This window comes from Humibacillus xanthopallidus (genome assembly GCF_006716675.1).
Taxonomy (GTDB): domain Bacteria; phylum Actinomycetota; class Actinomycetes; order Actinomycetales; family Dermatophilaceae; genus Humibacillus; species Humibacillus xanthopallidus_B.
On the sequence record NZ_VFPM01000001.1, the window covers coordinates 749,559 to 807,229 of the forward strand.

49 protein-coding genes and 1 riboswitch (2 of these 50 cut by a window edge) are annotated in these 57,671 nt (G+C 72.4%); of the genes, 23 read left to right on the forward strand and 26 right to left on the reverse strand.

Going from position 1 to position 57,671, the window contains the following annotated elements:
• Positions 1–2,007: the start of an AAA family ATPase gene (locus FBY41_RS03130; RefSeq protein ID WP_141841943.1), read on the reverse strand. 3,483 nt of this gene lie to the left of the window's left edge; the window shows 2,007 of its 5,490 coding nt (coding positions 1–2,007); the start codon lies at positions 2,005–2,007; its stop codon lies beyond the left edge, outside the window.
• Positions 2,008–2,226: 219 nt separating this feature from the next.
• On the opposite strand from FBY41_RS03130, the gene FBY41_RS03135 reads away from it, so the two are divergent.
• The 4 genes from FBY41_RS03135 (at position 2,227) to FBY41_RS23270 (ending at position 10,150) form a co-directional block, all read left to right on the forward strand.
• Entirely contained in the window at positions 2,227–5,457 is a 3,231-nt protein-coding gene (locus tag FBY41_RS03135) for a hypothetical protein (protein ID WP_221629197.1), read from the forward strand.
• On the forward strand, positions 5,454–7,466 hold the full coding sequence (locus FBY41_RS03140; RefSeq protein WP_141841944.1) for a pentapeptide repeat-containing protein: 2,013 nt from the start codon (positions 5,454–5,456) through the stop codon (positions 7,464–7,466). Before FBY41_RS03135 ends, FBY41_RS03140 begins: the two co-directional genes overlap by 4 nt.
• Positions 7,467–7,625: 159 nt before the next feature.
• Complete coding sequence (locus FBY41_RS03145; protein ID WP_185748865.1) at positions 7,626–9,806, forward strand: SpoIIE family protein phosphatase; 2,181 nt, start codon at positions 7,626–7,628, stop codon at positions 9,804–9,806.
• The gene (locus tag FBY41_RS23270) at positions 9,803–10,150 is read left to right on the forward strand and encodes an STAS domain-containing protein (RefSeq protein WP_185748866.1); all 348 of its coding nucleotides are present in this window, start codon (positions 9,803–9,805) and stop codon (positions 10,148–10,150) included. Before FBY41_RS03145 ends, FBY41_RS23270 begins: the two co-directional genes overlap by 4 nt.
• Before the next feature lie 28 nt (positions 10,151–10,178).
• On the opposite strand, the gene FBY41_RS03155 is transcribed toward FBY41_RS23270, so the two are convergent.
• Together FBY41_RS03155 and FBY41_RS23760 are read right to left on the reverse strand one after the other, a co-directional pair.
• On the reverse strand, positions 10,179–12,956 hold the full coding sequence (locus tag FBY41_RS03155; protein ID WP_141841947.1) for an alkaline phosphatase family protein: 2,778 nt from the start codon (positions 12,954–12,956) through the stop codon (positions 10,179–10,181).
• On the reverse strand, positions 12,953–13,084 hold the full coding sequence (locus FBY41_RS23760; RefSeq protein WP_260439527.1) for a hypothetical protein: 132 nt from the start codon (positions 13,082–13,084) through the stop codon (positions 12,953–12,955). The genes FBY41_RS03155 and FBY41_RS23760 overlap by 4 nt, the downstream gene beginning before the upstream one ends.
• A 229-nt stretch (positions 13,085–13,313) precedes the next feature.
• Between FBY41_RS23760 and FBY41_RS03160 the strand changes: the two genes are divergently transcribed.
• Complete coding sequence (locus FBY41_RS03160; protein WP_260439528.1) at positions 13,314–13,997, forward strand: carboxymuconolactone decarboxylase family protein; 684 nt, start codon at positions 13,314–13,316, stop codon at positions 13,995–13,997.
• Positions 13,998–14,074: 77 nt separating this feature from the next.
• Here FBY41_RS03160 and FBY41_RS03165 read toward each other — a convergent pair whose 3' ends face one another.
• The 4 genes from FBY41_RS03165 to FBY41_RS03180 all read right to left on the reverse strand — a co-directional run bounded on the left by FBY41_RS03165 (position 14,075) and on the right by FBY41_RS03180 (position 18,059).
• On the reverse strand, positions 14,075–14,755 hold the full coding sequence (locus FBY41_RS03165) for a DsbA family oxidoreductase (protein WP_141841948.1): 681 nt from the start codon (positions 14,753–14,755) through the stop codon (positions 14,075–14,077).
• 202 nt (positions 14,756–14,957) lie between these two features.
• Positions 14,958–15,767: a C40 family peptidase gene (locus FBY41_RS03170; protein WP_141841949.1), complete on the reverse strand. Its 810-nt coding sequence runs from the start codon at positions 15,765–15,767 to the stop codon at positions 14,958–14,960.
• 2 nt (positions 15,768–15,769) lie between these two features.
• Positions 15,770–15,941: riboswitch (cyclic di-AMP (ydaO/yuaA leader) on the reverse strand.
• A 166-nt stretch (positions 15,942–16,107) separates the two neighbouring features.
• Entirely contained in the window at positions 16,108–16,803 is a 696-nt protein-coding gene (locus FBY41_RS03175) for a metal-dependent transcriptional regulator (protein ID WP_141841950.1), read from the reverse strand.
• A gap of 38 nt (positions 16,804–16,841) precedes the next feature.
• Positions 16,842–18,059, reverse strand: coding sequence for an MFS transporter (locus FBY41_RS03180; protein WP_141841951.1), 1,218 nt, complete (start codon positions 18,057–18,059; stop codon positions 16,842–16,844).
• Between the two features lie 67 nt (positions 18,060–18,126).
• On the opposite strand from FBY41_RS03180, the gene FBY41_RS03185 reads away from it, so the two are divergent.
• On the forward strand, positions 18,127–19,290 hold the full coding sequence (locus FBY41_RS03185; protein ID WP_141841952.1) for a hypothetical protein: 1,164 nt from the start codon (positions 18,127–18,129) through the stop codon (positions 19,288–19,290).
• Between the two features lie 144 nt (positions 19,291–19,434).
• Here the strand turns inward: FBY41_RS03185 and pdxH are convergent, their stop codons facing one another.
• A complete protein-coding gene (gene pdxH / locus FBY41_RS03190; RefSeq protein ID WP_141841953.1) occupies positions 19,435–20,145 on the reverse strand; it encodes a pyridoxamine 5'-phosphate oxidase in 711 nt (236 codons plus the stop codon).
• A 121-nt stretch (positions 20,146–20,266) separates the two neighbouring features.
• Here pdxH and FBY41_RS03195 point away from each other — a divergent pair, with 121 nt between their 5' ends.
• Positions 20,267–20,677, forward strand: coding sequence for a hypothetical protein (locus FBY41_RS03195; RefSeq protein WP_141841954.1), 411 nt, complete (start codon positions 20,267–20,269; stop codon positions 20,675–20,677).
• 19 nt (positions 20,678–20,696) lie between these two features.
• On the opposite strand, the gene FBY41_RS03200 is transcribed toward FBY41_RS03195, so the two are convergent.
• Complete coding sequence (locus FBY41_RS03200; protein WP_260439529.1) at positions 20,697–21,353, reverse strand: pentapeptide repeat-containing protein; 657 nt, start codon at positions 21,351–21,353, stop codon at positions 20,697–20,699.
• Positions 21,354–21,517: 164 nt separating this feature from the next.
• Here FBY41_RS03200 and serC point away from each other — a divergent pair, with 164 nt between their 5' ends.
• The gene (serC, locus tag FBY41_RS03205) at positions 21,518–22,642 is read left to right on the forward strand and encodes a phosphoserine transaminase (protein WP_185748960.1); all 1,125 of its coding nucleotides are present in this window, start codon (positions 21,518–21,520) and stop codon (positions 22,640–22,642) included.
• A 96-nt stretch (positions 22,643–22,738) separates the two neighbouring features.
• Here the strand turns inward: serC and FBY41_RS03210 are convergent, their stop codons facing one another.
• From FBY41_RS03210 to FBY41_RS03225, 4 genes are all read right to left on the reverse strand, one after another.
• Positions 22,739–23,263, reverse strand: a complete 525-nt coding sequence (locus FBY41_RS03210) for a ferritin (RefSeq protein ID WP_141841955.1) — start codon at positions 23,261–23,263, stop codon at positions 22,739–22,741.
• A gap of 220 nt (positions 23,264–23,483) precedes the next feature.
• Complete coding sequence (locus FBY41_RS03215; protein ID WP_141841956.1) at positions 23,484–24,800, reverse strand: MFS transporter; 1,317 nt, start codon at positions 24,798–24,800, stop codon at positions 23,484–23,486.
• Positions 24,797–25,246, reverse strand: a complete 450-nt coding sequence (locus tag FBY41_RS03220) for a MarR family winged helix-turn-helix transcriptional regulator (protein ID WP_141841957.1) — start codon at positions 25,244–25,246, stop codon at positions 24,797–24,799. Before FBY41_RS03220 ends, FBY41_RS03215 begins: the two co-directional genes overlap by 4 nt.
• A 191-nt stretch (positions 25,247–25,437) precedes the next feature.
• Complete coding sequence (locus FBY41_RS03225; protein WP_141841958.1) at positions 25,438–26,952, reverse strand: NCS2 family permease; 1,515 nt, start codon at positions 26,950–26,952, stop codon at positions 25,438–25,440.
• 71 nt (positions 26,953–27,023) lie between these two features.
• On the opposite strand from FBY41_RS03225, the gene FBY41_RS03230 reads away from it, so the two are divergent.
• Positions 27,024–27,287, forward strand: coding sequence for a DUF2530 domain-containing protein (locus FBY41_RS03230; protein WP_260439530.1), 264 nt, complete (start codon positions 27,024–27,026; stop codon positions 27,285–27,287).
• Between the two features lie 82 nt (positions 27,288–27,369).
• On the opposite strand, the gene FBY41_RS03235 is transcribed toward FBY41_RS03230, so the two are convergent.
• Positions 27,370–28,296 carry a DUF3027 domain-containing protein gene (locus tag FBY41_RS03235; RefSeq protein ID WP_375869853.1) on the reverse strand — a complete coding sequence of 309 codons (927 nt, stop codon included), beginning with the start codon at positions 28,294–28,296 and terminating at the stop codon, positions 27,370–27,372.
• Positions 28,293–28,688 carry a cold-shock protein gene (locus FBY41_RS03240; protein ID WP_141841959.1) on the reverse strand — a complete coding sequence of 132 codons (396 nt, stop codon included), beginning with the start codon at positions 28,686–28,688 and terminating at the stop codon, positions 28,293–28,295. The genes FBY41_RS03235 and FBY41_RS03240 overlap by 4 nt, the downstream gene beginning before the upstream one ends.
• Positions 28,689–28,878: 190 nt before the next feature.
• Here FBY41_RS03240 and FBY41_RS03245 point away from each other — a divergent pair, with 190 nt between their 5' ends.
• From FBY41_RS03245 to FBY41_RS03260, 4 genes are all read left to right on the forward strand, one after another.
• Positions 28,879–30,132, forward strand: a complete 1,254-nt coding sequence (locus FBY41_RS03245) for a sensor histidine kinase (RefSeq protein WP_141841960.1) — start codon at positions 28,879–28,881, stop codon at positions 30,130–30,132.
• A complete protein-coding gene (locus FBY41_RS03250) occupies positions 30,129–30,803 on the forward strand; it encodes a response regulator transcription factor (RefSeq protein WP_141841961.1) in 675 nt (224 codons plus the stop codon). The genes FBY41_RS03245 and FBY41_RS03250 overlap by 4 nt, the downstream gene beginning before the upstream one ends.
• Before the next feature lie 174 nt (positions 30,804–30,977).
• Positions 30,978–31,898 (forward strand): ABC transporter ATP-binding protein, encoded by a 921-nt coding sequence (locus tag FBY41_RS03255; RefSeq protein WP_141841962.1) that lies wholly within the window; start codon positions 30,978–30,980, stop codon positions 31,896–31,898.
• Positions 31,895–32,776, forward strand: a complete 882-nt coding sequence (locus FBY41_RS03260; RefSeq protein ID WP_141841963.1) for an ABC transporter permease — start codon at positions 31,895–31,897, stop codon at positions 32,774–32,776. Before FBY41_RS03255 ends, FBY41_RS03260 begins: the two co-directional genes overlap by 4 nt.
• A gap of 129 nt (positions 32,777–32,905) precedes the next feature.
• Here the strand turns inward: FBY41_RS03260 and FBY41_RS03265 are convergent, their stop codons facing one another.
• On the reverse strand, positions 32,906–33,865 hold the full coding sequence (locus FBY41_RS03265) for an aldose 1-epimerase family protein (protein WP_141841964.1): 960 nt from the start codon (positions 33,863–33,865) through the stop codon (positions 32,906–32,908).
• A gap of 90 nt (positions 33,866–33,955) precedes the next feature.
• On the opposite strand from FBY41_RS03265, the gene FBY41_RS03270 reads away from it, so the two are divergent.
• Positions 33,956–36,307: a helicase-associated domain-containing protein gene (locus FBY41_RS03270; protein WP_141841965.1), complete on the forward strand. Its 2,352-nt coding sequence runs from the start codon at positions 33,956–33,958 to the stop codon at positions 36,305–36,307.
• Between the two features lie 6 nt (positions 36,308–36,313).
• Positions 36,314–36,703 carry a DNA polymerase ligase N-terminal domain-containing protein gene (locus FBY41_RS03275; protein ID WP_260439531.1) on the forward strand — a complete coding sequence of 130 codons (390 nt, stop codon included), beginning with the start codon at positions 36,314–36,316 and terminating at the stop codon, positions 36,701–36,703.
• A gap of 17 nt (positions 36,704–36,720) precedes the next feature.
• On the opposite strand, the gene FBY41_RS03280 is transcribed toward FBY41_RS03275, so the two are convergent.
• Positions 36,721–37,653, reverse strand: a complete 933-nt coding sequence (locus FBY41_RS03280; protein ID WP_141841966.1) for a hydroxymethylglutaryl-CoA lyase — start codon at positions 37,651–37,653, stop codon at positions 36,721–36,723.
• A 112-nt stretch (positions 37,654–37,765) separates the two neighbouring features.
• On the opposite strand from FBY41_RS03280, the gene FBY41_RS03285 reads away from it, so the two are divergent.
• The 7 genes from FBY41_RS03285 to FBY41_RS03310 all read left to right on the forward strand — a co-directional run bounded on the left by FBY41_RS03285 (position 37,766) and on the right by FBY41_RS03310 (position 45,590).
• A complete protein-coding gene (locus FBY41_RS03285) occupies positions 37,766–39,418 on the forward strand; it encodes a DNA repair helicase XPB (protein ID WP_141841967.1) in 1,653 nt (550 codons plus the stop codon).
• A 92-nt stretch (positions 39,419–39,510) separates the two neighbouring features.
• A complete protein-coding gene (locus FBY41_RS23275) occupies positions 39,511–39,687 on the forward strand; it encodes a hypothetical protein (protein ID WP_185748867.1) in 177 nt (58 codons plus the stop codon).
• A gap of 59 nt (positions 39,688–39,746) precedes the next feature.
• Positions 39,747–40,466, forward strand: a complete 720-nt coding sequence (locus tag FBY41_RS03290) for a response regulator transcription factor (protein WP_141824700.1) — start codon at positions 39,747–39,749, stop codon at positions 40,464–40,466.
• Between the two features lie 8 nt (positions 40,467–40,474).
• A complete protein-coding gene (locus FBY41_RS03295; protein WP_260439532.1) occupies positions 40,475–42,028 on the forward strand; it encodes a sensor histidine kinase in 1,554 nt (517 codons plus the stop codon).
• Between the two features lie 39 nt (positions 42,029–42,067).
• Positions 42,068–43,342 carry a S1C family serine protease gene (locus tag FBY41_RS03300; RefSeq protein WP_141841968.1) on the forward strand — a complete coding sequence of 425 codons (1,275 nt, stop codon included), beginning with the start codon at positions 42,068–42,070 and terminating at the stop codon, positions 43,340–43,342.
• Positions 43,343–43,595: 253 nt separating this feature from the next.
• Complete coding sequence (locus FBY41_RS03305; protein ID WP_141843070.1) at positions 43,596–45,086, forward strand: SDR family NAD(P)-dependent oxidoreductase; 1,491 nt, start codon at positions 43,596–43,598, stop codon at positions 45,084–45,086.
• A 69-nt stretch (positions 45,087–45,155) separates the two neighbouring features.
• Entirely contained in the window at positions 45,156–45,590 is a 435-nt protein-coding gene (locus FBY41_RS03310; RefSeq protein ID WP_141841969.1) for a VOC family protein, read from the forward strand.
• Positions 45,591–45,743: 153 nt separating this feature from the next.
• On the opposite strand, the gene FBY41_RS03315 is transcribed toward FBY41_RS03310, so the two are convergent.
• The 3 genes from FBY41_RS03315 to htpX form a co-directional block, all read right to left on the reverse strand.
• Positions 45,744–46,574, reverse strand: a complete 831-nt coding sequence (locus FBY41_RS03315; RefSeq protein ID WP_185748868.1) for a hypothetical protein — start codon at positions 46,572–46,574, stop codon at positions 45,744–45,746.
• Complete coding sequence (gene pepN / locus FBY41_RS03320; RefSeq protein WP_141841971.1) at positions 46,574–49,072, reverse strand: aminopeptidase N; 2,499 nt, start codon at positions 49,070–49,072, stop codon at positions 46,574–46,576. Before pepN ends, FBY41_RS03315 begins: the two co-directional genes overlap by 1 nt.
• Positions 49,073–49,135: 63 nt before the next feature.
• Positions 49,136–50,008, reverse strand: coding sequence for a zinc metalloprotease HtpX (gene htpX / locus FBY41_RS03325; RefSeq protein ID WP_141841972.1), 873 nt, complete (start codon positions 50,006–50,008; stop codon positions 49,136–49,138).
• Between the two features lie 256 nt (positions 50,009–50,264).
• Here htpX and FBY41_RS03330 point away from each other — a divergent pair, with 256 nt between their 5' ends.
• Positions 50,265–50,861: a hypothetical protein gene (locus tag FBY41_RS03330; protein ID WP_141841973.1), complete on the forward strand. Its 597-nt coding sequence runs from the start codon at positions 50,265–50,267 to the stop codon at positions 50,859–50,861.
• A 78-nt stretch (positions 50,862–50,939) separates the two neighbouring features.
• Here FBY41_RS03330 and FBY41_RS03335 read toward each other — a convergent pair whose 3' ends face one another.
• The 6 genes in view from FBY41_RS03335 to FBY41_RS03360 are tightly spaced (each overlapping or abutting the next) and all read right to left on the reverse strand, a layout consistent with a single transcriptional unit that may run on beyond the window.
• On the reverse strand, positions 50,940–52,586 hold the full coding sequence (locus FBY41_RS03335) for an NADH-quinone oxidoreductase subunit N (RefSeq protein ID WP_260439533.1): 1,647 nt from the start codon (positions 52,584–52,586) through the stop codon (positions 50,940–50,942).
• Positions 52,586–54,166, reverse strand: a complete 1,581-nt coding sequence (locus FBY41_RS03340; RefSeq protein ID WP_141841974.1) for a complex I subunit 4 family protein — start codon at positions 54,164–54,166, stop codon at positions 52,586–52,588. The genes FBY41_RS03335 and FBY41_RS03340 overlap by 1 nt, the downstream gene beginning before the upstream one ends.
• Positions 54,157–56,118 carry an NADH-quinone oxidoreductase subunit 5 family protein gene (locus tag FBY41_RS03345; RefSeq protein WP_141841975.1) on the reverse strand — a complete coding sequence of 654 codons (1,962 nt, stop codon included), beginning with the start codon at positions 56,116–56,118 and terminating at the stop codon, positions 54,157–54,159. Before FBY41_RS03345 ends, FBY41_RS03340 begins: the two co-directional genes overlap by 10 nt.
• A complete protein-coding gene (nuoK, locus tag FBY41_RS03350) occupies positions 56,115–56,507 on the reverse strand; it encodes an NADH-quinone oxidoreductase subunit NuoK (RefSeq protein WP_185748869.1) in 393 nt (130 codons plus the stop codon). The genes FBY41_RS03345 and nuoK overlap by 4 nt, the downstream gene beginning before the upstream one ends.
• Positions 56,504–57,055 (reverse strand): NADH-quinone oxidoreductase subunit J family protein, encoded by a 552-nt coding sequence (locus FBY41_RS03355; protein WP_141841976.1) that lies wholly within the window; start codon positions 57,053–57,055, stop codon positions 56,504–56,506. The genes nuoK and FBY41_RS03355 overlap by 4 nt, the downstream gene beginning before the upstream one ends.
• Positions 57,052–57,671: the 3' portion of a NuoI/complex I 23 kDa subunit family protein gene (locus tag FBY41_RS03360; protein ID WP_185748870.1), read on the reverse strand. 151 nt of this gene lie beyond the right edge of the window; only the last 620 of its 771 coding nucleotides appear in the window; the start codon falls outside the window, past its right edge; its stop codon occupies positions 57,052–57,054. Before FBY41_RS03360 ends, FBY41_RS03355 begins: the two co-directional genes overlap by 4 nt.

Genomic DNA, 57,671 nt, shown 5'->3' on the forward strand with positions numbered 1-57,671 from the left:
CGCGTGCCGGGCCTGCTCGCGCTCACCGGAGAGGAAGACGCGCTCGGCCGCGTCGGCCAGCTCGCGGTGGAAGAAGCCGATCGTCACCGTGCCGTCCGCGGTGCGTGCCGTGAGGTAGGCCTCGAGGTCGGCGAAGAGCCGCGACCACACGACCACCGGCAGCCGGTCGACGTGCGGGGAGTGCGGCGACCGCCGGGCGAAGTCGGCCATCACTTCGGCGTCACCCGAGAGCAGGTCGAGCAGCTCGTCCTCCGTCAGTCCGTCGCGAGAGGCGGCCAGCAGGCCGAGAGCGCGCTCGACGAGCACTGCGCCATGGTTCTCCTCACGCCCGAGTCGCGCGAACAGCTGCTCGATGAGCCGGGGCACGTCGCCCGCGACCGGCTCGGGAGCGAGCCAGGACGGCCACAGCCGGGCCTCCTGCGTCGCGAGCCGCAGGTGCAGCGGCATACCGCGGGCCTCCTCGAAGGCCGACAGCACTGCGGCCGCCTGCGGCGGCGTCAGGGTGCGGCCCTCGGCGACGAGCCAGTCCTGCAGCAGGGCCGCCCCGTCGTCGGCGGAGAGTCCGGGCACCTCGAGGAGCGCGTCCCCGCCGAGTCGCTGGCGGAGCAGGTCGAGCTCCGGGCCGGGCCGGGTGGACACGGCCACCCAGACGTTGGGCGGCAGGACGGTGGGCAGCCAGGTCAGCCGGCGAGCCGCATCGTGACGGGGCAGCTGGTCGAGACCGTCGACGAGCAGGACGAGCGGCTTCGCCTGGGTGGCCCGGCCGAGCTGGGCGGAGAACCCGCTGAAGAGGTCGTTCTCGTCCCCGGGGGCAGGGGCGTCGACGCCGTACTCCTCCCCGAGCTCCGCCCAGATGTCACGGAGCAGCTCGCCACCGACCGACGACGCCGGCGTCGCGCCGATGAAGCGCGTGACGACGACGGCCTCCGGGCGCTGCGCGACAGACTGTCGGGAGACCTCGGCGAGGACCGCCGACTTGCCGCTTCCCGGTGCGCCCCAGAGGACGAGCGGTCGCCAGGGCTCGTCGGCCCGTCGGGCGGCCACCCGGGCCAGGACGTCGTCGCGTCCCCGCAGGTCAGCGGCGCGGTCCTCTCCGAACCCCGCGTGCGCCGCCCGCTCTGCCACGACCGGGTCGAGGGCCTCGACCCGGTCGAGCTCGGCACCGATCACCGCGGCCAGGGCGGCATACACCTCCTCGTTGAGAGCGGCGAGGTGCTCGCGGGTCGGGGCTCCGTCCACCCAGCGCGCAACGTAGGTGCGCACCCCGTCGCCGAGCTGCTCCGTGAGGCGCCTGCGCAGGTCGGTGAGGTCGGCAGCTGCCTGACTGTCGCGGTGCCCGTCGACGACGTCGACGTAGGGGGCGGCGTCGTCGGACAGACCGTCGATCGTGCGCAGGAACGCGAAGGCGCCCAGGGCCGCATCACCCTGCAGCAGCCCGGCCGAGATCTCCTGCTCCGTGGCGGAGGGCTGTGGGCCGAGCGAGGCGTCGAGCACCGCTCGGAGGCCCGTCTCCTCGCAACCCCAGGCCGCGGGGTCGCGGAACTCGCCCTCGCGCGGCTGGAGCACGGCGACGGGAGGAAGGGCGTTCTCGTCGACCCGGTACCACCTGCGCACGAGGGTCGCGCCCTGCGCGTCCGCCGCGGCCACGCGCTGCACCTGCTGCCACTCGTCCTGTGAGAGCTCGTAGGGCAGCGGACGCCAGCCGTAGCGATCACCAAGCAGCGCAAGGAAACTCGGCCGCGGGCTGAGCCGCCGACAGCGCTCCACCTCGGCCAGGCACAGCGCCATCGTCCGCTGGTCGAGCGCGGCCTCCTCGCTCACGCCCCAGCGCAGGTCGACGGCCTGGAAGCGCGCACCGCGCGACGCGCACAGCCGGCGGAGTCTCGAGAAGGCGCCCTCGACGAGGCCGTCCGGACCCTCCACACCCCGCTGCAGCGCATCGCGCTCCGCCACGAGGTCGTCGAAGGTCGAACTGACGAACACCCTGAAGCTCTGTGCGCCGGGCATACCCCATCGTCTCGCCGCCAGCGGTTCCGGAGCCGGTTCTTGGACCCAGATCACGTTTCCCGGCCCGCTCGCCTCGGCGGGTCTCGCGGAAAGAGCTGCCGGCGCCCGGAAGGTAAAGAAAGGACAAGTCGCCGCGGGGGCTCGAGAGACGGTGAGAGGCTGACGTCGAGGGCCTTGGGGGCCACCGGCACGGCGAGTCGCTTCGGGGAGAGGTCGCTTATGTCCGAGTCAGCTGCGTCGACGGGGACGCGCCGTTCGACCGAGCACCAGGACGTCCATTTCGACCTCAGCTTCCTCGGGGACGAGCACCGCACCGCCGACTACACGCTGCGGTCCGCCGGGCGCTCCTACCCGCTCGCACGGCATACGGCGGAGTCGCTGGCCGACGCCGGGCTCGACGGAGACGTCGGGATCGGGACCACGCCACCGACCCACGTCGCCCGGGCCGTGGAGGCGCCCACCGCCGTCGTCGGCCTGAGCCGGGTGCTCGGACCACCGGACGGGAACGGCTTCCCGACCCTCGCGGCCATGGCCGTCTCCACTCCCGGCGACGGCGGCCGCTACTCCCTCGACGACGTGGCCCGTGCCGTCGTCTTCCTCAACCCGAGCGTCTCGGTGCTCACGCCCGGCACGGCCGGCACGGTGCTCGGCCACATCGGGTCAGCGCACCACCTGCCGGAGCTGCAGCTCGCCATCAAGGCGATGGGCACCCACTGGAACGACCCAGTGCCGATGGTCGACGACACGGGCCACCCGGTGCTCGGCCCCGACGGCAAGCAGTACTTCACCTATGAGCTTGCGCCGATGGTGGCGAACTCCGCCGTGTCCGTGGGCGGCCAGTCCAAGGCCGCGATCTACAGCGACGACGCCCTGCAGGGCGCACGCTGGCACCTCGACCCCGGTGTCAGCCACGTCGACGTCAGCCAGCCCACACGGCAGGGCGAGGACACAGCGACCGGCGAGCAAGGCTCCCCCACAAGGGCGCTCGTGGCTGCCAACGCCTCCGGCTACCACGTGAGCCTCGCCGACGGTGGCCCCAACTACGGCCTTGCCGTCACCGTCAACGGTCTGAGCGACGACTTCGTCCTCGACCTCACGGTGACGAACAGCTACCTGCGCCACACCTCGCTCTTCGTCAGCTTCCTCCACGGCGACGGCAAGACGCCCATCGTCGTCGACGACAACATCTGGACCGAGCTCATCAAGGGAGCGATGAAGCCGGTCGTCGAGGCGTGGCTGCGGCTCGGCATCGACCCGGGCTTCGGCCAGGCGCTGCTCGACCTCATCGAGAGCCGCGACAACACCCTGAAGTTCGCCGGTCTGTTGGGTGCCGAGAGCACCTTCCTCGGCATCCCCGTCTCGCAGGCGGAGAAGAACCTCACCTTCTCGCTCCCCCGTGACGGCGGGCCGGTCGGGCGGATCCGGCTGCTCGTCGGCAGCCTCGGCACGCCGTCGGGCAACGAGTGGGACCCCATGGCCGCCTGGCTCGGCATCGCGATGACGTCCGTCATCGACCTCGCGATCCCGACGTACGCGCTCATCTCGACGGCCGGGGAGGAGAGCGACACCCTCTTCGACTCGATCTTCAAGAACGTCCCCTTCCTCGCCGGCCTGGCCCTCGACGTCTACACCATCGGCAAGGACATCTTCACCGGAGACGCCAACACCGGCGCCGACCTCAAGGACGCGCTCATCTCGCTGTCGAGCTCGCTCGTCACCAAGGTCCTCACCGCCTCCGACGTCGCCGCCCAGCTCGCCCTCTACTTCGGCGCCGAGGAGGCCGAGGAGGCCATCCCCTACGTCGGCTGGGCACTCAAGGCGCTTGCGATGGAGGCCGCCGTCGAGCAGCTCGCCCAGACCATCGGTGAGGTCATCTCCTCCCCGCGGGTCGTCGAGTTCGACCTGACCGTGACGATGAACGCCGTCATCACCCTGACCCCGGCGGACGTCAACGGTCACCCGGGCGAGTTCCCCTCCACCGCAACGACCGTCGCCGTCACGGCCCAGTTCAGCGACAGCACGACCCGAACCTGGACCGGCCCCGTGGACGTCACGAACCGGTCCTCGCTGACGATCCACTGGGACGACGTGCCGGTCGGCGGCACCGTCACCTTCGTCGTCGCGATGTTCTCCGCAGAGGGCTGGGGCGTCGGCAAGGGCCAGTCCGCATCCGTGGCCAACGAGATCAACGACAAGGATGCTGGAGTCCTGTCTGTCAGCATCGCGGTGGCGCAGCAGCTCTATCCGCTGAGTGCCGACACCAGCTACGGCCACCACGCGGTGCTGACACACACCGAGGGCACCGGCTACGCGTGGAAGGAGACCGCTCAGGCACCGACCGAGACGGCCGAGAGCCTCGGCAGCGGGCCGAGCGGGCACGTGCTCGAGGCGTTGGGTGCCATCACCCTGAGCGACGACCTCGGCATCATCGGCTACGGCTGGGAGGCATCAGGCCTCGGCATCCCGCCGGTCGACGCCGATGGCCCCGACACCGAGCTCGACACGATGCAGAACATCGGCTTCCGCCCCGTCGCCGGCGACAGCAGCCCGACGTGGCCGCAGGCGGGTTACATGACGGCACCCGCCGGCTACTCCAAGGCGCCCCTGCTGCTCTACCTCCGGAGCGCAAGCGAGGGTGGCCCGGAGCTCGCCGGGCCCGGCCTGTTCTTCCTCGACCCGTCAGGTGACGCCAAGGGCGGCTTCCACCTGCGGAAGGTCACGGCTGTCACAAGCGCCGACGTGCCGATGGACGACCCCACGCGCCGCTTCGACCTCGCGACGGGCACGAGCTGGGGGCGCTTCGCCAGCCTGCCGACCTCGCTCGCCATCCACACGAACGGCTACGTCGTCGGAGTCAACCCCGCCGCCGACAACATGCAGATCCTGCGCTTGTCATCCGCGGGCGTCCCTGACGCACAAGCACCTTGGGCCTGTATGCCGTTGGGCCCGGGCACCGGCCCAGGGCGCCTGGGTGGCCCCGCCCTCACCTGCATCCGGCCCGACCAGACGATCCTCGTGCTCGAGGCGGGCAACCGGCGCATCCAGGCATTCAGTCGCGGAGGCCACCCGGTCGCGGCCTTCCCGACGACGCCGACGCCCTACTGGATCCCGCTCGTGTCGCACGCGCCGGAGGGGACGGACGTCGTCCACCTCTCGATGAGCTCTGACGTGGCGGGGTACCTCTACGTCCTCAGCCAGAACGGCAACGGCTACGACCCGTCGGACTTCCACCTCGACGTCTACGCGCCGACGGGAGCCCATCTCATGCACCAGGAAGGACTCGTCGCAGGCGGGCTCGCGGTCGACCTCTGGCGCAACGTCTACACCCTGAACTTCCAGCAGATCGCCGGGCCCGGTGGTCGCACCGAGCCCTCGCTCAGCGAGTACCTCCCCCACACCCCCCACACCCCCACCCAAGGACCCGTGCAGGCCGAGGAGACACGCCCATGAACGCGATCACGACCTGGCAGCTCTCCGTCGACGGCGTCGGGTGGGTGCAGCTCGAGTCGTCCGAGTTCCGTTATGCCGGAGGTCTCGTCGTCGCCGTCTTCGACGGGAGCGGCACCGGCTGGACGGTCTTCGACCTCGGCGGCAGCCAGGTGGCCTTCGGCGCCGGCACCCAGGACCAGGACGGCAACAACTACTCGTACTACTGGAACTCCCACTACGCGACCACCGACAGCCAGGGCAACGTCGGGGGCATGATGCTGTGGCTCGGCTACAACCCGGGGTTCTCCTCCGACACCGTCGGCCCCGAGCAGACCTTCCGCATCGCCAACCTCGGCCAGGGTCGGGTCTCGCTGCAGGCGACTGCTGGATCCTTCCCGGGGCAGTACCTCTCGGGGGTCCAAGGCGGTTGGTACCCGGAGCAGTGGGGACTGGGCAACGGCAGCTTCGTCTCGTCGACGAGTCCCACTGCGATCCGCATCAGCGGCGACCTGCTGCCGCTCCTGCAGATCACGAACTCGGCCTACGACACCGATCTGTCCGGACGTGACCTCGGCGCGATCTCCCTCGCCAGCGCCAACCTGCAGCTGAGCAACCTCTCCGGGGCCACCCTGACGGCTGTCACCTCGATCGCCGGCGCCGACTTCACCTCGGCCACGCTGCACGGCGTGCACCTCGGCGCGCACGACCTCGCCACGGCGAAGACCTGGGCGCATGCCGACTTCACAGGCTCCGACCTCACGACGATCGCCGGCGCCGCGTCGGCGCACCTCGAGGGGGCCGTCCTCGACACCACGAACCTCACCGGACGCAACCTGCGCGGCGCCTTCCTCCAGGGCAGCTCGCTCAAGGGCGCGGTCCTCACCGGTGCCGACCTCACCGGGGCTCATCTCGACGGGGCAGACCTCACCGGCGCCCACCTCGGCGGCACGATCCTGCACGGCGCCACTCTCGCGGGCACCCGCTTCGACGGCGTCGACCTCAGCACGGCGCAGTTCGACCCCGCCCCACAGTTCACCCGCGCGGCGACGTCCCGCACGACCTTCGTCGGTGCCACCGTGCCCTTCGCGGTGCTGGGCGCCAACTGGTCGTTCCTCGACCTCACGAGTGCCACCATCACCGGGATCCCCAGTGCCATCAGCACGCTCGTGGCCGACCATGCTCTGCTCCCCACCGGCCTCAGCCTCGAGAAGGTCGACCTCACCGGTGCCTCCTTCGTGGGCACCCGGATGTACGAGATCCAGCTGCAGGGTGCGAACCTCGAGGGTGCCACCCTGACGAACGCGCTGCTCAGGGGAGCCAAGCTGAGCGGCGCCAACCTCACCCTCGCCAACCTCGACAGCGCCTTCCTCATCGCCGAGACGGCCGACGTCGCGAGGGCCCTCGCCGTGCGCACGGGCGCGGGAGGCAGGCTCCCGGTCCGCGCCGAGGCCCGCCGGCCGGGCCCGGTCGAGCAGGACAAGCTCGAGGCTGCCGTCGTGACCGATGCGTTCCTCGTCAACACCATCCTCGACGGTGCCCACTGCGACGGCGTCGACTTCTCCGGGTCGCTCTTCGTCACCTCGGCGGCCGTCAGCGGCAGCCAGTCAGCGAGCGCCGTCGGGGCGTCGATGAACTTCACGAAGTTCGACGGGGCCAGCGTCGTGCTCGCCGTCTTCAACGGCGCCCAGCTGTCTGCGGCGTCGTTCGCCACAGCCGACCTCACCGGGGCACGGTTCCTCGACAACGGGACGACCCCCACCCAGCTCACGCCGTCGAGCGACACGACCCACACCCCCGCGAGCGTCTACGAGGCCCATCTCGAGGGCGCCGACTTCACCGGGGCGAACATGGACGGCCTCGACATGCGCGGTGCGACCGTCGCGACGGCGAACGGAGTGTTCGAGAAGATCTACGACGGGTTCGCCGGTGCCAAGATCCCCGTCGCGTTCGACTACGACCCGACCCGGCTCGGCACGACGACGAGCGGCACCACGTGCCCCAACGGCTCGAACGGACCCTGCACGCTGTAGCGGCCACCCCCTGATGCCCGTCCCCCGGGTCCGGACGTGTGGCGGCGCACCCTGAGGCGCGGCAATCCGCAGATTCGGGGGCGGCCCGCCTCGCGGATGCCTAGGCTTCGCCCATGGCCGAGCACCGGGACGACAGAGGCGACGAGGTCGAAGCGGGACATGACCGCGGAGCGTGACCGCGCCTCCCGGCATACGCCCTCGCTCGTGCCGCGGAGCGCGACGGCCCGCGCCCTGTCCCTCGTGCTCGTCGCGCTGGCGTACTACGCGAGCGCCCGCCTCGGCCTCAGCCTCTCCCTGGTCGACGCCAACGTCACACCGCTCTGGCCACCGACCGGCGTCGCGGTCGCGGCGCTGCTCGTCCTCGGGCGGGGCATGTGGCCCGCGGTTGCCGTCGCCGCCCTCGCCGTCAACGTGCCGATCAGCGAGACGTTCCTCGCCGCGGCAGTGACCGCGGTCGGCAACACCGTCGCACCCTACCTCGCGGTCGTGCTGCTGGACCGGGTCGCCTTCCGCCGCGACCTCGCCCGGCTGCGCGATGCCCTCGCCATCATCTTCCTCGGCGCCCTCACGGCGATGCTCGTGAGCGCGACCGTCGGTGCGGTGACGCTCGTGGCCGCCGGCACCATCCCGCTCGCTGACCTGCCGACGGCGTGGGCCGTGTGGTGGACCGGGGACGCGATGGGGGTGCTCGTCGTCGCCCCCTTCCTGCTCAGCCTCCCCCTCTCGTGGGAGCTCGAGCCGTGGCCCGTCCGGCGGTGGCTCGAGGCGGGCGCGTTCCTCCTCGCGACGACCGCCATCATGGGCTGGGCGGCACAGAGCCAGCTGCCGCTCCTCTTCCTCGTGCTGCCCGTCGTCGGCTGGGCGGCGTGGCGGCTCCAGCTTCGGGGAGCTGCGCCCGCCGCCCTCACCGCATCGCTCGTGGCGACCTGGGCGGCGGTGCGTGACCTCGGTGCCTTCGCTGGCCTCACGGTCGTCGAGCAGATGGCCACGCTCCAGGCGTTCAACGTCTGTGTCGCCCTGGCCTCCTTCGTCTTTGCCGCTCTCGTCAGCGAAAGACAAAGGGAGGCAGCCGAACTCGCGGCCGCTGCGGCGCAGCTGGAGGAGCGCGTGCAGCAGCGCACCCTCCAGCTCTCCACAGCGAACGCCCGGCTCGTGCAGGAGATCCGCGACCGTTCGCAGGCACAGGAACAGCTGACCGCGGAGGAGGCACGCTCGCACCGCGAGCACGAGATCGCCGAGACCCTGCAGCGCAGCCTGCTCCCCGATCGGATCGCCGAGCTGCCGGGCGTCGACATCGCCGCGCGCTACGTGCCCGCGACGTCGGACGTGCAGGTAGGCGGCGACTGGTATGACGTCATCCCGCTGCCCAACGGGCTCGTCGGTCTCGCCATCGGCGACGTCGCCGGCCACGGACTGCACGCCGCCGCGACGATGGTGCAGGTGCGGATGGGCCTGCGCGCCTACGCCCTGCAGGATCCCTCGCCCGCGTCGGTGATGCGTGGGGTGCACCGGCTCGTCTCGCAGCTGCGGGTGCCCGAGATGGTCACGCTGCTCTATCTCGTCCACGACCCGTCGACGGGCAGCCTCCGCTTCAGCAACGCCGGCCACCCACCGGCTCTCGTCGTCCACGGCGGCGAGAGCACCTACCTCACCGGCGGGCTCGCCCCGCCGCTCGGCGTGACGAGCGAGGCGATCTTCACCGAGGCGACCCACGAGCTGGCCCCCGGCGCCACGTTGCTGCTCTACACCGACGGCCTCGTCGAGCGCCGCGCCGTGCCGATCACCGACGGCCTCACGCAGCTCGCCGACGAGGTCGCGAAGTCGGTCGGGAGCGCCCCGACCGAGGACCCCGAGGCGCTCTGCGACCACGTGCTTGCAGCGATGATCGACACGGACCAGGTCGCCGACGACGTGGCGCTCGTCGTCGTGCGACCGACGGTGGCGTCCGACGGCAGCCTCGCGCTGCGTCTGCCCGCCGAGGCGCGGATGCTCGTGCAGCTGCGCGGCGCCGTGCGCCGCTGGTTGCGCGAGAGCGGCATCGCCGACGACGACGCCGCCGAGATCCTCGTCGCCTGTGGGGAGGCCTGCGCCAACGCGGTGCAGCACGCCTACAGCGACGCGGCCGTGCCGGGCCCGCTCGCGGTCGAAGGACGCATCGCCGGCGGCACCCTCGAGCTCGAGGTGCGCGACCAGGGCCGGTGGCGTGCCCCCGTCGACCGCGGCGGCGGCTGGGGGCTTCAGCTCATGCAGGGGCTCATGGACGGCGTCGACGTGGAGCAGAGCGCCGCCGGCACCACCGTGCGCCTGCGCCGCGACGTCGCGATCGACGCCCGGCCGTGAGCGAGCCCGCCCGTCTCGAGACGCGTCGGGTCGGCGAGACCCAGCACGTCGCGATCATCGGCGAGGTCGACCTGTCCAACGCGCGCCCGCTCCTCGACGCCGTCGCCGCGGCCGTGCCCGACGACGCCGCAAGGGTCGTGCTCGACCTCACGGCGACGACCTACCTCGACAGCGCCGGCATCGCCGCCCTCTTCCGGCTCGCCGAGCGGCTGCGCATCCGGCGCCAGGACCTTCGCCTCGTCGTGCCCCCTGCCTCTCCCATCCGCCCCGTGCTGCGCCTGACCCGGCTCGACCACGTCATCCCGGTCGACGACACCCCGCCCGACGCGCCCGGGCCCGCCTGACGGCATACGGCAGCGGGTGCGCGGGCGGTCACCCCTGGGGTATGCCGTCCGGCTCGCTCGTGGGGTCCCCGACCGCCGCGACGGCGGCGAGGTCGGTGCGGTGCCCGAGGCGCTCGAGCCAGCGGACGAGCTGCACGTGCACCTGGTCGGCGCCGCGGATGCGCCCGTCGGGTCCGACGAGGTCGGGGTCGATCGGCCACTCCTTCGGGTGCACGAGCAGCGGCCTCGTCTGCCAGCCGCCGACTCCGCCGTGGCAGCCGACGAGCTCCTCGAAAGCCGCGACCTCGTCGAGGACCGGGTCGTAGAGCGAGTTGACGTAGATGTCGGGCGCGTCGTCGAAGCGCGCGACCCGGTCGAAGTCGCGCCGCGCGTCGGCGTCGAACTGCGCGAGCGGGTCGACGCCGCGCACGAGCCCGGTGCCGAGGTCGGTGCTGCCGTCGGGGCCGATGGCGACCGGCCCCGTCGGGGCCATGACGACGACGAAGGCGATGCCCTCGTGCGAGGCGAGCGCCGTGAGCAGGCCCGGGTGGCGCTCCTCGATGTCCTCGACGAGGAGCCGCTCGGGCTCGCGGGCGAACCAGATGCCGCCGAGGTTGCCGGAGCCGACGACGACGAGGTCAGGTGGCTCGGCGGCCGGCTCGGTGGGCCGCTCGCCGGCCGGCTCGGAGGGCCGCTCGACCTTCGGCTCAGAGGACCGCTCGGCGGCGGGCTCGCTGGCGGCCCGGCTGGGCTTCGTGGACGTCGCGACGCCCGCGCTGGTGCCCGTCGACACCTCGGTGAGGCCGTCGACGGCGCCCGGGCCCTTGGCGGACGGCCCGGTGGCGTTGGCGACGTCGCGGGCACCGAGGGCGCGCCGGGTGAGCCTGCCGGTGACGCTCTCCTGCCCGGCGAGCTGGCCGATGAGCACGTTGACCGGGCCGTAGGCCTCGACCTCCTCGGTGGCGGCCGCGACGGACGCGCCACCGGAGAGGTGCTGGCGCACGAGCTCCTCGAGGGTGAGGCCGTAGCGCTGGCGGAAGGTCGCGCCCTGGCTCTGCCCGTGGTCGGACACGAGGACGAAGTGGTAGGGCCGGGGTGTCACGCCTGCCGCGGCGACGGCGTGCAGGGAGCGCACGACGTCGTCGAGCCCGTAGAGCGAGGCCAGCGACTCGGGCCGCGAGACGCCTGCGTGGTGGGCGATCTCGTCGTAGTCGACGAAGTCGACGTAGATCGCGCGCGACCCCCGCATCATGGCCTCGACGACGAGGGCAACGTTGAGGTCGCGCAGCAGCACGTTGGTCACGGCACGCAGGGCCACGTAGGAGCCGCTGCGGTCGATGCGCGGCTCGACGCCACGTCGCGCCTGCCGCCGACTCTGGAAGACCTCCTTGACCATCTCGCCGCACGTCATCACCAGAGCGCGAGCGAGGCCGGCTGGGTGCGTGAAGAAGGCGGCATACGACGAGGACGGGCCGAGCCCGGTCGAGCGCTGGCGCAGTCCGCTCATCGTCAGCAGCGAGGTCGACGCGTCACCCGAGAAGAGGTTGGAGATGCTGACGCCGTCATCGGCGAGCAGCCCCCTTCCGTCCGAGAGCCGCGCCTCGATGACGGCCGCGTCGGCGGGCCGGTTCGCCACGAGCAGGCGCCCGGCCGCACGGTCCCACCACCGGAAGGCCGGGATGCCGTGGTTGGTGCCGTGCAGCAGACCCGCCTGGCTCACCGGCGTCGTCGAGGGCACGCGGGCGCGCCACTCCGTCCACGTGTGGCTGCCAGAGCGCACCCAGCTGCTGATCGTCGGGAGGTTGCCGGCGCGGATCTCGTTGGCCAGCAAGGGTGCTGGCACCCCGTCGAGCTGGACGAAGACGACACCGGGTATGCCGTCCGCTCCCTCGGGCGCTCCGGCGTCCGCCTCACCCCGGTGGCCGCGTCGACGGCCGCGCCGGCGACCGGCGCTGCTCATGCGCACGGCGTGGACGGTGAGGTAGTCCTGGCTGTTGATCGAGAAGAGCCACGTGAGGACTGCCATCGCGAACCCGTAGATCCACGAGGCGACGAGCACGGACAGGAAGCCGTCGACCTCGATGCCGGGCGTGAGGTAGAAGGCGAGGCCGATGACGGCAGCGTTGGCGAAGAGGGCGAGCAGCACCGCACCCGCCCACCCGAAGAGGCTGGCGATGCGCACGAAGACCGGGCGCAGCAGCCAGCCGGCGACGACGATGGCGACGACGACGAGCACGAGGGAGATCGAGTTCGTCACGGTGACGCCCGGCGTGATGACGATCGTGACGCCGATGACCGTGAGGCGGGCGATGAAGTCGAAGACGAGCGACCCGGCGCTGCGGGTGGTGTCGGTGAAGGGGTTGCCGGCCTCGCGCCCGACCGCGTTCTCGTGGCCGCGCTCGAAGTAGGCACTCGCGGCACGGTTCCACAGGAGGAAGAGGATGAGGGCCGAGAGGGCGAGGCTGATGGCGCCCTGGAGTGCCTGGCCGTCGAACTGCGCGAGGAGCACCCAGCTGTAGGCCTGCCGGGCGGCGATGACGAGCGTGACGACGAGCCGGGCCCCGTTGTGGCCGCGGGCCACGAGGACGGCAAGCACCACCTGGGCGACGGCCATCGCGACGAAGACCCACCCGAGCACGTCGAACGTCGCCTCGGCGTTGGCGTCGGCTGCGAGGGCGGCCGAGTCGACGACCCGGCCGAGACCGACGACGCGGCCCTCGATGAGGCCGTAGGCGACGATGGCGTCGAAGCACGCGGTCAGCACGAGGACGACCGCGACGAGGGTCACGCTGAGGGGCCGCTTGCCCGGGTCCTTGGGTCCGCTCATCGCTGCACCCCGAGGATGGCATCCGGTCTGCGAGGTCGGAGCAGCTCGGTGCCGGTGGACGGGCCGCTCCACCGCGGCAGATCAGCGGGCGACACGGCCGTGAGGCGTGCGCGGGCGACGTCCTCCATGCGATCTCCTCCAGGCAAGCGGGCTCCGGGCGTTGCACGGGCTGCCCGCTGGCACCGATGCTAGCGGCGCCCCGTCGGCCCGGCAGGAGCCTGCGAAAGGTCGTCGCGGAATCACCCGTGTCAGGTGAGAGGGCGTCTTCAGCGCCGAGGCCTACACTCCCAACGAGGTCGCCCGGGGCCTCCAGCCCCGCGGCACTGGCTGATGTGGAGGGCGGCGAACGAGATGGACATGGACAACGACCTCAGCGGTCCGCCCGCCGGCGAGGGCCCGCACGTTCCGGGTGCGGGCAACGCCTCCCCGGGGCCGGTGTCGACCAGCTTCCTCTCCCTGCCGGAGCGCAGCGACGAGGCGGAGCGCCTCTACGCCCACGATCTCGCCGACCACGGCTTCGTCATGAACCTCAGCCGGGTGTGGGCCCACGTGCCCGAGGCGCACGATGCGCTCTTCGGCCTGCTCGCCGAGATGGTCTCGGTGGCGGGCCTCACCTTCCGGCAGCGCGGCGTCCTCGTGACCTCGACCGCTCGCAGCCGAGGCGACTCCTACTGCTCGCTCGCCTGGGGAGCCCGACTCGCGGCCGCGGCGGGCGACGACGTGGCCGAGGCCGTGCTCGCCGCCGAGGACGCCGAGCTCGACGCCACCGACCGGGCCCTCGCGCAGTGGGCACGCGCTGTCGCCACCGACCCCAACGCCATCACCGCCGCCGACGTGGAGCCGCTGCGCCGAGCCGGCTTCGACGACCGGCAGATCTTCGCGATCACGACGTTCGTCGCGCTGCGGCTCGCCTTCTCGACGGTCAACGACGCCCTGGGCGCCCAGCCCGACCGTCAGCTCGTCGACGATGCGCCGGCCGTCGTGCGCGAGGGCATCTCGTGGGGACGTGAGCCGGCCGCGCACCCGTCGGCCACCTCCTGATCCGACCGCACGGAGCGGGGTGACGGCGCGGGTGATGATGCGGGCGACGGCCCAGGCGAGGGCGCCGGTGACGGGACTCAGGCGACCGCGACGCCGCGAAGGAGGGCAAGGTAGTCGGTCGTGGGGCGCACTCCGGTGAGGGCGGCATACCCGTTGGCGAGGATGAACGGGGTCGCCGTCACGCCCATCCCGCGGGCCCGGGCCTCGTCGTCTCGCACGCGGTCGGCGTAGCTGTCGGAGGCGAGCACGGCGGAGACGCGACGCTCGTCCATGCCGCACTCGGCCGAGAGCCTCTGGAGGACCTCGTGGTCATCGAGCGCGAGACCCTCGCGGAAGTGCGCCGACAGGAAGCGCTCAACCGCGGCCGACTGAAGGGCCGGGCCACCCATCTCGTGGGCGAGGGCGCAGAGGCGGTGCGCGTCGAAGGTGTTGGCGCGCACGGCTGCGTCGAGGTCGAAGACGAGGTCGTCGGCCTGAGCCTCCTCGCTCGCCCGCGCCGTCATGAGGCGGCCACCCTCGAGGTCTCCGCCGTACTTCTCACCGAGGTGCTGGGCCACGGGGACCGCTCCGCCGATGGGCACGCCGGGGTCGAGCTGGAAGGCGTGCAGGTGCAGCGTCACGTCGTGCGGACGCTCAAAGGCCGCGATGGCGTGCTCCACCCGGTGCTTGGCGATCCACGACCACGGGCACACGAGGTCGACCCACAGGTCGAGCTCGATGCGGGTCGTGGAGTCGGCGGCCGGCTGGTTCGTCGTCATCTCCTCAGTCAACCACGCTCCCGTGACGCTCCCCCTGCCGTGCTGCGCCCTCGCCCGGGGCAGACGGGTAGAGCCCCCGAGCGGGTGCTCGGGGGCTCTACCTGGTGGCTGTGCTCAGTGGCCGTTCTCAGTGGCCGTGCTCAGTGGCCATGCTGCGGACGAGAGGTCCGTGGGTGCGCCCGGTGGGACGCGAAGGACCGGCTCAGAAGCGGCCGTAGCCCGACGGGGTCGTCCAGATGGAGTGGTAGCCGATCGTCGTGCCGGGGCGCTGCGCGTCGATCATCGTGCCCGGGCTCACGTAGATGCCCACGTGGTAGACGGGGTAGCCGAAGAAGACGAGGTCGCCGGGGCGGGGGCTCGACACCGGGGTGGCGGCCGCCTTCTGGGCGGAGGCCGTGCGCGGGATGCTGATGCCGGCCTGGCGGTAGACGTAGGACGTGAGGCCGGAGCAGTCGAAGCCGCTCGGCGTCGTGCCGCCGTAGACGTAGGGCACACCGAACATCGACTTCGCGATGCCGACGATGCCCGAGGCGCTGGGGGCCGGGTCCGGCAGAGCGGTGCGGGTGGTGCTGCGCGACGCGGTGGCTGTCGTGCGGTTGGCGGCGGCCGCACGGGCTGCGGCGAGATCCTCGGCAGCCTTGGCCTTGGCCTCCTTGCGCTGCGTCTCGACCTGGACGTCCTTGATGACGAGCGGCTTGACCGCGGTCGTCTTGGACGCCGGCTTCGCGACGAAGCCGATCGAGGACAGGGCCGAGGGGGCCTGGACGGAGCCGGCCTGCGGACCGACCACGGCGGGCGCGGTGGTGGTGGCGGCGTCGGCTGCCACGGCCGGGCCGGAGCCCTCGGCCGCGTTGGCGGTGCCGGCGAACGACGCAACGAGGCCGCCAGAGGCAGCGACGATGGCGGCGCCCTTGACGGCCGGCTGAGCGGATTCCTTGGCAATGGTCTTCAGCTCTGACATCGCGCTGAAGCGACCGGGGGCGCGGTGGCGCCCGGGAATGTTCTGAGCCACGTTTGACCTCTCGACGCCTACGAGGTGAGCTGTCGGGTTCGGGCTGGAGGAATCTCGCCCGGCCTTCGCTCGGACCTTGCGGTCCACGGAGGGCTTCACCCCGAGAACGTCTCTCGACGCTCGGAAAGAGTGGTTCCCCCGCTCCTGCCATGCGGGTTCGTGCCGAGCCCAGAATCGGTGGCAGGACTAGGCGGTCCGACCCGGGGCACTCACTCGACGGGGAGAGCGAGTGGGCCAACCGTACCCAACTCGGTGGGGCTTGTCACGTTGGCGTCCACACCATTTTCCGCACTGTTTGCCCGGTTCGGCCCAGGCACGAAAGCGGACCAATCAGGACCGATCAGGCGCTCTGGCAGAAGACGTGCTGGGCGATGTCGGCGGGCAGCGACACCCCCGTCTCACGCTCGCCCCCCTCGCGCACGGCGACGACACGGCCACCTTGGCGCACGACCTCGACACGCGCACCCGGCACGACGCCGGCGCTCGTCAGCAGCGAGAGCGCCTCGGGGTCGACCTGCACGGGCTCTCCGATGCGCCGGATCGTCACGACCCGGGCCACCTCGTCGACCGTCTCGGTGAGGGTGGTGAGGCCGGTGAGGAAGTCGCCGCCGCCGTCGACCCCGAGCTCGTGAAGCCCCGGGATGGGGTTGCCGTAGGGAGACTCGAGGCCGTCGCCGATGAGGCCGAGGATCTTGCGCTCGACCTTCTCGGACATGACGTGCTCCCACCGGCACGCCTCGTCGTGGGCGTACTCCCACTCGAGTCCGATGACGTCGACGAGCAGCCGCTCGGCGAGCCGGTGCTTGCGCATGACACGGGTGGCGAGCAGCCGGCCCTCGCCGGACAGCTCGAGGTGGCGGTCGCCCGAGACGGCGACGAGCCCGTCGCGCTCCATGCGCGCCACGGTCTGCGACACGGTCGGACCGGAGTGGCCGAGACGCTCGGCGATGCGGGCCCGCAGGGGGACGATGCCCTCTTCCTCGAGCTCGTAGATCGTGCGCAGGTACATCTCGGTGGTGTCGATCAGGTCCGTCACGGTCCTACCCTCTCAGAATCCCGGAGCGTCATCCGCCCTCACGTCCGGCGGACGGTGGGGTCGTGGCGTGGCACCCAGACGCGCAGCCAGCCGGCGCCCACGAGGGCACCGGCTCCCAGCACGACGGACGAGGCGCCCAGCGACATGATGGCGGTCAGGGCTGACAACGCCAACGGGCCGGCAGCCCTTCCCACGTCGGCGCAGAGGCGCCAGCCCCCGAGGAACTGGGCCCGGGCGTCGTCGGGTGAGGCGTCGGCCCCGAGCGTCATGATGAGCCCCGCGCCGAGCCCGTTGCCGACGCCGAGGACCGTGGCCGCCGCCGTGACCGCGACGAGCGTCGTCGCGAGGGGCAGCAGCATCATGCCGAGACCGAGGACCACCATGCTCGGCACGGCGGCGGCGACCCGGCCGAAGCGGTCCATGAGCCAGCCCGAGGGGTAGAAGAGCGCCATGTCGAGCGCACCGGCGACGCCGAAGACGAGCGAGGTCTGCGCCGGCGAGAAGCCCACCGACTCGGCCCACAGCGGCACGAGGGCCTCACGGATGGCGCGCGCTCCGGCGACGCTCATCGCCCCGGTGCCGAGGGTCAGCAGCACGTAGCGGTGCCGCATCAGCACCGAGGCGACCGACAGGGGCGCCGCTCCGGTGGCCACGTGGTGTGTCGCCGCGGTGATGTCGGGAGCGAGCAGCACGAGGACGAAGGCACAGACGCTCGCGATGCCGCCGACGAGGTAGGCCGACTCGATCCCCCACCGCGCGACGACGAGCGCGCCGATGAACGGCCCGATGAAGTAGCCGATGCGGTGCACCCCGCCGAGCGTCGAGAGAGCGCGGGCGCGCATCGCCACCGGGACCGCCTCGGTGAGGTAGGCCTGCCGGGCGAGGCCGAAGAGCGAGCCGGCCAGGCCGATGACGAAGACGCCGACGAAGAGCACCGCGAGAGACCCGGCGAGCGCCGCCACGAGCATCCCGACCGCCTCGACGACGGCGGCGACGAGCAGCGCCCGGCGTTCGCCGATGCGCGCCGCGAGGGCTCCGGACGGCAGGTCACCGACGAGCTGGCCCACGCCGACGGCGGCGACGAGCAGCGCCGCGACCCCGACGGAGGCCCCGAGGTCGCGCGCCGAGACCGCGATGATCGGCGAGACGGCGCCCGCGCCGGTCGAGCCGAGCAGCGTCGGTCCATAGGCTGAGACGGCGACCGCGCGCAGCCAGCCGCCCGGCTCCTCCCCGCGCGTCTGGTCCGTCTCGGTCACGCCACGAGACCCTAACGATTGGGCATCTCGGGTGGCCGCTCCGGTCGGCCGGCGAAACGATGATGACGTGGCCGGGATCCCCTGGACGGGCCCCCTGAGGGCGGGTGAGGTGGCGTCGGTCCCGACGTCCGCCGGCCCCGTCGTGCCCGAGATGGGCACCCCCTCGCCGGACGCCCCGTCGGCCCCGCGGCCCCCGACGACGTATGCCGTCTCGCCCGTCAGCGGCAACCGCCCGGGCCTCATGGGCGTGGCCGTCGGGGTGTCCGTCCTCTCGCTCGCCCTGTCGGTCGTCGCGCCGATGGCGACCATCGTGCTCGGCCTCGTCTTCTTCGGGATCCTGTCGGCGACCCTCTCCTTCCGCTACCTCCTGGGGCGCTTCGCCGCCCTGCTCGACCCCGCCTTCGCCCGAGTGCTCGTCGTGCTCATCACGGGAGTGGCCCTGAGCGGCCTCCTCACGCGCCTCGTGGGTCGCCCGGCCGAGCTCCTTGCGATCACGCTCGGCTACGGCGTGCTGGCCGCGGGCGTGTGGCGTTGGCCCGGAAGGACGCGGCGGATCGTGGCCTGGGCCGTGCTCGCGGCCGCGCTCGCGCTGTCACTCGGCTTCCCGGCATACCACCTCGTCGTGCTCGGCCACCTGCTCGCCCTGACCCCGCTCGGCTTCCTCTGGGAGTGGTCGCGGGGCGTGCGGGACGCGAGGGGGCGGCGGCGCTTCCGGGGCGCGCTGCTCCTCGGCTACGTCGGCGTGCCGGTGCTGCTGCTGAGCGGCGCGCTCGACCGGTGGCTGTCGATGAGCCCCGGTCAGGTGCGCAGCGTCGTCGGCGACGGTCGGGCCATCCTGCAGCTCACGACCCTGCCGGGCACCGAGGGCACCCCGCTCGCCGCGCGCCTGCTCGCCGTCTCGGCCTTCCTCGGCACGCTGGGGTATGCCGCGTGGATCGTCTTCTTCCCCCGCGCGGCCCCCGAGGCGACCCAGGCCGTGGAGGAGCGGCTGCCGTGGGCGACGCCGCCTCGGGTGTGGGCGGGCGCGTTCACGGCCGGCGCGGGGCTCGCGGTCGTCTTCACGCTCGACTTCGGCCGGGCCGCCGCGGTGCTCGGAGCCGTCAGCTCCTACCCGGTGCTCCTCGGGGTCGCCCTGCTCGTCGTACTGGCCGGATCCGTCGGGCGGGAAAAGGTCTTGCCCGGGGCTGCGGAGTCGACGTACGGTGCTCGAACCGAACCCGAAGGGAGGTGATCCGAGAAGTGATTTCTTCCGGAACGTGTGAGGTGGCCGCGCGCTAGTCGCGTCCCCACCAGCACCCCAGGATGAAGCAGGGCAGTCCGAACCGGTCGGGCTGCCCTGTTCCTGTGTCCGGGTGGCCGTGGCCGGTGGCTCAGGTCAGGGCTGGCGGCGCGACATCGTCCATGCGGAGGGGTCGGCAAGGTCGCCGGCGCCGGTGCGCGTGAAGACGATGCGGTCGTGCAGGCGGTTGCGCCGGCCGGCCCAGAACTCCACCTCGTCGCACTCGATGCGCCAGCCGCCCCAGAAGTCCGGAACGGGCACCTCCTGCTCGCCGTCCTCGGGGAAGCGAGCGAGCACCTCGGCCCACTTGGCCTCGAGCGCCGCGCGGTCGGGTGCGGGCCGCGACTGGTCCGAGGCCCAGGCGGACAGCCGCGAGCCGTAGGGCCGGGAGTCGAAGTAGGCCTCCACCTCGTCGCGTCCGATGAGCCGCGCCGTGCCGCGGAAGCGGATCGCCCGATAGAGCGAGGGCCACGTGAGGGCAGCAGCGATGCGCGGCTCGGCCGAGATCTCGACCCCCTTGGCCGACTCGAGGTTCGTCACGAAGCCGGGGCCGCGCTCGTCGAAGAAGCGCATGAGGACGGTGCGCACGTTGGGCGCACCGTCGGCGTCGACGGTCGCCACCGACAGGGCCGTCGGCTCCGGCACGTCGGCGCGCTCGTGCGACGCGGCGACGGCGGCATCGACCCAGGCTCGCGCCTGGGCGTAGGGCGAGTCGGACACCTCCGACTCGACGAGGCCGTCGCCGGAGTAGTCGACGCGGCGCACGGCAGCCAGTCCCGTGGTCTCCTCGGAGGGCACGTTGTCCATGGGCTCAGACTAGGGTTGGCCGTGAGCAGGCTCGCGCCGGCGTCAGGCAGTGGCGCGTGGCCGGCGAGCGAGGTGCCGGGCCTTTCGACGAGGCTCCCGGCGCGAGGTGAGGAGTCGGACGATGGCAGGCAAGGGCAAGGTCGCGATCGCGGTCACGGCGGTCAAGCTCGGGGTGAAGTACGGCCCGCAGGTCTGGGTCGCCACCCAAGCGGTGCGCGAGCCGGTCAAGGAGGCCGTCGGCAAGGCGATGTCGTCGGAGAAGGCCCGCCGCAGCGCCCTCGCCCACGCGAAGTCGCTCGCCGAGGGCAGCATCCTCAAGGTCTACAAGGGCGACGCGTCGCACTGGGTCGTCTTCAGCGCCGACGAGCCGGTCACGGTCTACCCGCCCACCGACATGCCGCTCAGCACCCTGCTCGAGCGGGCCGACCTCACCAAGCGGATCCGCGCCGACGAGAAGGTCAAGCCGACCGACCGGGCCAAGGACGCCGCCACCGCGGCCCTGCGCCGCGGCAAGCCCAACCAGGTCAACTGAGCGGCGGCGCCTCTCCGCGTCAGTCAGCAATGACGATGCCGAGCTCGGCGGCGAGCGCATCGGCGAGGTCGATGACCTGAGCCCGGCTCAGCGTCGCCCCGCGCAGCCCGGCCAGGCCACGCGGTGACCGCAGCGTCGCACCCGAGAGGTCGAGGCCGGCATACGTCCCCCGGCCGAAGGTCGGCTCGAGCAGCGTGCACCCCTCGAAGGTGAGCCCGTCGACGCGGGCCTCGGCGAGGTCGAGCTCGGTGACGACGCAGTCGACGAACGCGACGTCCTTGAGTCGGGCGCCCCTGAGGTTGAGCAGGTCGACCTTGCCGCCACGCACGGTGACGTCGCGCCACGTGCTCCCCCAGGCCGAGACGGCCGCCAGCCGGCACCCGTCGAGCACCATGTCGGCGAGGCTCGCCTCGACGAGGGAGACGCCGACACCCTGCACGCGCTCCCAGGCGCCCTCCGACCAGCGCGAGCCCTCGAGGTGCACGTCGTCGAGGCAGGCGCCGCGCAGCGTGCACTCGAGGAAGGTGTGGCTCTCGGCGTGCGCTCGCGAGAAGTCGGTGCCCTCGAAGCGCACGGAGTCGTGGTGCGTGACGGAGCGAGCGCCTGCGGCGAAGTCCGGGTCGGGGTGGAGGGTCTGGTCGGCGTCGGACGGCATACGGGCGAGTCTGGCAGCCACGGCCCGGCTGTGGGCGTCCACACATCGAGCAGCGGTGTCCACGGAGTGGGCACGTGGGGTTCAATGGCAGCGGTGACAACGGCGTCATCCGCCATCAACACGTCCGCCACATGCTCGTAACGTGGCCGCATTCCCAAGGTGAATCCGTGACCGAAGCACCAGCCGTGACCCAGCCCATCACCATCCCGGCCGAGCTCCTGCCCGGCGACGGACGGTTCGGCTCCGGACCCTCCAAGGTCCGTCCCGAGCAGCTCGACTACCTCAGCTCCCTCGGACGCACGGTGCTCGGCACCTCGCACCGCCAGGCGCCCGTCAAGAACCTCGTCGGCGAGGTCCGCGCGGGACTGCGCGACCTCTTCTCCCTGCCCGAGGGCTACGAGATCATCCTCGGTAACGGCGGCTCGACCGCGTTCTGGGACATCGCCGCGTTCGGTCTCGTGCGCGAGCGCTCGCAGCACCTCGCCTTCGGCGAGTTCTCGAGCAAGTTCGGCAACGTCACGAAGGCGGCCCCCTTCCTCGGCGACCCGACGATCGTCAAGGCCGACCCCGGCACCCTCGCGACGCCGCACGCCGAGGCCGGTGTCGACGTCTACGCGTGGCCGCACAACGAGACCTCGACCGGTGTCATGGCCCCGGTCACGCGGGTCGAGGGCGCCGACGACGACGCGCTCGTGCTCATCGACGCCACCTCCGGTGCCGGCGGCCTGCCCGTCGACATCACGCAGGCCGACGTCTACTACTTCGCCCCCCAGAAGTGCTTCGCCTCCGACGGCGGGCTCTGGCTCGCGGCCTTCTCCCCCGCGGCGCTCGCCCGGGTCGAGGAGATCGCCGGCGGCGGGCGCTGGGTGCCCGACTTCTTCAGCCTGCCGACCGCGATCGACAACTCGCTGAAGAACCAGACCTACAACACCCCCTCGGTCAGCACCCTGGCGCTGCTCAACAGCCAGCTCCAGTGGATCCTCGGCAACGGTGGCCTCGACTGGGCCACCTCGCGCACCAAGGACTCCTCGAGCCGCCTCTACACGTGGGCCGAGCAGACGAGCTGGACGACGCCCTACGTCGCCGACCCGGCCGCCCGCTCGCAGGTCGTCGGCACCATCGACCTCGACGACTCGATCGACGCCGCCGGGGTCGCCAAGACGCTGCGCGCCAACGGCATCGTCGACGTCGAGCCCTACCGCAAGCTCGGCCGCAACCAGCTGCGCGTCGCGATGTTCCCGGCCGTCGAGCCCGACGACGTCACCAAGCTGACCCAGGCGATCGACCACGTGGTCTCCGCGCTGGGCTGAGCCACGCGGCACACCGCCTGCACGGACCCGAGAGGGCCAGCTCCCGTATGCCGGGTGCTGGCCCTCTCGTCGTGGTGGCCTCGCGCGGGTGGTGCGTCAGGCGCCCGCGATGGGCGGGGCCGAGGCGTCGGCGGCCTCGTCGCGCGACTCGCGCAGGACGTACTCCTCGATGTTCTCGATGTCGTCACGGTTGCGCTCGACGACGGTCAGCAGGTCGCTCATCGAGCTGATCTCCTCGACCTGCTCCTTGATGAACCACTGCATGAACTGGTCGGAGGCGAAGTCGTGCTCCTCGCGCGCGACGGCGGTCAGTGCGTTGATCTGCTCGCTGACCCGCCGCTCCTGGGCGAGGGCGAGGCGGACCGGCTCGACGACGTCGGCGAAGTCGTTGATCGGTGCGTCGACACCGGGGATGGCCACCTTGGAGTCGGTGTCGAGGAGGTACTGCACCATCATCATGGCGTGGTCGCGCTCCTCGAGCGCCTGCTGGTAGAAGAGCGAGGCCATCTGCGGCATGGTCAGGTCGTCGTAGTAGACGGCGATGGCGACGTACTGGTGGTGGGCGGCGTACTCGTGGCCGATCTGCTCGTTGAGCAGGTCGACGAACCTCTGGGCGGCCATGGGCGTGGCTCCTCCGCGCTGGTCTCGACGGGGTGTGCTGCTGTGCGCGCCCATCCTAGGTCGGGCCCGCCGGCGGGCGTCGCGCCGATCAGCGCTGGACGACCGCCGCGCCATCCAGCGCCGATCAGCGCCGGTCAGCGCTGGACGACCGCCGCGACGACGGCGATGACGACGAACAGCACGAGCGCCGCCACCGTCACCCGGTGGCGGAACTTGAAGCTCACCTCAGGGCCTCTGCGGTGGCGCCGGCCGCGGGGACGGGCGCCGCCTCGGCGGCGGGCTGCGGCGCGACCTGGATGCGCAGGCGGGGGCTGCGTCGGGTCTGGAAGGTCACGGCCACATTCTGCCGACGCGCGACCCAGACGGCCACCGCCGCCAGGCTCAGGCCGACCGCGACCGTGCCGATGCCGATCGTCCAGCGCGGCCCCCACATGTCGCCGATCCAGCCGATGACGGGCGCGCCGACGGGGGTGCCACCCATGAAGATCGCCATGTAGAGCGCCATGACGCGGCCACGCATGACGGGGTCGACGCTGATCTGGACCATGGCGTTGGCCGTTGTCAGGGCGGTGAGCGCGGCCAGACCGGTCGGCACGAGGTAGACCGCGAAGAGCAGGTAGCTCGGGGCGGTCGCGAGCAGCGCCGTCGAGACCGTGAAGCCGGCGAGCGCGACGAGCAGCACCCGCATCCGCGGCCTCGCCCGGCGCGCCGAGAGCAGCGCCGCCGCGAGCGACCCGATGGCCATGATCGACCCGAGCAGGCCGTACTCCCCCGCGCCCTTGTCGAAGACCTTCGTCGCCATGAGCGCCATCGTCAGCTGGAAGTTCATGCCGAAGGTGCCGAGGACGAAGACGAGGAACATCACGAGGATGAGGTCGGGGCGACCCTTGACGTAGCGCAGCCCGTCGCGGATCTGGCCCTTGCCGCGCGCGCGAGGCGACGGGGTGAGCTCGGAGGTGCGCAGGCGCAGGAGCGCGAGCAGCACGAAGAGGAAGGTGGCGGCGTTGATGAAGAGCGCGGGCGCGATGCCGAAGGCCGCGATGACGAGGCCGGCGACGCCGGGGCCGATGAGCCGGCCGAGGTTGAACGACGCGCTGTTGAGGGCCACCGCGTTGGGCAGGTGGTCGCGGTCGACCATCTCGGAGACGAAGGTCTGGCGCGCCGGGTTGTCGACTGCCGTCGCGACGCCCTGGATGAGGGCGAGCGCGTAGACGTGCCAGAGCTCGACGACGCCGGTGGCCGTGAGCACGGCGAGCAGCAGGGCCGTGACGAGCAGGGCGGTCTGGGTCGCGAAGAGCAGCTGCCGCTTGGGCATCCGGTCGACGAGCATGCCCGCGAACGGCGCGAGGACGAGGAAGGGGAGGAACTGCAGACCCGTGACGATGCCGAGCGCCGTCGCCGAGTGGTCGGTGAGGACCGTGAGGACGAGCCAGTCCTGGGCGACCCGGCCCATCCACGTGCCGACGTTGGAGACGATCGCGCCGGAGGCGTAGATGCGGTAGTTGCGGATCTCGAGCGACTGGAAGGTCGGGCTCATTCGCTCGCCACCTTGGCGAGCACGCTCGCCGCGCGACGGAGCAGGTCGCGCTCGTCGTCGGTGAGGCGGTCGAGGCGCGAGATCATCCACGCGTCGCGGTGACGCCGGATGCGGCGCAGGGCCCGCTGGCCCTCGGGAGTGAGAGAGAGGATGACCTGGCGCCCGTCGGTCGGGTCGTCGGCCCGCGCGACGTAGCCGCCGTCGACGAGCGCAGCGGTCGTGCGCTTCATGCTCGGCGCGGAGACGCGCTCGATCTCGGCGAGCTCGCTGTTGGTGCGGGGAGTGCCCTCGAGGCGGCAGAGCACGGAGAACTGGTGCGGCGCCATCTCACGGTCGGACTCGAAGCGGACGCGGCGCGAGATGCGCATGCACGCGAGTCGGATGTCGTTGGAGAGGGAGTTGAGCTCGGCGCGGGTGAACGGCGGGCTCTCGGTCTTGGTACGCATGCGGTGTCCTCAGATGTACGTTTCGTCGATAGTTACCCTAACTCATTACCTACGCTAACTATTTCCGCGCCAACCGCAAGACCCGTCCCACCCCCTCCTCCTACCCGACGGGCCCTCCCCACCCCCGGGTATGCCGCGAGGCCCCCTCCCAGCGGAAGGGGGCCTCACGGCATACGGGCTCGGGGTCGGCGTCAGCCGGCGAGCAGCGACTCGAGCGGCGTCTTGACGAAGTAGAGGACGAAGAAGCCGGAGACGATCCACAGCAGCGGGTGGATGCGGGCCGCGTGGCCCTTGGCGATCTTGATGAGCACCCAGGCGATGAAGCCCGCGCCGATGCCGACGGTGATGTTGTAGGTGAACGGCATGAGCACGATCGTGAGGAAGGCGGGCAGCGCGACCTCCACGTCGTTCCAGTCGATGTTGGTCACCTGGGTCATCATGAGGAAGCCGACGATGACGAGGGCCGGCGCCGCGGCCTCGGACGGGACGACCGCGAAGAGCGGCGCGAGGAACGTCGCGAGCAGGAAGAGCACCCCCGTGACGACCGATGCGAGGCCGGTGCGGGCGCCCTCCTCGACGCCCGATGCGGACTCGATGTAGGACGTGTTGCTGCTGACCCCGCCCGCGCCACCGGCGATCGCCGCGACGGAGTCGACGACGAGGATGCGGTCGGTGTGCGGCGGGTTGCCCTCGTCGTCGAGCAGCTTGGCCTCGGTGCCGATGGCGACGACGGTGCCCATCGTGTCGAAGAAGTCGGCGAGCAGGAGCGAGAAGACGAAGAGCGACGCGGTGATGATGCCGAGCTTCTCGAAGGAGCCGAGCAGGCTGAACTGGCCGAGGATGCCGAGGTCGGGGGTGTTCGTGATCGAGCTCGGCAGGCTCGGCACCGTCAGCGCCCACGTGTCGGGGTTGGTGAGGGCGCCCTTGTCGTCGTAGACGCGCGGGCCGAGGTGGAAGATCGCCTCGAGGACCATGGCGAGGATCGTCGCGGCGACGATGCCGATGAGGATCGCGCCCTTGACCTTCTTGATGAGCAGCACGGCGATGAGGAAGACGCCGACGACGAAGACGAGGGTCGGCCACCCGTCGAGGCTGCCGCCGATGCCGAGCTCGCTCGGCACCGAGCCGGGCGTCGTCGGGCGGCGCGCGAAGCCCGCGTCGATGACGCCGATGTAGGCGATGAACAGGCCGATGCCGACCGAGATCGCGACCTTGAGGGTCGCGGGGATCGCCCGGAAGACCGCCTTGCGGAAGCCGGTGAGCACGAGCACGAGGATGATGAGGCCCTCGATGACGACGAGGCCCATGAGGTCGGCGAAGGTGATCCTGTCGGAGGCGTGGGTGATGACCATGCCGGTGATGAGGCCGTTGATGCCGAGGCCGGCGGCGAGCGCGATCGGGAAGTTCGCGATGAGCCCCATGAGGATCGACATGACGCCGGCCACCACGGCCGTGCCGACCGCGACGAGCAGCTTGCTCTGCGTGAGGTCGGTCGTGCCACCGATCATCGTGCCCGACCCGTCGACGACGCCCGAGAGGATGATCGGGTTGAGCACGATGATGTAGGCCATCGTGAAGAACGTGACGAGGCCGCCGCGGATCTCGCGGGAGACGTTGGACCCGCGCTCGGTGATCTTGAAGAAGCGGTCCAGGCCGTTGGTGGTGGTTTCCGACGTGGTGGTCGGAATGCGAGTTTCGGTCGACATGGCGGTCACCTTAACGGGGGCGGGGTGCCGCCGTGTGCCGGCGTCCGCGGCCACTGTCTAGGCTGTCCACCGTGACCGACGACCCCCGACCGGAGCCTCCCGCGCGCGGCATCCCGATCGACCGCATCCGGCCGCTGCACGTGCCGATGCTGCGGGTCGTCGAGGTCGGCCTCGCGTGCTGGCTCGTCGCGCTCGTGGTCACGCTCGTCGTGCCGGCGCTGCACGACGGTGAGCGCGACTGGTGGCCGTGGGCCTGCGTGGCCGGGCTCGTCCTCGGCGCGATGGGCTGGGCCTACCTGCGTCGTGGGCGCGGCAACGCCCGCGACGCCGCCTGATCGCGCCGGACGCCGGGCTCACCCCGACTAGCCGGTATGCCGTGCCGCGGGGCGACGCCGTGACGGTCCGTCTCCGTGCAGCTCAGTCGGTGACCGGGTCGTCCGACCCGTGGTGCTCCTCCACCGGCGCCTCGGGCCGGGCCTCGTCGGCGCCGTCGGACTCTGGCTCGACCTCGGCAACACCCTCGGGCCGGGCATCCGGCTGGGCGTCGAGCTGCTCCTCGGGCTGCTCCCGCACCGGGGCCGCCTCGAGGTCGACGGCGAACTCGTCGACGATGGGCTCGCCGATCGGCGTCGGCTCGGGCTGGTCGACGTCGGTCTCGGAGTGCGCACCGCACCCGTGGTCGAGCGAGATGACGCGCCCGTCCGAGGGGCTCCACTCGTTGGCGCAGACCCCGAAGGTCGAGCGCAGCGCACCCGCCATCGGCAGGAAGTAGCCGCACGACGAGCACCGGGCCGTGGCCTTGAGCGCGACGTCGGAGGTCGGGCCGCCCTCACCGTCGTACCACCGGCTGGCAGCGGCCTCGCGGCCCTCCGCCGAGAGCACGCGCGGGCGGCCGAGACCGAGCTCGAAGAAGCCCATCTGGTCGACGTCCTCGTCGCCGGTCGCCTCGAAGCCGGCCTCGAGGTAGGGGTCGGTCTCGCGGAAGGGCAGCACGTCGCCGGCGCCGAGGTCTCCGGGAGCCAGCCGGTCGGCATACGGCAGCCACTCGGGTGCGAGGAGCGCGTCGGGGCCGGGGAGCAGGTTGGTCTCGGAGACGGTGGCGACCTTGCCGCGCGGCACGCGCGCGACCGAGACGCCCCAGCGCCACCCCTGGTAGCCGGCCGAGAGGCAGGCGAACCAGTGCATCGCGAGGCGCTCCTCGAGCGGCTCCATGCCGAGGTGCTCGCCGACGGTGCCGGGCTCGGCGATCGTCACGAGGGCCTCACGAGCGAGGTCGACGGCGCCGGCGAGGACGGCGTCGGGGGCACCCGTGCGCGAGCGGGTCGTCGCGGCGGCCACGGTCACGCGTCCAGCTGGTCGGCGAGGCCGCGCAGCGCGCGGGCGACGTTGGAGCCGAGCTTCTTGTCGGGGTAGTGCCCCTTGCGCAGGCCCTCGGAGACGCCGTCGAGCAGCTGCACGACGTCCTCGATGATGACGACCATCTCGTCGGCGGGCTTGCGGTCGCGCTCGCGCCGGCCGGCGGTGACGGACCCGACGGGGTCGAGGACCCGGACCTGGAGCGCCTGGGCGCCCTTGCGGCCCTCGACGATGCCGAACTCGACCCGGGCGCCCTTCTTCAGGCTCGTGACCCCCTCGGGGAGGGCGTTCGCGTGCAGGAAGACGTCGGTGCCGTCGTCCTCGGAGATGAATCCGAAGCCCTTGTCCGCGTCGTAGAACCTGACCTTGCCAGTCGGCACAGTCCACCTCGTTGCTCGTCGCGGGTCGACCCTCCGTGGGCACGACCCGATGGCGCTCCTTGCGCTCCCCTCCAGACTAACGGCTGGGGGCAACACCGATTTCCGCATCCGCCCCGGCTGCGCGCAGGACCGGACCCAAGCCGACCGCGGCGGCTATCGTCGTGACGTGAGGACTGGCCCACGAGGATGGATGGCGCGCCATCCGCGCTGGGTCGACGCCCTCATCGCCGCGGCGATCCTCACCGCCTCGCTGGCCTCGGTGCCCGCGACGCCCGAGGGTCAGGGCATCAGCCTCGGGCCGCCGACCGCCGAGTCGGTCGTGCTCCTCGTCATCGGCTGCGGGGCACTGTTCTGGCGTCGCACGCACCCGGTCACGGTGTGGCTCGTCTCGCTCGCCGCGACCCTCGCCCCGCTGCTCACCGGCACGGTGGGGCGCGGGCTGCCGGCCACCGTCGCCGCCCTCTACGCCCTGGCCGCCTACGGCACGCGCCGGCTTGCCGTGACCGGAGCCGTGGTGACCATGCTGGCGGCGCTCGTGCTCGTCAGCCGTGCCAATGTCCTGTCGGCCTCAGACCCGGTCAGCTACGCCGTCGTCGCCTGGTGCGGCATGGCCGCCGCCCTCGGCGATGCCGTGCGGAGCAACCGCGCCGTGCTCGCGGCGGCGATCGACCGCGCCCGGCGGGCAGAGCAGAGCCGCGAGGAGGAGGCACAGCGCAGGGTCGCGGAGGAGCGGCTGCGCATCTCGCGCGAGCTGCACGACGTCGTGGCCCACCACATCGCCGTCGTCAACGTGCAGGCCGGGGTGGCCGAGCACCTCGCCGGCTCCGACCCCGACCGGGCCGTCGAGGCCATGCGCCAGGTGCGAGCCGCGAGCAGCCAGGCTCTCGCCGAGATGGGCGGACTTGTCGGGCTGCTGCGCACCACCGAGGACGGCCCGGAGCTCGAGCCGGCGCCGGGCCCGGGCGAGCTGCCCCGACTCATCGAAGGGCTCCGGGAGGCGGGTGAGGCCGTGACCTGGCGGCACTCAGGACCCGACATCGACGTCGCCCCGGCCGCCGAGCTACACCTCTACCGCATCGTGCAGGAGGCCCTCACGAACGCGGCACGGCACGGCACCGGCCCCATCGAGCTGGTGACCCGCCAAGAGCCCGAACAACTCGAGGTCGAGGTCTCCAACCGCGTGGCCCCCGCGCCCGTGGGCGACGCCGGTGCAGACGACCACCGCGACTCGGCCGACGGCGTCCACGGCACCGGTCACGGGCTCATCGGCATGCGTGAACGCGTCGCCCTCGTGGGCGGCGACCTGCAGGTCGACTCCGGGCCGAACGGCCGCTTCACCCTGCGGGTGCGCCTTCCGAGCAGCACCGCTCTGCGTGACGAGACCTGTGCCCAGGTGACGGGCCCGACGGGCCTGACGGGCCTGACGGGCCCGGTGAGCGCGTGACCATCTCGGTGCTCGTCGTCGACGACCAGGCCCTCATCCGCGCCGGCTTCTCCGCGATCATCGGCTCCGAGCCCGACCTGGTCGTCGTGGGTGAGGCGGCCACGGGCCGCGAGGCTGTCGACCGGGCTCGCGCCCTGCACCCAGACGTCGTGCTCATGGACATCCGCATGCCCGAGCTCGACGGGCTGCACGCCACCGAGCAGATCACCTCAGATCCGGAGCTGTCGGCCGTGCACGTGCTCGTGCTCACCACCTTCGAGGCCGACGAGAACGTGCTGGCGGCCCTTCGAGCCGGTGCTGCCGGCTTCCTCGGCAAGGACGTCGGCCCCACCGGGCTCGTCGATGCCATCCGCACGGTTGCCGTCGGCGACGCCCTGCTCTCGCCCCGTGCGACCCGAAGCCTCATCGCGCGCTACCTCTCGACGCCGATGGAGGCCTCGGCCACCGTCAGCGACCGCCGGCTCGAGTCCCTCACCGACCGCGAGCGCGAGGTCGTCGTGCTCGTCGGCCGCGGCCTCAGCAACGAGCAGATCGCCGCGACCCTCTTCGTCTCGCCCTTCACGGCGAAGACCCATGTCAACCGGGCCATGACCAAGCTCGGCGCGCGCGACCGCGCCCAGCTCGTCGTCATCGCCTACCAGACCGGGCTCGTGCGCGCCGGGGACCTCTGAGCCCTGGCGGCCGGGGCCCTGGCCACTCGAGCACGTCACGGTCCAGCGCCGGGCCACCGGACGGCATACCGCAGCGGTGGTAGATGCAGGATGCCGCGCTGGGGCGATGCCGTGGACGGCCTCTGTGGGCGACGGTGGTGAGGTGAGAAGACACCCCACCTCCAGGAGCACCCGATGATCGAGGTCGAGCAGCTCGTCAAGCGCTACGGCACCACCACGGCAGTCGACGGCATGACCTTCACCGTGCGGCCGGGGCGCGTCACCGGGTTCCTCGGCCCCAACGGCGCCGGCAAGTCGACGACGATGCGCGTCATCCTCGGCCTCGACCGACCCACCTCTGGCCGCGCCCTCGTCGACGGCATGCCCTATGCCGACTCCCGCGCGCCGATCGCGCACGTCGGCGCGCTGCTCGACGGCAAGGCCTTCGACAGGACGCGCTCGGCCCGCAACCACCTGCGCGCCGTCGGCGCCACCGTCGGCGTCGGCAACCGCCGCGTCGACGACGTGCTCGACCTCGTCGGGCTCACCGACGTGGCCGGCAAGGCCGCGGGCTCGTTCTCGCTCGGCATGGGCCAGCGCCTCGGCATCGCCACTGCGCTGCTCGCCGACCCGCCCGTGGTCATGCTCGACGAGCCGGTCAACGGGCTCGACCCGGACGGCATCAAGTGGATCCGCGCCCTGGCCCGCCAGCTCGCAGCCGAGGGGCGCACCGTCTTCATCTCCTCGCACCTCATGAGCGAGATGGAGCTCACCGCCGACCACCTCATCATCGTCGGCCACGGCAAGGTCATCACCGACCAGCCCATGACCGACTTCATCGACCAGGCATCGGGCGAGCGGGTCGAGGTCGCAGCTCCGCGGGTGGCCGACCTCGCCCGCGCCATCGCCGGGCCCGGCATCGAGATCTCGGCTGCCGAAGAGGGTGTCATCGAGGTGCGCGGCCTCACCGCCGCCCGCATCGGTGAGGTCGCCGCCGAGTCCGGCATCGTGCTTCACCAGCTCGCCACTCGCCGCCTCTCCCTCGAGGAGGCGTTCATGACCCTGACCGACGACGCCGTCGACTTCCATGGCCACACCGAAAGGACCTCGGCATGAGCACGGACACCGCCAGCACTCCCGGCACCGCCAACACCTCGGAGGGGTCCGTGACCGCGACGCCTCGCGCCGTGGCCGGCGGGTACCGGATGACGTGGCCGCGAGTCGTCCGCTCGGAGTGGATCCGCTTCGTCACCGTCCGCGCCAACCTCTGGACCCTGGCCTCCCTCGTCGTCGTCATGGTCGGCATCGGCCTCATCGCTGCCGGTACCTCCACCGGTTCGGTCAGCGCGCCGGGTCCGGCGGGTGGGCGTCCCGGCTTCAGCGGCACCGACCCGCTGACCATCGTGCTCGCCGGCCAGACGCTCGCCGTGCTCGTCATCGGCGTGCTGGGCGTGCTCGTCGGGGTGCGGGAGTACGGCAGCGGCATGGTGCGCACGACGATGGCCGCGGTGCCGCGTCGCCTGCCCGTCCTCGCCGCGCGCATCGTCGTCTTCGTCGCTGTCACCGGGCTCGTCGTCCTCGTCTCGACGGTCGGCGCCTACCTCGGGGGTACCGCCGTGCTCGAGAACGGCGGAGCTGCCACGGCCGCCTGGTCGGACCCCGGCGTGCCACGTGCCGTGCTCGGCACCGCCGCCTACCTCGTCGGCATCGGCATCATCGGCATCTGCCTCGGCATGCTGACCCGCAGCATCGGTTTCGGCGTCGGTTCGTTGATCGGGCTCATCCTCGTCGTGCCTGGCTTCGCCTCGCTCCTGCTGCCCGACGACTGGAAGGACGCCGTGGGTTACCTTCCGTCGCAGGCTGGTTCAGCCTTCACGACGATCACCACCCGCGACAACCTCCTCAGCCCGGGCAACGGCGCCGTCGTCTATGCCGTGTGGCTCGTCGGGGCCGTCGCCGCAGCAGCGGTCGCGCTGCGCCGCCGCGACGTCTGAGGTGCGTCCGTGGGCGGCCTGGCTGGATCTTGCCGCCCATCTGCTGGCTGCGGCGCTGCGACGCGAGCCAGGCGAGCCAGGCGAGCCAGGCGCTCGAGCAGACCTCCGTCGTGCTCGTGGCGGGCGCGGTCACTCCGGATTGATCCCCGGGGTGATGCCCCACGTGCCGGTCCACTCCTCGCCCGGCTCGAGCACCACGAGCGACTCGGTCGAGTTGAAGGCGTCGGCGGGGCACGACATGGGCTCCACCGCGACCCCCGGGACGCCCTTCTGGTCACGGGCGATCGCCGTGAAGACCTGGAGCCATCCGAAGGCCTCGTCGGCCCACAACGTCACGGTGCGGTCGGCCGACGCGACGGTGCACCGCCACCTCCCGTCGGCGTCACGCAGGACGTCGGTGTAGGCGGTGTCGAGGTCATGGGCGCCGACCGGGTGGCGCTCGAGGAAGTCGTAGTCGCTGCCCGGCACCGGGTGGCGACCGACCGGCAGCAGCCGGTCGTCGACCTCGACCCACTCGCGGGCCGGGATGCGCACCTGGATGTCGTCGAGCGGCGTGTCACCCGTGGCCAGGTAGGGGTGCGCGCCGTAGCCGAAGGGGGCAGGCCCGGGGCCGACGTTGCGGGCTGCCGTCGTGACGGTGAGCCCCGAGTCGTCGAGGGCGTAGGTCGTGCGCAGGTCGAGGAAGTGCTCCCAGCCCGGCTGCGGGTGGAGGCGGTAGCCCACCGTGAGCCACGAGTCCTCCATCTCGACGAGCTCCCACAGCACCCACCGGACGAGACCGTGGCTCGCGTTGCGCAGCGGCACCTCGGTGAGCGGCAGCTGCTGCTCCGTGCCGGCGAAGGTGTAGCGGCCGTCCCGGATGCGGTTGGGCCAGGGCATGAGCTGCTGGCCACGCCCCGACGCGCAGCGCTCCTGCGCCGCGTAGCCGGCGACGAGGTCGACGCCGTCGCGGGTCAGCGTCCGCAGCCCGCCTCCGACCTCGACGACCGTCGCCTCGAACGGGCCGTGGCCGATGACCCACTGCTGACCGGTGGGCAGGGCGGCCCCGGGGTCGGAGGCCCCGGTCAGCTCGGGGTGCAGGGCGCTCATGGCGCCCACGGTATCGGCCACCGACAGGCCCAGGGTGGGCACGACACATTGCGGCGCGGCGCACGGGCCGCGGGCCAGTAGGTTGGAGGGATGTCCACCGCGAGCCGCAGCCTGGCCGACGACATCCGCGGGCGCACCGATGCCCAGCTCGTCGACCTCGTGCTCGCGCGCCCGGACCTCGCGCGCCCCTCGCCGGCCGACCTCACGAGCCTCGCCGCCCGCGCGGGCACGCGGGCCAGCGTCCAACGGGCGGTCGAGGCGCTCGACCGGGGCCACCTGCAGGTGCTCGAGGCGCTCGTCGTCGCGGGTGACGGCGCCTCGGTGACTGACCTCGCGACCCTGCTCGGCGGGGCGGACGAGTCCGTCGTCGCCGCGCACCTCACCGACCTCTGGACCGCCGCGCTCGTCTGGCGCGCCTCCGACGGTGAGCACGTCGTGCGCACCGTGCCCGAGGTGTTCGGCTCGTCCATCGCCGGCCTCGGGGCGCCGCTGGCCGAGCTGAGACCCGACCTCGCGTCACGGGTGCCCACGGCCGAGGAGCTGAGGGCGACGATCGCCGAGGCCCCCGACGACGCCCGCGCGATGCTCGAGAAGATGACCTGGGGCCCGGCGCTCGGCGTGCTGCCGACCGGCACCGCCGGTCGGAGCACGGCGCGGTGGCTCATCGAGCGCCACCTCCTGCTGCCCGTGTCGGTCGACCGCGTGGCGCTGCCGCGCGAGGTCGGGCTCGTCCTTCGTGAGGGCCGGCTGCACCGAGCACCGGAGCTCGAGCCACCCGCGCTCGACGCGCGGCCCGCCTCGCTCGTCGACGCGGCAGCCGGCGGCTCGGCCAGCGAGCTGCTGACGCAGGTCGACGAGCTCGCGGCGATGTGGGGCGCCGAGCCCCCGCGCGTGCTGCGCGCGGGTGGCGTGTCGGTGCGGGACCTGCGGGTCACGCAGCAGCGCCTCGACGTCACGCCCGAGCGCACCGCCTTCGTCGTCGAGGTGGCGTATGCCGCCGGGCTCGTCGCCGACGACGGCGAGATCGTGCCCGTCTGGGCCCCGACGGCGCAGATCGACGACTGGCCCTCGATCGACGCCGGGGAGCGCTGGGCGACGCTCGCACTCGCCTGGGCCGGCTCGACCCGGGCGCCGCACCTCGTGGGGCGCCGCTCCAGCGGCACCGGCACGGCCAACGTGCTCGGGCCCGACGTGCAGTGGCCGGCGATCCGCGGTGTGCGGCGCGACGTCCTGCGCGAGCTGGCGATGCTCGACCCGGGGCAGGCCGCCGACGCCACCTCGCTGCGGGCCCGGCTCGCGTGGCGCCGCCCGAGCCGGACGGCCGCGGTGCTCGGCGACGCCGTCGAGGCGGTGCTGCGCGAGGCCGAGTGGCTCGGCGTCACCGGCCGCGGCGCCCTCTCCGAGGCCGGCAGGGCCCTCGTCGACACGGCCTTCCCCGCCGTCCCCGATCACCCCCCGATTCGAGGTGATCGCGGAGGTGGTGCCGGTGGCGCGATCACCTCGAACGGGCAGCCGCAGGGCGAGGGCCTCCACTCGGTCGCGGCAGCGATGGCGGCGCACCTGCCGGCCCCCGTCGACCACGTGCTCGTCCAGGCAGACCTCACCGCTGTCGCGCCCGGGCCGCTCGTCGGGTCGCTCGGGGCCTTCATGCGCCTCGCGGCCGACGTCGAGTCCCGCGGCGGCGCCACCGTCTACCGCTTCACCCCCGAGTCGGTCCGCCGGGCGCTCGACGCCGGCTGGACCTCGGCCGAGGTCATCGAGACCGTGCGCAGGTCGAGCCGCACCCCGGTGCCCCAGCCGCTCGAGTACCTCGTGTCGGACGTCGCGCGACGACACGGGCAGACGCGCATCGGCGGCGCGGCGGCATACATCCGCTCCGACGACGAGGCGGTCCTCGACACGATGCTCGCCTCGCGCGACCTCTCGGCGCTGCAGCTGCGGCGGCTCGCGCCGACGGTGCTCGTGTCGTCGGCCGACCCGCGGGTGCTCATCGACCTGCTGCGCGAGCACGGGTTCGCACCGGTGCACGAGGGCCGCGACGGCACCGTCGTGCACGCCGAGACCCCCAAGCGACGCGCCGGCACACGGCGTCGCGGGCCCGCACCCGTCGTGTCACCGGTCGACCTCGACACGACGCGCCACCTCGTGGAGTCGCTCCGGGCCGCCGAGGCGACGGCCGCCGACCGGCGCGCCGAGCACGACCAGCGCTCCGGGCCGAGCATCCCCGCGACCGACCCCGTCGTCACGCTCGCCCTGCTGCGCGACGCCGTGGCCGAGCACCACGGCGTGTGGATCGGCCTGTCCGACCAGGTCGGCATCACGACGCGCCATCTCATCCATCCCCAGCGCGTCGAGGGCGGCCGGGTCTGGGCGAAGGACGACGCCGGCCGCGAGCGCACCTTCTCGGTGCACCGCATCACCGGCGCCACGCTCGAGGGCTGATCGAACGTGGCACGCGGACCAGACGAGGGCGGCCTCGGACGCCCGGGGCACCGGCCGGCATACGTGCTCCACGACCACCGCAAGCCGCGCCCTCACGTCGACCTGCGGCTCGAGGAGGACGGCGTGCTGCGGTCGTGGGCGGTGCCCAAGGGGCTGCCGACGTCGAGCCGGCACGACCGCCTCGCCGTCGCGGTCGACGACCACGCGATGGACCACCTCGGCTACACCGACGAGCACAAGTCAGTCGCCGACACGGGCTGGTGGGCGGAGGAGTCGCGCGACGACCACCGGATCGTCTTCGTGCTCCATGGCCGCACCGGCTCGCGCCGCTACGCGCTGATCCGGACCGACCGTGACTGGCTGCTGCACCTCACCAAGGACCAGCCCCCGGCCTGACCCCCGCTGCTGCGTGCCTACGCCCCCGCGAGGGCGCGCACGACGTTGCTCGGCGAGGGCCGGCCGAGCTGACCGGCCATCCAGACCGAGGTCTCGACGAGCGCGTCGAGGTCGACACCGGTCTGCACGCCCGCACCGTGCAGGGCCCACACGAGGTCCTCGGTGGCGAGGTTGCCGGTGGCCGACTTCGCGTAGGGGCAGCCGCCGAGGCCGCCCGCAGCGGCGTCGACGACCGCGACACCGTCGCGCAGGGCGGCCATCGTGTTGGCGAGCGCCTGGCCGTAGGTGTCGTGGAAGTGCACGGCGATGCGGTCGGCGCCGATGCCCCGCGCACCGAGCGCCTCGAGGAGCCGGTGCACGTGGCCGGTCGTGCCGACCCCGATCGTGTCGCCGAGGCTGAGCTCGTGGCAGCCGAGGTCCATGAGCCGCTCGGCCGTGTCGACGACCTGCCCGACCGGCACCGGCCCCTCCCACGGGTCGCCGAAGCACATCGACACGTAGGCGCGCACCCACATGCCGCCGGCGAGCGCCCGCTCGACGACGGGCGCGAACATCGCGAACTGCTCCGTCACCGAGCGGTTGAGGTTCTTCTGGGCGAAGGTCTCGGTGGCCGACCCGAAGACGGCGATCGCCTGCAGGCCCAGCTCCTCGGCGCGGTCGAGGCCGCGCTCGTTGGGCACGAGGGCGGGGCGGCGGCGCCCGAGCCCGTCGGCGCCGAGGCCGGCGAGCACCTCCTCGGCGTCGCCCATCTGCGGCACCCACCTCGCGGGGACGAACGAGGTCGTCTCGATCGTGCCGAGGCCTGCGGCCTCGAGGCGCCGGATGAACTCGACCTTCGTCACCGCGGGCACGATCGTCTTCTCGTTCTGCAGGCCGTCGCGCGGGCCGACCTCGTAGATCGTCACCGTCGGGGGCAGGCCCGTAGCCGCCTCCACCTGTGGGGATCGCATGCGCCCATACTGTCACCACGCCACAGGAGCCCCCTCGACGCCGGTTGGATGTAGCGGCTCGACGTCGGGCCCTCCGGAATACATCGAACCGACAGCGGGGTTGAGCACGACGATGAATGACGGACCCCTGATCGTCCAGAGCGACAAGACCCTCCTCCTCGAGGTCGACCACCCGAGCGCCGAGGCCGCGCGCCGCGCGATCGCACCCTTCGCCGAGCTCGAGCGCGCCCCCGAGCACGTCCACACCTACCGGATCACCCCGCTCGGCCTGTGGAACGCGCGCGCCGCCGGGCACGACGCCGAGCAGGTCGTCGACGCGCTCATGACCCACAGCAGGTATGCCGTCCCACACGCCCTGCTCGTCGACGTGGCCGACACGATGGACCGGTACGGCCGCCTCACCCTCGAGAAGGAGGGGCTGGCGGACTCGGCCGAGGGCACCCGCCTCGTGCTGCGCACGACCGACCGCCCGGTGCTCGAGGAGGTCCTGCGGCACAAGAAGATCCGCCCGCTCGTCGGCGAGCGCATCGACGAGCTCGCCGTCGTCGTGCACCCGAGCGAGCGCGGCACCCTCAAGCAGGAGCTGCTCAAGGTGGGCTGGCCGGCGGAGGACCTCGCCGGCTACGTCGACGGCGAGGCGCACCCGATCGGCCTCCAGCAGGACGGCTGGCACCTGCGGCCCTACCAGCAGCAGGCCGTCGACGGCTTCTGGCACGGCGGCTCGGGCGTCGTCGTGCTGCCCTGCGGCGCGGGCAAGACGCTCGTCGGCGCCGGCGCGATGGCGGCCGCCAAGGCGACGACGCTCATCCTCGTCACGAACACCGTGAGCGCACGGCAGTGGAAGGACGAGCTGATCAAGCGGACGACGCTGACCGAGGACGAGATCGGCGAGTACTCCGGCGCCCGCAAGGAGATCCGGCCCGTCACCATCGCGACCTACCAGGTGCTGACGACCCGGCGGAAGGGCGCCTACACCCACCTCGACCTGCTCGACGCCCGCGACTGGGGACTCGTCGTCTATGACGAGGTCCACCTCCTTCCGGCACCGATCTTCCGGATGACCGCGGACCTTCAGGCGCGCCGCCGGCTCGGCCTCACCGCGACCCTCGTGCGCGAGGACGGCCGCGAGGCCGACGTCTTCAGCCTCATCGGCCCCAAGCGCTTCGACGCCCCGTGGAAGGACATCGAGGCGCAGGGCTACATCGCTCCCGCCGACTGCGTCGAGGTGCGCGTCACGCTGCCCGAGGGCCAGCGCCTCGCGTATGCCGTGAGCGAGCCCGAGGAGCGCTACCGCCTCGCGTCGTGCTCCGACGCGAAGCTGCCGGTCGTCGAGAAGCTCGCGCAGCGGCATACCGGGGAGCCGACGCTCGTCATCGGGCAGTACCTCGACCAGCTGCACGAGGTGGCCGAGCGCCTCGGCGCCGAGGTCATCACCGGCGAGACGACGGTCCGCGAGCGCCAGCGGCTCTACGACGCCTTCCGCGCCGGCGACATCACGACGCTCGTCGTCAGCAAGGTCGCGAACTTCTCCATCGACCTGCCCGAGGCGAGCGTCGCGATCCAGATCAGCGGCACCTTCGGCTCGCGGCAGGAGGAGGCCCAGCGCCTCGGCCGGGTGCTGCGCCCCAAGGGCGACGGCCGCACGGCGCACTTCTACACGATCGTCTCGCGCGACACCGTCGACGCCGACTTCGCCGCACACCGCCAGCGCTTCCTCGCCGAGCAGGGCTACGCCTACCGGATCGTCGACGCCGACGACCTCTGATCGCGCGCTGACACGAGTCGGCGGCACCGTCGGCTGTCTCACCCTGCGACGCGATTAGGTCAGGACAGCCTTACCTAATTACCATCGTCGCCGTGGGCAAGCTCAAGGCGAAGGACATCGGCCGCATCAAGCCGAAGTCGAAGTGCTGCAAGAAGCGCACGCGGTGCGTCAAGTGCCCCGTGGTCCTCCACCGACTCGGCAAGCAGGACTGCGGGTCGATGTGCAAGAAGGACTTCCAGAAAGTCCTCGACAAGGCCCGCAAGCGCTGACGTCGTCTCGTCGGTCACGTTCTCAGGAATCTCCCAGCAAACATGCGGAGACTGACGACGTGGAGACCCAGACGCCCGCCCCCGAGGCACGGTTGCTCGTCGTCGAGGACGAGCCCAACATCCGCGAGCTGCTCGCGACCTCGCTCCGTTTCGCCGGCTTCGAGGTGGAGACCGCCGGCGACGGCGCGACCGCCCTGGCCCTCGCCGAGGAGGGCGAGCCCGACCTCGTCGTGCTCGACGTCATGCTGCCCGACGTCGACGGCTTCGAGGTGACCCGGCGACTGCGCGACCGCGGTCGCCAGCAGCCCATCGTCTTCGTCACGGCGCGCGACGCCACGGGCGACAAGATCGCCGGCCTCACGGTCGGCGGCGACGACTACGTGACGAAGCCCTTCAGCCTCGAAGAGGTCATCGCCCGCATCCGCGCCGTCCTGCGCCGCACCCGTGGGGGCGCCGACGAGGGCTCGACCCTGCGCTTCCACGACCTCGAGCTCAACGAGGACTCGCACGAGGTGCGCCGCGGTGGCCGGGTCATCGACCTGTCGCCCACGGAGTTCAAGCTGCTGCGCTACCTGCTCCTCAACCCCAACCGGGTGCTGTCCAAGCTGCAGATCCTCGACCACGTGTGGGACTACGACTTCCGCGGCGAGTCCGGCATCGTCGAGTCCTACATCTCCTACCTGCGGCGCAAGATCGATGCCGACGGGCCCTCCCTCATCCACACGAAGCGTGGCGTGGGCTACGTTCTTCGGGTGCCGCCCGAGCTGACCACCGTCTGAGCGGCGCCGTGGCGTCGACGACCGCGAGAGGGGTGCGCGCCCTCCCCCGCCGGATGCGGGCGCTGCCCCTGCGGTGGCGCCTGCTCGGCGTCGCCCTCGGTCTCATCGCCGTCGCGCTCGCGCTGACGACCTTCGTCGTCTCCGTGCTGCTCACGCGCTACCTCATGGGCCAGACCGAGCAGGAGCTCAAGGTCTACGCCGCGAGCATCGCCAGCATCACGAGCGACGAGACGACCGAGCTCGGCAGCGTCAAGCCGCGACTGCCCACCGGCTTCACGGTGCGCACCATCCACCTCGAGGACGGCACCGTCGAGTCCATCGGTGAGGCGGTCCTCGAGCCGCACCCGGCCGCCCTGCCCCCGCTCACGCGCACCGATCCGCGCGTCACGAAGGGCACGACGTTCACGGTCGGCTCGCAAGGTGGGGACGGCCAGTGGCTCGCCGTCGCCCAGCTCGACGCGGCACGCCAGCACATCCAGGTCGTCGCGCTCCCGCTGCGCCAGCTCGAGCGCACCGTCACCCAGTTCCTCTGGTATGCCGCGGCCATCGGTGCCATCGCGCTGCTCGCGTGCGCCGTGCTGGGGTGGTTCCTCATCGGCCGCACCTTCCGGCCGCTCACGCGGATCGAGGACACCGCCGCAGGCATCGCCGCCGGTGACCTGACCCGCCGCGTCGACGTGCCGGAGACCGACGACGAGGTCGCCTCGCTGTCGCGGTCGCTCAACCAGATGCTGGCGCGGATCGAGCAGAGCTTCACCGTGCGCCAGGCCAACGAGGCCCGCATGCGCCGCTTCATCGCCGACGCCTCCCACGAGCTGCGCACCCCGCTCGCAGCCGTCAGCGGCTACGCCGAGCTCTACCGCCAGGGCGCGCTGCCCTCGTCCGAGGCCGTCGCCGGGGCGATGGGCCGCATCGAGAGCGAGAGCCACCGGATGAGCGGCCTCGTCGAGGACCTGCTCACCCTCGCCCGCCTCGACGGCGAGCGGCCCCTCGAGCTGCAGACCGTCGACCTCGCCGTCCTTGCTGCCGACGCCGCCCAGGACGCGCGCACGATCGACCCGGCCCGCCCGTTCACGGCCACCGGCATCCGGGGGCCGATCGAGCCGACCGAGCTCATCGCGGACGAGCGGCAGCTGCGGCAGGTCGTCACCAACCTCGTGACCAACGCCCGGGTCCACACCCCGGCGGGCACGCCGGTCGAGATCCTCGTCGGCCCGGTCCCGGGGAGCACGCCCGCCCGGGTCGCGCTCCACGTGCGCGACCACGGCCCCGGCATCCCCGCCGCCGACCGCCAGAACGTCTTCGAGCGCTTCTACCGCGCCGACTGGTCGCGCAGCCGCAAGGGCGGCGGTGGCAGCGGGCTGGGTCTGGCCATCGTCGAGGCCATCGTGGCCTCGCACGGCGGCACCGTCCGGGTCGACGACACCGCGGGCGGCGGCGCGACGATCGTCGTCGAGCTGCCCGTCCAGCCGGCTCCCTCCGACGGCAGCGCGGCGCTCCCCCACGCTGCACAGTCAGTTCATAGGAAGGCCACATCGCTGTCAAAAGCTCCCCGGGTGTGATGGGTACAAGAGCTTGAAGGACCCACAGGAGGAGCAGCCATGAGCATGGCAACGGAACCCACGCAGCAGATCCCGAGCGCTGCCGACTACTACCAGCAGAGCGCCCCGATGCCGCCGGCTCCTCCGACGCCGCCCGCCGGGCAGAGCTTCCAGAAGCCGGAGCCGCCGCGTCGCGAGCGTCGCGGCTTCGCCGGGACCGCCGGCGTGGCCCTGCTCGCAGCCGTCCTCGCCAGCGGCGGCACGTATGCCGTCACGCAGCTCACCGAGAGCCCCGCCCCGGCCACGACGACCTCGACGACGACGCAGAACCAGGGCTCGTCGCCGACCGTCATCCAGGGCAACGCCACGGCTCCGGACTGGACCGCCGTCGCCAAGGCCGTCTCGCCCAGCGTCGTCAGCATCGACGTGACGACGCAGCAGGGCTCCGGCGCCGGCTCCGGCGTCATCCTCGACACGAACGGCCACGTACTGACCAACAACCACGTCGTCGGCGACGCCACCGGCAACGGCGCGATCAGCGTCACCCTCGCCGACGGCCGCACCTACGGCGCGACCATCGTCGGCACCGACCCCTCGACCGACCTCGCCGTCATCAAGCTCACCTCGGCCCCGAGCGACCTCACGCCGATCAGCCTCGGCGACAGCTCTATCCTCAAGGTGGGCGACCCGGTCATGGCCGTCGGCAACCCGCTCGGCCTCTCCGGCACCGTGACCACCGGCATCGTCTCGGCCCTCAACCGGCCGGTCAGCACGAGCGAGGCCAGCCCCTCGCCCAACGGCTCGACCTCGAGCGACACCGTCGTCACCAACGCGATCCAGACCTCGGCCGCGATCAACCCCGGCAACTCCGGTGGCGCCCTCGTCAACGCCAAGGGCGAGCTCGTCGGCATCAACAGTGCCATCGCCTCGCTCGGCGCGGCCCAGGGCACCCAGGGCGGCAACATCGGCATCGGCTTCGCGATCCCCGTCAAGGAGGCCAAGTCCATCTCCCAGCAGCTGATCAAGACCGGCCAGGCCGAGCACGCCTTCCTCGGGGTCAGCGCCAAGGACACGACGGTCAAGGACGGCTCCGCGCAGCGCGCCGGCGCCCAGGTCGCGGCGGTCAACAGCGGCACCCCCGCCGCCAAGGCCGGCATCAAGACCGGTGACGTCATCATCGCCGTCAACGGCCAGCCGGTCGACTCCTCGACGGCCCTCGTCGCCCAGATCCGGGCCATGACGGCCGGCGACACGGCGACGGTCACCCTGATCCGCGACGGCGCCCGCCAGGACGTGCAGGTCACCCTCGCGGTGAAGCCCGCCACGAGCAACTGACCATCTCGACCCCTGCGTCCGGGGTGCCGAATCCCCTGTGCGGCATCCCGGGCCGCAGGCCCCTCGCGGCAGCTGCAACCGCCGCGACCGCGCCGCCGCCACCCTCGTCCCGAGCGAAGGGGTGGCGGCGGCGTTCGCGCGTTCGGGGCCGGAGCCTGCGACCGCGTACGCTCTCCCGGTGAGTGACCCGCAGGCGACCGACCCCGTGCTCGACCCCGTGCTCGACCCGACGTTCGACACCCCCCTGGACCCGATGGCGACCCCGCGCCTCGACCCCGCCGACGTCGCGACCGCGGTGCGGGTGCTCGACCTGGCTCCGCGGCTCGATCTCGACGACCCGGACTTCGAGACCCTCAAGCGCGCCGCCTCCCTGCTCTACAAGCGGCTGAAGAAGGACCGGCGCAACGCGAAGACGTGGGCCGAGCGCAAGGCCGACCGCCAGGTCATCCAGTCCACCGCCACCGGGTCGCCGATGCGCATCGACGACGAGACCCGCGGCATCCCACTCGTCTCGAACGCCAAGGGCGCCTACGCCGGCGAGCTCGTCAACGCCCGCGGGTGCTACATCTGCAAGTCCGACTACACGCTCGTCGACGCGTTCTACCACTGGCTCTGCCCCGACTGCGCGGCCCGCTCGCACGCCAAGCGCGACCAGCGGACCGACCTCACCGGCAAGCGTGCGCTGCTCACCGGCGGGCGGGCCAAGATCGGCATGTACATCGCCCTCCGGCTGCTCCGCGACGGGGCCCACACGACGATCACGACCCGCTTCCCCAAGGACGCGATGCGCCGCTTCTCGGCGATGGACGACAGCGCGGACTGGATCCACCGGCTCAAGATCGTCGGCATCGACCTGCGCGACCCCACCCAGGTCGTCGCGCTCGCCGACGAGGTGAGCGCCGCCGGCCCGCTCGACATCCTCATCAACAACGCGGCCCAGACGGTGCGCCGCTCCCCCGGCGCCTACAGCAACCTCGTCGAGCTCGAGTCCGCACCGCTGCCCGACGGCGTGGCCCTGCCCGAGATGGTGACGTTCGACCGGATCAGCGAGGCCCACCCCGCCTCGATCGCGGGCGCGCTCGACACGCACGCCGTCGCGCACCACGACGGCGAGTCGCTCGAGCACGCCGTCGCGGCCCAGACGGCGGCGTCGATGACGGCGCTGGCACTCTCCGCCGGCAACGCGAGCCTCGAGGCGCACCGCGCCGGCACCGCCGTCGATGCAGGTGGCCTGCTGCCCGACCTCCAGCGCACGAACTCGTGGACGCAGAAGGTCGAGGAGGTCGACCCGCTCGAGCTGCTCGAGGTGCAGCTGTGCAACTCGACCGCTCCCTTCATCCTCGTCTCGCGGCTGCGCCCGGCGATGCGAGCCGCGGTCGCGGCCGGGGCCCGGCGCGCCTACGTCGTCAACGTCTCGGCGATGGAGGGCCAGTTCTCGCGGCGCTACAAGGGCCCGGGCCACCCGCACACCAACATGGCCAAGGCCGCCCTCAACATGCTGACCCGCACGAGCGCCGGCGAGATGTTCGAGTCCGACCGCATCCTCATGACGGCCGTCGACACGGGCTGGATCACCGACGAGCGGCCGCACGACGAGAAGCTGCGCATCGCCGCCGAGGGCTGGCACGCCCCGCTCGACCTCGTCGACGGCGCGGCTCGCGTCTACGACCCGATCGTCCGCGGCGAGGCCGGTGAGGACCTCTACGGCTGCTTCGTCAAGGACTACGAGCCCAGTCCCTGGTGACCTGCGCGCCCCGCGGCCCCTCCCCCGGGGGTATGCCGTCCGGCCCGCTCCGGGCGTAACGTCCGGGTCATGATCACTGCCGTGCACAACCTCGTCTACTCCGACGACGCCGCAGCGACCCGTGCCTTCTTCCGCGACGTCCTCCAGTGGCCGTTCGTCGCCGACGACGGATCCACTGACCGCGCCACCGACGACGGGGGGGACAGCGAGACCGGCGGTGGCGGGACGGATGCCTGGCTCATCTTCGCGACGGGCCCGAGCGAGGTCGGGGTGCACCCCACGCGCGGCCCCGGGGCCTCGTCGTGGACGACGCCACGACACCATGAGATCTCGCTCATGTGCGACGACCTCCGCACGACGATGAGCGAGCTCGCCTCTCGCGGAGCGAGTTTCACGGGCGAGCCTGTCGATCGCGGTTTCGGCCTCTGCATCATGCTGGCGGTCCCCGGGGCCGACGACGTCATGCTCTACGAGCCCCGTCACGCCACCGCCTTCGACCGCTGACGGGCGACGGGCGTGCCAGCGCACCGCTGAGTCACCCCGCGACTCGATGCAGAGGGAAGCCGGGACGGCCCGAGGTCGAAGGAGCCACCCGTCTCGAGCTCGGGGAGCGCACGCTGCGCAGGGCGATGGCGCTGATCTCGTGCAGCTCGAGGCTCACCGATGCGGAGGTGTCGTCATGGCGACGCCGTCGGCGATGACCTCGGTCATCAGCGCGATGAGGTCACGGCGACGACGGTCGGGCTCGGCGGCATACGTCGACGGGTCGTCAGGACGCTCCCGCACGCGGAGGGCCTCCTCGACGAGCTCGCGGTGCCGGGGGTAGGCCTCGAGCGCCCACCGGCCGGCCCCCGACTTGGACGTGGGCACCCCCGTGACGAGCAGGTGCACGAGCCGCGGTGCGCCCAGCCCGCCCCACTCGGCCGCCTGAGGCAGTGAGGCCTCGCGCGAGTGGTGGTGCATCGCCTCGAGCTGCACCCGCCAGTAGGTGTCGAGGTTCTCGCGCGTGGCCCGGCGGAGAGCGACGTCGTCACTCCAGATCTCGAGATCGTGAAGCTCCTTGCCGCACAAGGTGATCCCGTGGTCGCGCAGCTCTCGCCAGGTGATGTCCGTGACGTCGACGTGGGTGCCGACGTCGAACCACTGGTGCAGCACGCCCGGCCCCTCAGGCACGTCCTGCGGGCGCCCGGCGAGGTCGGACTCGATGATGTAGAAGCCGTCATAGGCGGGCTCCGGCCACCGCCGGTCGAGCGCCGCGTGCACCTGCCGCAGCACCTCGATGTCGGCCTCGGTGGGCCGCCGCGTGGCGACCGCAACGAAGTCGATGTCACTCCCGGCGAAGAACTCGCCGTCGAAGCCGATCGAGCCGTGCAGGTGCAGGCCCTCGAGGAGCCCGGGCAGCCGCTCCCCGAGCAGCTCGACGTGGGCCGCGGTCACGCTCCGCACGACCTCGGGCAGCTCGTGCCGGGCCGGGGTGGCCGCGACCATCAGACGGCGGCGCCGAAGGTCGCCCGCGACGCGAGGGCCTCGCGCAGCTCCGCGTCCGCGTCGACGAGCGAGCGCCGCACGGCGGGTGTGAGGTCGTCGCGCTCGAGGGTGCGCGCGCTGAGGTCCGCGGTCTGCTCGGTGAAGACCTTGGGGAAGGCGACGAGCACGACCCGCGAGAGGGCGTCCTCGCCGACCCACTCGGCCATGGCCGGCACGTCGGTGAAGTAGCGCGGCACGTAGTCCGCGACGAGTGCGTCGTCGGGGGCGCTCCAGAAGCCGCGGGCGAGGTGCACCATCTCGTAGTTCGACCGGCCGTGCCGACCCGTCAGCTGCTCCCACGCCCAGCCCTTGGCCACCGGGTCGGGCAGGCTCGCGCGGCACATCAGCGCGTTGAGGCCACCCTGGAGCGTGTCGTCCTTGGCGCGGTAGGACTCGACCCCGGCGACGTCGATGAGTCCGCGGGCGGCGAGGTTGCGCACGACGATCCAGCGGAAGTCGCCGTCGTCCTGGAGGCCGTCGGGCAGCGAGTCGCCGTCGGCCCAGGCGCGCAGCAGGGCCTCGTCGTCGCTCGCTCCGGCCACGAGGCGTGCCGCTGCGAGCGACTCGGTGCTGCCCGACGGCGCCGTGTCGAGCAGCGCCCGGCCGCTCGCCGCCAGGCGGGCGAGGGCGGTGGCCTGGCCGGGCCGTGGCACGAAGTACGGCACGATGCGGTGCTCGGAGTAGGCCGAGACCCGGGTGAGGATCGAGGAGTTGGTCTCGTGGGGCCAGGCTGCCTCGACGACGTCGAGGAAGGCGTCGGGTGACACCGTTGCCCCGTGCACGCCGTCGATGAGGGCGCTCCAGACGACGGCCCGTGCCTGCTGGTCCGGCACGAGCGCGAGCTGGCTCGGGAGGGCGGTGAGCGTGCGGTCGGACAACCGGACCCGGGCCCACGTGAGGTCGCTCGCGTTGGGCACGACGACGGCAGGCTCGGGAGCGCCCTGCAGCCCGTCGAGCCGCGTCTCGGGCGCCGTGACCGTCGTCGTCACCCGCGCCACCTCGAGACCGTCGGTCCAGCCCGCCACGTCGAAGGTGTGCGGCCGGTCGGCCGGCCGGTCCGCGGGCGTCTCGCGCACGGCGACGGCGGAGTCGATGACGCCGCCCTGCTCCTCGAGGCGCACCGAGAGGGTGTCGCGGTCGGCCGTCAGCAGCCACGCCCGCGACCACGCCGCGAGGTCCGTGCCGCTCGCTGACTCGATCGCGCCGAGGAAGTCCGCGAGCGTACCGTTCGCATACGACTTGTCGGTGAGGTAGGCCCGCACCCCGGCGATGAACTGGTCGTCACCGACGTGGGCGATGAGCTGGCGCAGCGCGGCCGCGCCCTTGGCGTAGGAGATGCCGTCGAAGTTCTGCAGCGCGCTCTGCGCGTCGAGGGCCTCGACCCCCGCGACGGGATGCGTCGAGGGTGACCGCTCGGCGCCGTATCCCCAGACCTTGCGCACGATCGAGGAGTCGACCCAGGCGTCGGCATACTCCGTCGCGTCGACGAGACAGCGGTGCGACATGTACTCCGCAAAGGACTCGTTGAGCCAGAGGTCGTCCCACCACTTCATCGTCACGAGGTCGCCGAACCACATGTGGGACATCTCGTGGCTCACCGTGTTGGCGCGCGTCAGCAGCTCGTCGCGCGTGGCCGAGCCGCGGTAGAGGTACTGGTCGCGGAAGGTGACGCAGCCCGGGTTCTCCATCGCGCCGGCGTTGAACTCCGGCACGAAGACCTGGTGGTACTCCCCGAAGGGGTAGCGGATGCCGAACAGCCCGTGGAAGTAGTCGAAGGACCGCTTCGTCACGTCGAAGATCTCGGCGGCGTGCCGCTCGAGGGGCTCGCGCAGCGACGCCCGCGCGTGCAGACCGAGCGGTATGCCGTCGTGCTCGTCGTGCACGGAGACGTAGGGCCCGGCGCACACCGTCACGAAGTAGGTCGCGAGCGGCTTCGTCGTCGCGAGGCGCCAGGTGCCCGGTGCGGTGCGGGTGGCCGCTCCGTTGCCGATGACCGTCCACTCGAGCGGCGCCCGCACGACGACGTCGTAGGGGGCCTTGAGGTCGGGCTGGTCGAAGCAGGCGTAGACGCTCGGCGCGGCGTCGAGGAAGAGGTGCCCGTAGACGTAGTCGCGCTGGTCGGCGGGGTCCGTCGCCCGGTGCAGGCCCTGGCCGTCGTGGCTGTAGGCCATCGTCGCGGCGACGACGAGCTCGTTGTCGGCCTCGAGGCCGGTCAGCGGCAGGCGCCCGTCGACGACGTCAGCGGGGTCGAGGTCGACACCGTTGAGGCTGACGGTCTCGACCGTGCGGGCCTTGAGGTCGACCCACGAGTCGGCACCAGGGGTGCTGCACGCGAAGCGGACCGTCGTGTGCGAGCCGAAGACCTCCGCGCCCTGGTCGAGGTCGAGCTCGACGGCATACGACGTGACGGTGAGCAGGGCTGCCCGCTCGCGGGCTTCGGCCAGGGTGAGACTGCGCATGGGGGCGAGCCTGCCAGATGGAGGGCGGCGACGGCGCGTGGGTTGCGGTCGCGCGCGGTCGGCTCAGCGGTGCAGCGGCCCGCCGGCCATGCTCTCGAGCCGCGCGATGCGCTGGTCCATCGGCGGGTGCGTCGACAGGAACCGCGTGACGTCCTGCGCCCGGAACGGGCTCGCGATCATCATGTGGCTGGCGTTGACGACGTCCTGGGACGGGGCGAGCGGGGCCCGGGCGACGCCCGCCTCGAGCTTTCGCAGGGCGGAGGCGAGGGCGAGCGGGTCGCCCGTGAGGCGGGCGCCGTCCTCGTCGGCGTCGTACTCGCGGGTGCGGCTGATCGCCATCTGGATCGTCATCGCCGCGAGCGGCGCCAGCAGGCTCATCGCGAGCAGCGCCAGCGGGTTGGGCCGGTTCTCGTCGGAGCCGCCGCCGAAGATGCTCGTGAACATCAGCATCTGCCCGATCGAGGTGATGACACCGGCGATGGCCGCCGCGACGGAGCTCGTGAGGATGTCGCGGTTGTAGACGTGCATGAGCTCGTGACCGAGGACGCCGCGCAGCTCGCGCTCGTCGAGAAGGCCGAGGATGCCCTCGGTGCAGCAGACGGCGGCGTTCTGCGGGTTGCGGCCGGTCGCGAAGGCGTTCGGGGCCTGCGTCGGGCTGACGTAGAGGCGCGGCATCGGCTTGCCGGCCGCCGTCGAGAGCTCGCGGACGATGCGGTACATCTCCGGCGCCTGCGCCTCCGACACGGGGTAGGCGTGCATGGCGCGGATCGCGAGCTTGTCGCTGTTCCAGTAGCCGTAGAAGGTGGTCGCGACACCAATGAGGGCGAAGATCCAGATGTAGCGGCCGCCGCCGACGAGGGCGCCGATCCCGAGCAGCAGGGCCCAGATGCCGCCGAAGAGCGCGGCCGTCTTGAGCCCGTTGTAGTGGTTGTGCATAGCCGGTGAACGAGTGGTTGAGGGTGCGTGTTCCCACGGGACCCGCGCCCGGCAGGCACCGGGCACCCGGCCACGGGACACGGAGCCGGGCTGCGGGTTGGGCAGCGAGCTGGACGAGTCTGTGTCCCGCACATGAGCCGGCTGTGACCGAGATCTCGGCCCGCCGGCGATTGAACACGCAACTTAACTACTACGTGCGGTAGTAGTTTGGGGCTCGTTGGGGAAACCGACACCCTTCCGATGAAAGAAGCGAGAAATGCGCAAGACACTCGACAAGCTGATCTCCTGGACCGGCCTCATCATGGCCGTCGTGCTCGCGATCGCCGGCGGACTGCTCATCTACGCCAGCAGCTTTGTCTCGAACAACGTCAGGGAGCAGCTGAGCCAGCAGAACATCACGATGCCGGCCGCGGCCGCCCTCGAGACCCAGGAGCAGAAGGACGCGCTCCTCCAGTACGCCGGCCAGCCGATGGAGAACGGCGCGCAGGCCAAGGCCTTCGCCGACCACTACATCCTCGTGCACATGAACACGCAGTCGAACAACAAGACCTACTCCGAGGTCTCGGGCGAGTACATGAAGGCCGCGAAGGACCCCAACGCCGACCCCGCGACGGTGGCCGCCCTCGGTGAGCTGCGCCAGAGCCTCTTCATGGGCAACACGCTGCGTGGCCTCCTGCTCAACGCCTACGCCTTCGACACCATGGGCACGGTCGCGCTCTGGGCCGGCATCGCCGCCCTCATCGGAGCTGCCCTGCTGCTCGCCCTCGGCATCATGGGCCTGCGGCACGCGAAGCAGGCCGACGACGCAGCCGTCGCCGCCGCCGCCGACCCGCAGCCGGTGCCCACGACCTGATCGCGAACAGGACCGGTCGATCGCCACTCGACCGCCGACGGCCCCGGGGCTCCCACGCCCCGGGGCTGTCGGCGTCTGTCAACCGAGCAGGCGCAGGACGAGGTCCGGCTGCACGCTGACGACGACGAGGACCGCTGCGGCGAGGACCAGGCCGGCGACCGCGACGCGCCGCCTCTCGACGTCCGCCGCCCCCTCACCGGCCGGTGCACCGGCTGCCGCACCCGCTGCCGCACCCGCTGCCGCACCCGCTGCCGCACTCCGGTCCGGGGCCGTGATCACCCCGCGCAGCCACCGCAGGTAGACGGCGACCCCGATCACGGCGTTGACCGCAGCGATGACCGCGAGCCACACCCACCCTTCGGCGACGACGGGACGCAGGGCGACGACCTTGCCGACGAGGCCGATGATGCCGGGCGGCAGGCCGGCGAGCGAGGTGAGCGCGAGCACGAGCGCCCCCGCCCGCCACGGCTTGCGGTGCCAGAGCCCGTCGTATGCCGTGAGGGTGCGCCCGTCGGCACGCTCGCGGAGCGTGACGGCCACGACCGCGAAGGCGACGAGCGTGCCGATGACGTAGGCGAGCAGGTAGGTCGCGCTCGCCCCGATACCGAGCGCCGACACGCTGACGAGCGGCATGACGACCCAGCCGGCCTGTGCCACGGTCGACCACGCGAGCAGGCGCACGACATCGTCCTGAAGCAGCGCCATGAGGTTGCCCAGGGTCATGCTGAGCGCCGCGAGCACCCCGATCGAGATGAGGGCGGGGGTTCCGAGCGCCGCGACGGCCCGCAGCACGACGAGCAGCGCCGCGAGCGCGGCCACCTTCGACACGGTGGCGAGGAAGGCGGCGACCGGGGTCGAGGCGCCGGAGTAGGCCGTCGGCGTCCACGCGTGGAACGGCACGAGGGAGAGCTTGAAGCCGACGCCGGCGAGGAGCAGCACGACACCGAGCGACAGCACGGCGCCCGACACCGAGGGCCAGGCGACGACGGTGGCAGAGGTGGTCGCCGCGGTCGTGGCCGCTGAGCCGAGCGGCGCGGAGCCGAACCAGCCCACGCCCTGGGCCCGGCCCGACGACAGGGCGGCATCCGGCGTGAGGAAGGGGCTGCCCGTCGCGGCGAACCACAGGGCCACCCCGAGCACGAGCAGGGCGAAGGAGACGAGGGAGGTGACGAGCAGCTGGGTCGCCCCCGCCACGGCGGAGCGCCGGCCCGACAGGGCGACGAGCACGATGACCGGCAGCGTGGCGAGCTCGAGGGCGATCAGCCAGGTGCCGACGTCGCGGCTCGCGGCGACGACGACGGTGCCGGTGAGGGCCGCGAGGAGCAACACCGCCTCGACCGGCTCGGTCGTCGCGTCGGCGGGCCGCTGCCGGGTGGCACCCGGCCAGGCGAGGGCGACGCAGACGGCGGCGGCGAGGGCGGCTGCCAGCTGCAGCGTCGACGTCAGCGCGTCGGCCTGCCAGAGGCAGGTCTGCGGCAGGTCGGCGCTGATGCCACCGGAGGCCCCGCCCGTGGTCGTGAGGCAGAACGTCGACCGGGTCGATCCGCCGCCCTGGGCGAGCCCCGGGACCGTCGCGAGGACGGTCGCGAGCGAGGCGAGGCCGGCGATGGCGTAGGGGGCACGGCGCAGCCGCGGCGCCACGAGGTCGGCGACGAGCACGAGGACGAGGCCGGCGATGGGCAGCAGGGCGGGCCAGAGCACGGCGGCGTCGACGGAGACACGCATCAGGGCAGCACCCCCGCCCCGGTGATGAGCCGAGCCGCATCGGGGCCGGACACCCCGAGCAGCAGCTGCGGCAGGACGCCGAGCACGACGATGACGACGGCGAGCGTCAGCACGACGGCCCACCGGGCACCACGGGCGTCGACGACGGCCCCTGCGCCGGTCATGCCCTCGACCGGCCCCCCGGCAGCAGCGGCAGTCCCCGTTCCGCCCGCGGCGACGCCCGGACCGGCAGCGCCGTCAGCCGAGCGGCCCGCCTCGCCCGACCACACGAGCCGGGCGACGCGCAGGGAGTAGGCCGCCGCGAGCGCGAGCCCAACGGTGCCGAGGACGACACAGACGCGCAGGAGCATCGCGGGACGGTCGGGCGCCGGCGACCAGGCGGCATACAGGGCCAGGAACTCGCCCCAGAAGCTGACGAGACCCGGCAGCCCGAGTGCGGCCGCGAGGCCGATGAGCAGCACGATCCCCAGGCGGGGGGAGGTGTCGCGCAGACCGGCCCGCACCGTGCGCAGGTCGGCGGAGCCCCACTGCTCCTTGAGGTCGCCGACGACGAAGAAGAGCAGGGCGGCGACGACGCCGTGGGCGATGTTGCCGAGCAGCGCCGCCTGCAGCCCGGTGTCGCTGCCGGACGCGATGGCGAGCGCGACGAAGCCCATGTGGGCAACGGAGCTGTAGGCGATGAGCCGCTTGAGGTCGCGCTCGACGAGGCACGCGAGCCCTCCCCAGAGGATGCCCACCACGCCGAGGATCGCGAGCACCGGGCTCAGCGCGGCGAGCCCGCTCGGGACCGTCGCGACGACGAGCCGCACGATGCCGTAGGTGCCCATCTTGAGCAGCACGGCGGCGAGCAGCACGGAGCCGGCCGTCGGGGCCACGGTGTGCGCGGGTGGCAGCCAGGTGTGCACGGGCCAGAGCGGCACCTTGATGCCGAGGCCGAGCAGCAGCATCCCGGCGATGGCCGTCTCGAGCGAGCGCGAGATGCCCTCGCCATGGAGGCGCGCGAGCTCCGTGAGGTCGGAGGTGCCCTGGTGGTGCACGAGGAAGAGGATGCCGACGAGCATGAGCGTCGAGCCGAGCACCGTGAAGAGCACGAAACGCCCCGACGCGTCGGACCGCCGCTCGTCGGGCACGTGGTCGTCGCCGAAGCTGCGGATGAGCACCCACATCGGCACGAGCACGACCTCGAAGGCGATGAAGAAGAGGATCGCGTCGCGCGCGAGGAAGGTCGCGAGCGCGCCGGTCTCGACGAGCAGGATGCACCCGAGGAAGGTCGAGCCGGACCCGCCGGCCGGGATGCGACCGGCGAGCGCGTGCACGACGACGGCGACGGTGAGCAGGGCGGTGAGCAGCACCAGTGCCGCCGAGATGCCGTCGACCCCGAAGTGCCAGCGGATGCCGAGCGAGCGGATCCACGGCGCGTCGACCTCGTGGCGCCCCGCGACGACGACGACGGCGAGCAGCGCCGTGAGCACCGTCGTCCCGAGGGCGATCCAGCGCTCGACGGGCGACTCGTCGCCCGGGATGGCGATGAGGGCGACCGCACCGAGAAGGGGCAGCAGGAGCATGAGGGTCAGCGCCATGCCGTCACCCCCAGCACCGCGATGACGACGACGCCGGCGAGCAGCGCGAGGAGGCTGAGCGACGGCACCCCGCGGTGGCTGCGCTCACCCGCCTGCCCCAGCCCGCGGGCCGCGACGACCGTCGCGCGGGGGTAGGCGTCGACGACGTCTCGGTCGAGCGCGACGACGAGGCGTGCGACCGCCGTGACCGCGCGCCCCACACCGACGTATGCCGTGTCGGCGCCGAAGCCGCGCACCGCGGCGTCGCGCACGTGGCCGGGCACCCGGTCGGCGACGTCGCGCCGGCCGCGGTCGCTGAGGGTCCACACGGCATACGCCGCGCCGACGACGAGCAGGACGGAGAGCAGGGCCGTGAAGAGGCCGACGTGGATGGCGCCGCTCAGGCTCGTGAGCAGCAGCGTGCCGAAGACGGTGGTGGCGGCGAGCACCGCGACCGAGAGCGCGGCCGCCAGGGTGATCGGCGCGTGGCCGTGGGCGTGGACGCGCTCCACCTCGGCGTCGTCGGCCGTGTCGGCGGCGGTGACGACGGCGATCTCCTCCTCGGCGACCGGCTCGGTCGTCGTGGGGTGCACGGCCGTCGTGGGGTGCGCGGACATCGCGAGGTCGTCGGTGCCCGCTCGGGGCTCGGTCGTCGCGAGCGGTGTGTCGAGCAGCAGCCAGGCGCGGGCGCAGTAGGCGGCGGTCAGCACGACCGTGACGAAGAGGGCGATGACGACGAGCCAGGCGCGCGCGCCTCCGCCACTCGTCGCGCCCTCGAGGGCTGCGTCGATGACGGTGTCCTTGGTGAAGAAGCCGATGAGCGGGGGCACCCCGGCGAGCGCGGCGAGGCCGAGCGCCATCGACCAGCGCAGCGCGCCCCGGCCGTGCAGCCGCCCGCGGAGAGCGGCGAGGGCGGTCGCACCGGCGAGCACCGAGAGCCAGCCCGCACCGAGGAAGAGCAACGCCTTGAAGAAGGCGTGACCGACGAGGTGCGACATCGCGGGCGCAAACCCGATGTCGCGCGGCGCGGCGGCCAGGGCGGAGAGCATGATGGCGATCTGGCTGAGGGTGGAGTAGGCGAGCATCCGCTTGAGGTCGGTCTGCGCGAAGGCGAGGAGGGCGGCATACACCATCGTCGCGGAGGCGAGGACGGCGAGCAGGGTGCGGGCGCCGTCGTGGCTGGCGTAGAGCGAGAAGAGCCGGGCGATGACGTAGCTGCCCGCGGCCACCATCGTCGCGGCGTGGATGAGGGCTGAGGCGGGCGTGGGGCCCTCCATCGCGTCGGGGAGCCAGTCGTGGAAGGGGATGAGACCCGACTTGCCGGCGACGCCGATGATGACGCCCACGAGCCCGACGGTGAGCGCGGTGTCGTGCCCGCTCGCCGTCAGCACGGTGATGAGGTCGGTGCTTCCGGCGCGCACGGCGAGCGCGACGAGGCCGACGACCATGCCGATGTCGGCCACGCGCGTGACGACGAAGGCCTTGTAGGCGGCGCGGCGGGCCTCGGGCCGCTCGCTGTCGTGGCCGATGAGCAGCCACGAGCACCAGCCCATGATCTCCCAGCCGACGAGGATGAGCACGAGGTCGGAGGCCTGGACGAGCAGGAGCATGCCGCTGGCGAAGAGCGAGACGGTGGCCGCGAACTGGCCGTAGCGGGGGTCGTCGCGCAGGTACCAGGCGGTGAAGACCTGGATGGCGAGCACGACGACGGCCACGACCAGTGCGACGAGGCCCGAGAGCCGGTCGGACAGCAGGTGGAGCGGCACCTGTAGTGAGCCGGTCGACAGGTGGCCGATGCTCTCGATGTCGGCCGTGCGCGCCGGGGCCACCCACTGGATGAAGGCGAGCACCGCGACGTAGGCCGACGTGCCGATCGCGATGCCGGCCGCGAGCAGGCGCTGGCGGCGCGCGAGGAGTCCGGCGAGCGCGGCGAGGGCGGGCAGCACGACGATCATCCGCACGATCCAGCTCATGAGCGCACCTCGCCGCGGAGGTCGAGCTCGGGTGCGGGATGAGGTGCCGGCTCGAGCCCGGGCGCGGGTGCCGGCTCGGGCTCGTCGGTGAGGTCGGGCACCGCCGTGAGGTCGATGGCGCCGGTCGTGCGGAAGAGGACGAGCACGACGGCGAGCGCGACGGTGATCTCGGCCGCGGCGATCGTGATGACGAAGAGCGTCAGCACCGGGCCTGCGGCGAACGGCACACCGGGACGAGAGCCCGCCGTGACGAGAAGGAGGTTGGCGGCGTTGAGGATGAGCTCGACGCCGATGAGGATGAGGACGGCGTTGCGCCGCGCGAGCACGCCGTAGACGCCGATGCCGGCGAGCAGGGCCGCGAGCACGGCGGGCAGCTGGAGGTGGATCACGGGCGCACCTCGCTGCGGGCCGCAGAGCTCTCGTCCTCGCGGCGCAGGACGAGCCGCGACACCGCGAACGCCCCGATGAGGGCGACGAGCAGCAGGACCGAGAGCAGCTCGAAGGGCCAGACCCACGTGCCGAAGACCGCCTGGGCGATCGCCGGAGTGCCACCCGGGGCGCCCCCGTCGAGGTCGACGGTGACGCCCGAGAAGAGCGGCAGCAGCAGCGCTGCGAGCAGGACCGTCGTCGCGGCGCCGAGCACCGCGCCCACGACGCGCTGCCACGCCGGGGTGTCGATCTCGGCGTGCGGGCCGATGGGGGCCCGGGTCAGCATGAGGGCGAAGAGCACGAGCACGACGATGGCGCCGACGTAGACGAGCAGCTGGACGAGCCCGACGAGCTCCTGCCCGAGCACGAGGTAGCAACCGGCCAGGGTGCCGAGCGAGACGAGCAGCCACAGCGCGGAGTGGACGACGTGCTTCGTCGTCACCGACAGCAGCGCCGAGAGCGCCGTGATCGCGCCCACCGCAGCGAAGACGATGTCACGGGTCGTCACTCGGGCTCCCGCGGGTCGGTCGTCGGCAGGACCTGGGTCTGCTCAGAGGTCTGCTCAGAAGTCTGCTCGGAGGGTTCACGGACCACCGGCAGGCGCTTCGTCTCCGCGACGGGAGGCGCCGCGAGCGTCTCGGTGGGGGGCTCGGGAGTGCCCGTCGACACCTCGGGCGCCGTTGCCGGCGCGGGCGTGCCCGCGCGCGCCGGGCGCACCCGGGCGGGTCGCGCGGCCGCCGCCCCGGCTCCCGCGGCTGCCCCGGCTGCCCGGGCGGGCTTGGCTGCAGCGGCGACCTCGGCGGGCTCGGCGCTGCCGGGGTCGAGTGCGACGGGCGGCGGCACGGTGGCCATCCACGCCCCGAGCCGGTCCTTCTCGTGGAGCAGGTCGCGGATGTCGAGCTCGGCGTACTCGAACTCGGGGCTCCAGTGCAGGGCGTCGAAGGGACACACCTCGATGCAGATGCCGCAGTACATGCAGAGCGAGAAGTCGATCGCGAAGCGGTCGAGGACGTTGCGCTGGCGAGCACGCCCGCCGGGGGTCGTGGGCGGCACCTCCTCCTTGTGGGAGTCGATGTAGATGCACCAGTCGGGGCACTCGCGGGCGCAGAGCATGCACGAGGTGC

Excerpts from the sequence above, each read along its gene's own strand:
- FBY41_RS03155 (WP_141841947.1), bottom strand. The coding sequence starts at position 12,956 with ATGAGCGGACCCAAGGACCCGGGCAAGCGGCCCCTCAGCGTGACCCTC.
- FBY41_RS03210 (WP_141841955.1), bottom strand. The coding sequence starts at position 23,263 with ATGGCCGCCCAGAGGTTCGTCGACCTGCTCAACGAGCAGATCGGCCAC.
- FBY41_RS03315 (WP_185748868.1), bottom strand. The coding sequence starts at position 46,574 with ATGGTCGCGGCCACCCCGGCCCGGCACGAGCTGCCCGAGGTCGTGCGG.
- FBY41_RS03345 (WP_141841975.1), bottom strand. The coding sequence starts at position 56,118 with ATGAGCTGGATCGTGCGGATGATCGTCGTGCTGCCCGCCCTCGCCGCG.
- htpX (WP_141841972.1), bottom strand. The coding sequence starts at position 50,008 with ATGCACAACCACTACAACGGGCTCAAGACGGCCGCGCTCTTCGGCGGC.
- FBY41_RS03165 (WP_141841948.1), bottom strand. The coding sequence starts at position 14,755 with ATGACGACGAACCAGCCGGCCGCCGACTCCACGACCCGCATCGAGCTC.
- FBY41_RS03145 (WP_185748865.1), top strand. The coding sequence starts at position 7,626 with ATGACCGCGGAGCGTGACCGCGCCTCCCGGCATACGCCCTCGCTCGTG.
- FBY41_RS03225 (WP_141841958.1), bottom strand. The coding sequence starts at position 26,952 with ATGTCGACCGAAACTCGCATTCCGACCACCACGTCGGAAACCACCACC.
- FBY41_RS03195 (WP_141841954.1), top strand. The coding sequence starts at position 20,267 with ATGGCAGGCAAGGGCAAGGTCGCGATCGCGGTCACGGCGGTCAAGCTC.
- FBY41_RS03255 (WP_141841962.1), top strand. The coding sequence starts at position 30,978 with ATGATCGAGGTCGAGCAGCTCGTCAAGCGCTACGGCACCACCACGGCA.
- FBY41_RS03330 (WP_141841973.1), top strand. The coding sequence starts at position 50,265 with ATGCGCAAGACACTCGACAAGCTGATCTCCTGGACCGGCCTCATCATG.
- pdxH (WP_141841953.1), bottom strand. The coding sequence starts at position 20,145 with ATGGACAACGTGCCCTCCGAGGAGACCACGGGACTGGCTGCCGTGCGC.
- FBY41_RS23760 (WP_260439527.1), bottom strand. The coding sequence starts at position 13,084 with ATGGAGGACGTCGCCCGCGCACGCCTCACGGCCGTGTCGCCCGCTGAT.
- FBY41_RS03135 (WP_221629197.1), top strand. The coding sequence starts at position 2,227 with ATGTCCGAGTCAGCTGCGTCGACGGGGACGCGCCGTTCGACCGAGCAC.
- FBY41_RS03220 (WP_141841957.1), bottom strand. The coding sequence starts at position 25,246 with ATGCGTACCAAGACCGAGAGCCCGCCGTTCACCCGCGCCGAGCTCAAC.
- FBY41_RS03305 (WP_141843070.1), top strand. The coding sequence starts at position 43,596 with ATGGCGACCCCGCGCCTCGACCCCGCCGACGTCGCGACCGCGGTGCGG.
- FBY41_RS03260 (WP_141841963.1), top strand. The coding sequence starts at position 31,895 with ATGAGCACGGACACCGCCAGCACTCCCGGCACCGCCAACACCTCGGAG.
- FBY41_RS03335 (WP_260439533.1), bottom strand. The coding sequence starts at position 52,586 with ATGCGTGTCTCCGTCGACGCCGCCGTGCTCTGGCCCGCCCTGCTGCCC.
- FBY41_RS03310 (WP_141841969.1), top strand. The coding sequence starts at position 45,156 with ATGATCACTGCCGTGCACAACCTCGTCTACTCCGACGACGCCGCAGCG.
- FBY41_RS03270 (WP_141841965.1), top strand. The coding sequence starts at position 33,956 with ATGTCCACCGCGAGCCGCAGCCTGGCCGACGACATCCGCGGGCGCACC.
- FBY41_RS03140 (WP_141841944.1), top strand. The coding sequence starts at position 5,454 with ATGAACGCGATCACGACCTGGCAGCTCTCCGTCGACGGCGTCGGGTGG.
- FBY41_RS03340 (WP_141841974.1), bottom strand. The coding sequence starts at position 54,166 with ATGGCGCTGACCCTCATGCTCCTGCTGCCCCTTCTCGGTGCGGTCGCC.
- FBY41_RS03280 (WP_141841966.1), bottom strand. The coding sequence starts at position 37,653 with ATGCGATCCCCACAGGTGGAGGCGGCTACGGGCCTGCCCCCGACGGTG.
- FBY41_RS03160 (WP_260439528.1), top strand. The coding sequence starts at position 13,314 with ATGGACAACGACCTCAGCGGTCCGCCCGCCGGCGAGGGCCCGCACGTT.
- FBY41_RS03265 (WP_141841964.1), bottom strand. The coding sequence starts at position 33,865 with ATGAGCGCCCTGCACCCCGAGCTGACCGGGGCCTCCGACCCCGGGGCC.
- FBY41_RS03285 (WP_141841967.1), top strand. The coding sequence starts at position 37,766 with ATGAATGACGGACCCCTGATCGTCCAGAGCGACAAGACCCTCCTCCTC.
- pepN (WP_141841971.1), bottom strand. The coding sequence starts at position 49,072 with ATGCGCAGTCTCACCCTGGCCGAAGCCCGCGAGCGGGCAGCCCTGCTC.
- FBY41_RS03215 (WP_141841956.1), bottom strand. The coding sequence starts at position 24,800 with ATGAGCCCGACCTTCCAGTCGCTCGAGATCCGCAACTACCGCATCTAC.
- FBY41_RS03245 (WP_141841960.1), top strand. The coding sequence starts at position 28,879 with ATGGCGCGCCATCCGCGCTGGGTCGACGCCCTCATCGCCGCGGCGATC.
- FBY41_RS03300 (WP_141841968.1), top strand. The coding sequence starts at position 42,068 with ATGAGCATGGCAACGGAACCCACGCAGCAGATCCCGAGCGCTGCCGAC.